The organism is Nocardiopsis tropica, from assembly GCF_042660575.1.
Classification (GTDB): Bacteria; Actinomycetota; Actinomycetes; order Streptosporangiales; family Streptosporangiaceae; genus Nocardiopsis; species Nocardiopsis tropica.
Map to the genome: position 1 here is coordinate 393,930 of NZ_JBHSUF010000003.1, position 57,671 is coordinate 451,600.

Annotated in this window: 44 protein-coding genes (2 of these 44 cut by a window edge); 21 read left to right on the forward strand and 23 right to left on the reverse strand. The window is 72.7% G+C overall.

The features are described 5' to 3' along the window. Positions 1 to 1,160, forward strand: the 3' portion of a protein-coding gene (locus tag ACFQBR_RS07305; protein WP_344177824.1) for a BCCT family transporter. 661 nt of this gene lie to the left of the window's left edge; only the last 1,160 of its 1,821 coding nucleotides appear in the window; the start codon falls outside the window, past its left edge; its stop codon occupies positions 1,158 to 1,160. 474 nt (positions 1,161 to 1,634) lie between these two features. On the opposite strand, the gene ACFQBR_RS07310 is transcribed toward ACFQBR_RS07305, so the two are convergent. The 4 genes from ACFQBR_RS07310 to ACFQBR_RS07325 all read right to left on the reverse strand — a co-directional run bounded on the left by ACFQBR_RS07310 (position 1,635) and on the right by ACFQBR_RS07325 (position 6,276). Continuing rightward, on the reverse strand, positions 1,635 to 3,020 hold the full coding sequence (locus ACFQBR_RS07310; RefSeq protein WP_344177826.1) for a hypothetical protein: 1,386 nt from the start codon (positions 3,018 to 3,020) through the stop codon (positions 1,635 to 1,637). A gap of 588 nt (positions 3,021 to 3,608) precedes the next feature. Beyond that, on the reverse strand, positions 3,609 to 5,747 hold the full coding sequence (locus ACFQBR_RS07315; RefSeq protein WP_344177828.1) for a UvrD-helicase domain-containing protein: 2,139 nt from the start codon (positions 5,745 to 5,747) through the stop codon (positions 3,609 to 3,611). A 44-nt stretch (positions 5,748 to 5,791) separates the two neighbouring features. Beyond that, positions 5,792 to 6,028 carry a hypothetical protein gene (locus tag ACFQBR_RS07320; RefSeq protein WP_344177831.1) on the reverse strand — a complete coding sequence of 79 codons (237 nt, stop codon included), beginning with the start codon at positions 6,026 to 6,028 and terminating at the stop codon, positions 5,792 to 5,794. Continuing rightward, the gene (locus tag ACFQBR_RS07325; RefSeq protein WP_344177833.1) at positions 6,025 to 6,276 is read right to left on the reverse strand and encodes a hypothetical protein; all 252 of its coding nucleotides are present in this window, start codon (positions 6,274 to 6,276) and stop codon (positions 6,025 to 6,027) included. The genes ACFQBR_RS07320 and ACFQBR_RS07325 overlap by 4 nt, the downstream gene beginning before the upstream one ends. Before the next feature lie 202 nt (positions 6,277 to 6,478). Here ACFQBR_RS07325 and ACFQBR_RS07330 point away from each other — a divergent pair, with 202 nt between their 5' ends. Then, positions 6,479 to 6,610 carry a hypothetical protein gene (locus ACFQBR_RS07330; RefSeq protein WP_378552524.1) on the forward strand — a complete coding sequence of 44 codons (132 nt, stop codon included), beginning with the start codon at positions 6,479 to 6,481 and terminating at the stop codon, positions 6,608 to 6,610. Between the two features lie 173 nt (positions 6,611 to 6,783). On the opposite strand, the gene ACFQBR_RS07335 is transcribed toward ACFQBR_RS07330, so the two are convergent. From ACFQBR_RS07335 to ACFQBR_RS07345, 3 genes are all read right to left on the reverse strand, one after another. Next, complete coding sequence (locus ACFQBR_RS07335) at positions 6,784 to 7,251, reverse strand: NUDIX hydrolase (RefSeq protein ID WP_344177838.1); 468 nt, start codon at positions 7,249 to 7,251, stop codon at positions 6,784 to 6,786. 94 nt (positions 7,252 to 7,345) lie between these two features. Beyond that, positions 7,346 to 7,879: a class IV adenylate cyclase gene (locus tag ACFQBR_RS07340; protein ID WP_344177841.1), complete on the reverse strand. Its 534-nt coding sequence runs from the start codon at positions 7,877 to 7,879 to the stop codon at positions 7,346 to 7,348. Then, positions 7,876 to 9,027, reverse strand: coding sequence for a radical SAM protein (locus tag ACFQBR_RS07345; protein ID WP_344177843.1), 1,152 nt, complete (start codon positions 9,025 to 9,027; stop codon positions 7,876 to 7,878). The genes ACFQBR_RS07340 and ACFQBR_RS07345 overlap by 4 nt, the downstream gene beginning before the upstream one ends. Before the next feature lie 122 nt (positions 9,028 to 9,149). Here ACFQBR_RS07345 and ACFQBR_RS07350 point away from each other — a divergent pair, with 122 nt between their 5' ends. Further along, the gene (locus ACFQBR_RS07350) at positions 9,150 to 10,430 is read left to right on the forward strand and encodes a helix-turn-helix transcriptional regulator (RefSeq protein WP_344177845.1); all 1,281 of its coding nucleotides are present in this window, start codon (positions 9,150 to 9,152) and stop codon (positions 10,428 to 10,430) included. Here the strand turns inward: ACFQBR_RS07350 and ACFQBR_RS07355 are convergent. After that, positions 10,395 to 10,961, reverse strand: a complete 567-nt coding sequence (locus ACFQBR_RS07355; RefSeq protein WP_344177848.1) for an NUDIX hydrolase — start codon at positions 10,959 to 10,961, stop codon at positions 10,395 to 10,397. The genes ACFQBR_RS07350 and ACFQBR_RS07355 overlap by 36 nt on opposite strands. A 304-nt stretch (positions 10,962 to 11,265) precedes the next feature. Between ACFQBR_RS07355 and ACFQBR_RS07360 the strand changes: the two genes are divergently transcribed. Both ACFQBR_RS07360 and ACFQBR_RS07365 read left to right on the forward strand, forming a co-directional pair. Continuing rightward, positions 11,266 to 12,930, forward strand: coding sequence for an SWIM zinc finger family protein (locus tag ACFQBR_RS07360; protein WP_344177851.1), 1,665 nt, complete (start codon positions 11,266 to 11,268; stop codon positions 12,928 to 12,930). A 198-nt stretch (positions 12,931 to 13,128) separates the two neighbouring features. Further along, positions 13,129 to 13,374, forward strand: a complete 246-nt coding sequence (locus tag ACFQBR_RS07365; RefSeq protein ID WP_267949333.1) for a hypothetical protein — start codon at positions 13,129 to 13,131, stop codon at positions 13,372 to 13,374. Positions 13,375 to 13,490: 116 nt separating this feature from the next. Here the strand turns inward: ACFQBR_RS07365 and ACFQBR_RS07370 are convergent, their stop codons facing one another. Continuing rightward, a complete protein-coding gene (locus ACFQBR_RS07370; RefSeq protein WP_344177853.1) occupies positions 13,491 to 14,879 on the reverse strand; it encodes a DUF2786 domain-containing protein in 1,389 nt (462 codons plus the stop codon). Between the two features lie 370 nt (positions 14,880 to 15,249). On the opposite strand from ACFQBR_RS07370, the gene ACFQBR_RS07375 reads away from it, so the two are divergent. Beyond that, on the forward strand, positions 15,250 to 16,848 hold the full coding sequence (locus tag ACFQBR_RS07375) for a hypothetical protein (RefSeq protein WP_344177855.1): 1,599 nt from the start codon (positions 15,250 to 15,252) through the stop codon (positions 16,846 to 16,848). Positions 16,849 to 16,855: 7 nt separating this feature from the next. On the opposite strand, the gene ACFQBR_RS07380 is transcribed toward ACFQBR_RS07375, so the two are convergent. From ACFQBR_RS07380 to ACFQBR_RS07415, 8 genes are all read right to left on the reverse strand, one after another. Beyond that, on the reverse strand, positions 16,856 to 18,106 hold the full coding sequence (locus ACFQBR_RS07380; RefSeq protein ID WP_344177857.1) for a TIGR02679 family protein: 1,251 nt from the start codon (positions 18,104 to 18,106) through the stop codon (positions 16,856 to 16,858). After that, a complete protein-coding gene (locus ACFQBR_RS07385; RefSeq protein WP_378552533.1) occupies positions 18,097 to 22,347 on the reverse strand; it encodes a TIGR02680 family protein in 4,251 nt (1,416 codons plus the stop codon). The genes ACFQBR_RS07380 and ACFQBR_RS07385 overlap by 10 nt, the downstream gene beginning before the upstream one ends. Next, the gene (locus tag ACFQBR_RS07390) at positions 22,344 to 23,555 is read right to left on the reverse strand and encodes a TIGR02678 family protein (protein ID WP_344177861.1); all 1,212 of its coding nucleotides are present in this window, start codon (positions 23,553 to 23,555) and stop codon (positions 22,344 to 22,346) included. The genes ACFQBR_RS07385 and ACFQBR_RS07390 overlap by 4 nt, the downstream gene beginning before the upstream one ends. Beyond that, on the reverse strand, positions 23,549 to 25,165 hold the full coding sequence (locus ACFQBR_RS07395; RefSeq protein ID WP_344177863.1) for a TIGR02677 family protein: 1,617 nt from the start codon (positions 25,163 to 25,165) through the stop codon (positions 23,549 to 23,551). Before ACFQBR_RS07395 ends, ACFQBR_RS07390 begins: the two co-directional genes overlap by 7 nt. 140 nt (positions 25,166 to 25,305) lie before the next feature. Further along, positions 25,306 to 26,940 (reverse strand): hypothetical protein, encoded by a 1,635-nt coding sequence (locus ACFQBR_RS07400; RefSeq protein ID WP_344177864.1) that lies wholly within the window; start codon positions 26,938 to 26,940, stop codon positions 25,306 to 25,308. A gap of 157 nt (positions 26,941 to 27,097) precedes the next feature. Further along, positions 27,098 to 27,526, reverse strand: a complete 429-nt coding sequence (locus ACFQBR_RS07405) for a YchJ family protein (protein WP_267949329.1) — start codon at positions 27,524 to 27,526, stop codon at positions 27,098 to 27,100. Between the two features lie 102 nt (positions 27,527 to 27,628). Further along, the gene (locus tag ACFQBR_RS07410; RefSeq protein ID WP_267949328.1) at positions 27,629 to 28,348 is read right to left on the reverse strand and encodes a DUF981 family protein; all 720 of its coding nucleotides are present in this window, start codon (positions 28,346 to 28,348) and stop codon (positions 27,629 to 27,631) included. A gap of 176 nt (positions 28,349 to 28,524) precedes the next feature. Then, positions 28,525 to 29,379 (reverse strand): poly(ethylene terephthalate) hydrolase family protein, encoded by an 855-nt coding sequence (locus ACFQBR_RS07415; RefSeq protein WP_344177868.1) that lies wholly within the window; start codon positions 29,377 to 29,379, stop codon positions 28,525 to 28,527. A gap of 758 nt (positions 29,380 to 30,137) precedes the next feature. Between ACFQBR_RS07415 and ACFQBR_RS07420 the strand changes: the two genes are divergently transcribed. From ACFQBR_RS07420 to ACFQBR_RS07455, 8 genes are read left to right on the forward strand one after another with little or no spacing between them, the layout of a single operon-like run. Then, entirely contained in the window at positions 30,138 to 32,453 is a 2,316-nt protein-coding gene (locus ACFQBR_RS07420) for a vWA domain-containing protein (RefSeq protein WP_344177870.1), read from the forward strand. A gap of 43 nt (positions 32,454 to 32,496) precedes the next feature. Beyond that, entirely contained in the window at positions 32,497 to 35,784 is a 3,288-nt protein-coding gene (locus ACFQBR_RS07425; RefSeq protein WP_344177872.1) for a tubulin-like doman-containing protein, read from the forward strand. Further along, complete coding sequence (locus ACFQBR_RS07430; RefSeq protein ID WP_344177874.1) at positions 35,781 to 38,222, forward strand: hypothetical protein; 2,442 nt, start codon at positions 35,781 to 35,783, stop codon at positions 38,220 to 38,222. Before ACFQBR_RS07425 ends, ACFQBR_RS07430 begins: the two co-directional genes overlap by 4 nt. Continuing rightward, complete coding sequence (locus ACFQBR_RS07435) at positions 38,219 to 39,343, forward strand: protein kinase family protein (RefSeq protein ID WP_352985419.1); 1,125 nt, start codon at positions 38,219 to 38,221, stop codon at positions 39,341 to 39,343. The genes ACFQBR_RS07430 and ACFQBR_RS07435 overlap by 4 nt, the downstream gene beginning before the upstream one ends. Before the next feature lie 18 nt (positions 39,344 to 39,361). Further along, the gene (locus ACFQBR_RS07440; RefSeq protein ID WP_344177879.1) at positions 39,362 to 40,402 is read left to right on the forward strand and encodes a TRAFAC clade GTPase domain-containing protein; all 1,041 of its coding nucleotides are present in this window, start codon (positions 39,362 to 39,364) and stop codon (positions 40,400 to 40,402) included. Next, a complete protein-coding gene (locus ACFQBR_RS07445) occupies positions 40,399 to 41,961 on the forward strand; it encodes a hypothetical protein (RefSeq protein WP_344177880.1) in 1,563 nt (520 codons plus the stop codon). The genes ACFQBR_RS07440 and ACFQBR_RS07445 overlap by 4 nt, the downstream gene beginning before the upstream one ends. 46 nt (positions 41,962 to 42,007) lie before the next feature. Then, entirely contained in the window at positions 42,008 to 42,427 is a 420-nt protein-coding gene (locus ACFQBR_RS07450) for a Fur family transcriptional regulator (RefSeq protein ID WP_344177883.1), read from the forward strand. 58 nt (positions 42,428 to 42,485) lie between these two features. Then, positions 42,486 to 43,991: a catalase gene (locus ACFQBR_RS07455; RefSeq protein WP_267949319.1), complete on the forward strand. Its 1,506-nt coding sequence runs from the start codon at positions 42,486 to 42,488 to the stop codon at positions 43,989 to 43,991. A gap of 184 nt (positions 43,992 to 44,175) precedes the next feature. On the opposite strand, the gene ACFQBR_RS07460 is transcribed toward ACFQBR_RS07455, so the two are convergent. Both ACFQBR_RS07460 and ACFQBR_RS07465 read right to left on the reverse strand, forming a co-directional pair. Further along, positions 44,176 to 45,021, reverse strand: a complete 846-nt coding sequence (locus ACFQBR_RS07460; protein ID WP_344177885.1) for an SDR family oxidoreductase — start codon at positions 45,019 to 45,021, stop codon at positions 44,176 to 44,178. 322 nt (positions 45,022 to 45,343) lie between these two features. Beyond that, on the reverse strand, positions 45,344 to 45,721 hold the full coding sequence (locus tag ACFQBR_RS07465) for an ankyrin repeat domain-containing protein (RefSeq protein WP_344177887.1): 378 nt from the start codon (positions 45,719 to 45,721) through the stop codon (positions 45,344 to 45,346). Between the two features lie 227 nt (positions 45,722 to 45,948). Here ACFQBR_RS07465 and ACFQBR_RS07470 point away from each other — a divergent pair, with 227 nt between their 5' ends. Then, positions 45,949 to 47,394: an acyl-CoA synthetase gene (locus tag ACFQBR_RS07470; protein WP_344177889.1), complete on the forward strand. Its 1,446-nt coding sequence runs from the start codon at positions 45,949 to 45,951 to the stop codon at positions 47,392 to 47,394. A 188-nt stretch (positions 47,395 to 47,582) separates the two neighbouring features. Here ACFQBR_RS07470 and ACFQBR_RS07475 read toward each other — a convergent pair whose 3' ends face one another. From ACFQBR_RS07475 to ACFQBR_RS07485, 3 genes are all read right to left on the reverse strand, one after another. After that, on the reverse strand, positions 47,583 to 48,269 hold the full coding sequence (locus ACFQBR_RS07475; protein ID WP_344177891.1) for a glycoside hydrolase family 11 protein: 687 nt from the start codon (positions 48,267 to 48,269) through the stop codon (positions 47,583 to 47,585). Positions 48,270 to 48,810: 541 nt separating this feature from the next. Then, a complete protein-coding gene (locus tag ACFQBR_RS07480) occupies positions 48,811 to 49,491 on the reverse strand; it encodes a hypothetical protein (protein ID WP_378552545.1) in 681 nt (226 codons plus the stop codon). A 427-nt stretch (positions 49,492 to 49,918) separates the two neighbouring features. Continuing rightward, positions 49,919 to 50,278 (reverse strand): MmcQ/YjbR family DNA-binding protein, encoded by a 360-nt coding sequence (locus ACFQBR_RS07485; RefSeq protein WP_344177896.1) that lies wholly within the window; start codon positions 50,276 to 50,278, stop codon positions 49,919 to 49,921. Positions 50,279 to 50,573: 295 nt separating this feature from the next. Here ACFQBR_RS07485 and ACFQBR_RS07490 point away from each other — a divergent pair, with 295 nt between their 5' ends. Then, positions 50,574 to 51,632 carry a type III polyketide synthase gene (locus tag ACFQBR_RS07490; RefSeq protein ID WP_267949310.1) on the forward strand — a complete coding sequence of 353 codons (1,059 nt, stop codon included), beginning with the start codon at positions 50,574 to 50,576 and terminating at the stop codon, positions 51,630 to 51,632. 33 nt (positions 51,633 to 51,665) lie between these two features. Continuing rightward, complete coding sequence (locus ACFQBR_RS07495; RefSeq protein WP_344177899.1) at positions 51,666 to 52,097, forward strand: nuclear transport factor 2 family protein; 432 nt, start codon at positions 51,666 to 51,668, stop codon at positions 52,095 to 52,097. A 49-nt stretch (positions 52,098 to 52,146) separates the two neighbouring features. Here ACFQBR_RS07495 and ACFQBR_RS07500 read toward each other — a convergent pair whose 3' ends face one another. Further along, positions 52,147 to 53,223: a methyltransferase gene (locus ACFQBR_RS07500; RefSeq protein ID WP_344177901.1), complete on the reverse strand. Its 1,077-nt coding sequence runs from the start codon at positions 53,221 to 53,223 to the stop codon at positions 52,147 to 52,149. A gap of 160 nt (positions 53,224 to 53,383) precedes the next feature. Between ACFQBR_RS07500 and ACFQBR_RS07505 the strand changes: the two genes are divergently transcribed. The 4 genes from ACFQBR_RS07505 to ACFQBR_RS07520 form a co-directional block, all read left to right on the forward strand. Continuing rightward, a complete protein-coding gene (locus tag ACFQBR_RS07505; protein ID WP_344177903.1) occupies positions 53,384 to 54,112 on the forward strand; it encodes a DUF6518 family protein in 729 nt (242 codons plus the stop codon). 480 nt (positions 54,113 to 54,592) lie between these two features. Then, a complete protein-coding gene (locus tag ACFQBR_RS07510; protein WP_344177905.1) occupies positions 54,593 to 55,297 on the forward strand; it encodes a class I SAM-dependent methyltransferase in 705 nt (234 codons plus the stop codon). A gap of 344 nt (positions 55,298 to 55,641) precedes the next feature. Next, a complete protein-coding gene (locus ACFQBR_RS07515) occupies positions 55,642 to 56,589 on the forward strand; it encodes a SagB/ThcOx family dehydrogenase (RefSeq protein WP_344177907.1) in 948 nt (315 codons plus the stop codon). A 4-nt stretch (positions 56,590 to 56,593) separates the two neighbouring features. Next, positions 56,594 to 57,671: the 5' portion of an MFS transporter gene (locus tag ACFQBR_RS07520; RefSeq protein WP_344177909.1), read on the forward strand. Its footprint extends 194 nt past the window's final position; only the first 1,078 of its 1,272 coding nucleotides appear in the window; it begins with the start codon at positions 56,594 to 56,596; its stop codon lies beyond the right edge, outside the window.

Genomic DNA, 57,671 nt, shown 5'->3' on the forward strand with positions numbered 1-57,671 from the left:
AGATCAACAGCGGGATCCACCGCGTGCTGGGCGTCCCGGAGAGCGCCGTCTGGCAACTGGTCATCATCGGCGTCGTCGGCGGGGTCGCGATGATCTCCGTCGCGTTGGGCCTGGACCGCGGTATCAAGGTCCTGTCCAACGTGAACATCTGGCTGGCCGTGGGCGTGCTGGTGTTCATCCTGTTCACGGGTTCCACCCTGTTCGTGCTCCGGGGCACCATCGAGTCGCTGGGCCGTTACGTGATGAACCTGCCCGAGTTGGCCCTGTGGAACGACACCTTCGCCAACACCGGATGGCAGACCGAGTGGACGGTGTTCTACTGGGCCTGGACGATCAGCTGGTCGCCGTTCGTGGGAATCTTCATCGCCCGGATCTCCAAGGGCCGCACCATCCGCCAGTTCGTCTCCGGGGTGCTGCTCGTTCCGGCCGGCTTCTCGGTGCTGTGGTTCGGCGTCTTCGGGTTCTCCGCCTTCGACATCGAGCTCAACCGCGGGGGCGGCCTGGTCGAGAGCGTCGTGGACCAGGGGGACGTCCCCGGGGCGCTGTTCGCGTTCCTGGAGCACTACCCGGCCCCGACGCTCCTCTCGGTCATCGCCATCATCCTGGTGGTGGTCTTCTTCATCACCTCGGTGGACTCCGCGGCACTGGTGACGGACACGATGGCCAACGGCCACGAGGACTTCAACCCGCTGGGCCAGCGCATCTTCTGGGCCGTCGCCATCGCCGTGGTGACCGCCACCCTGCTGGTGTTCTCCGGGTCCGGCGGCCTGGAGGCGCTCGAGAAGATCATCGTCCTCGTCGGCCTCCCGTTCTTCGTGATGGGCTACTTCCAGATGTACGCGATGCACCGGGCCCTGCGTGAGGACGCCGGAGAGCTGCCCGCGATGCGGACACGCACCTGGAAGAAGGTCCTGCCCCCCGAGGAGTACGAACGCCGCCAGGACGAGGACGAGCACGACACCTCGGAGACCGTCGTCGAGCCCGAAGCCGTCGATGAGCCGCCCGTGCTGCGCGACCCCTACGTCGACCAGGACCATCCGACCGGGACGCCCGGCACACTGCCGGCACGCACCGGTTCGGCGAAGCTCCCCGGCCGCCGGCCGAAACGGACCACCCGGCCGCCGCGGTCCGACCGCCAGGACCGGGAGGAGCCCGAGTAGGCGGGGTCCCGGAGGCCCTCCCGTGCCGGGTGTGAGGTGCCGTCCCCGCCGCGTTCACGAGCAGCGAGGATGGCAGGGCCTCGACCGTCTCGCGTAGTTCGGGTATCCGATCGGGATCCACCCAGAACTGCTGCCAGACGCTTTCCTTGCGTCCTTGACCCGCTCCTCACACCCGGGCAAGGCGCCGCCGTCCCTCCACGGGGGCCGCGGCCTTCCGCGCCCGGGCGTCGCTGATTTCCACGTCGTCAAGCCCTCTTCAGATACGACACGGAGAGGAGGCAGCCCGTTGTGGTGGACGTGCCTGTGGGACGGCATGCCACGAGCCTGCGGGAATCCCACCGGTATCGTTCCTGAACCGCACGGCTCGTACCCGCAGACCGTTTCCGTAATGCGTTCCCTACGAACGGGAACCGAGAAGAGGATCACCGATGCGACGACCCCGAACCGACACCTCCCCATGCCGGGCTCGCTCCGTCAGAACAAGGGCTCTGTCCTGTGCTTGGGCGGGGAGGTACTCCGTTTACGGCGTCCTCCTCGTGAGCGGTTGCGTGCCTGGCGATCGGCTGCGGTCTCTTTGCTCCTTTCCACCGTGACGACGACGCCGCGCCCCTCGGCCACCCTTTCGGTAACCAGTTTGTCGAGGGCCTCCACGGTGGTTCCCACGGTGCCCACCAGACCGGTCTTGACCAGCTCGATGAACTCCGTGTTGGCCAGGTAGCGGGTCACGGTGTCGTACCCGAGACGCACACCGCCTCGGGGGCCGTGGGTACGGGGGTCGGCCAAGAGCAGGCGCACATAAGAGATCGGCAGGTACAGGCCCCTGGTAGGGGCCATGCTCAGGCTGTCGTCATCGGGTGTCCACTGGGCGAGTTTAACGAAACAGGGGTCGCTGCTCAGACGCCAGTCCTCGGAAGAGACGGGTTGGGCACTGAGAGCGGCGACCCGCTCCAACTTGTCTAGCTGGCATCTCAGTCGCTTGTCGACCCAGATGTGCTTCTCGCCAAGGGGGAGACGCTTGTACTGGACGAAGACGAAGCTCCGCGTGTTGTGGTGGTAGTAGATCAGGTCCGTCCCCAGCCTCGCCTCCACAGAGGTGGCGTTGACGTTCGCGATCTCCAGTCGGCGGTCGCCATCGGTGAGCACGTCGATGTCGGAGCGACGACGCTGTCCGAGGTCGGCGGCCCAGTCCACGAGCGGGTGTACATCCTGTTCGATAAGGGCCTGTTCGGTCGGTTCGCGGATAAGGCCTGCGAGGTAGGGAGCGCCAGCGTCACTGGGCCGTTTCCAGACCTCCAGGGACGCACTGGAAAACCCTCCGATGCGCGCGGCGACTCGGAGGGCGTCCCGCTCCTCCAGCCGGAACGCGTCCCCGGGATGTCCTTCGTCCAAGTGGTCGCGATCTAGGACGTCATCCAAGTAAGTGAGGAGGTCACTCAACCAGTCGGACGTGCTCCGCAGAGCGGAGAGCACGAGTTCCCCCTCCTCCTTTGCCATGGGGTAGACACCCGACTCCGTGGCCACCCGCAACCGGGCCGCGAGGTCGAAATCGAGCCTCTGTACCAGGGTGTCCAACGGTAGGAGCCCCCCGATGGATCGCAGGAGGTCGATCTTGATGCGCTTCCCGACCGTGGCGACCTTCTCGCCCCTCGGGTTGAGGACGACGCCCAGTTTCTCCAGGTAGACGCCGGGAAGAATGCCTCTCTCCTCTTTGTCGTAGCGAACGAACAGAAGAGCGATGTTCCCCTTGGGGTAGGGGTCGGGGAGCCCTGGGGGAAGCACATGCGTGAAATACCCGTGCATGTCGATGTTCTTGCTGATGCCACGGCGAGTGGTCGAATCAAGGGTGAAAACATAGATCACTCGCAGAACCCTATCCACACGCACGAGAAGACTCTTTCCGTGAGGTCCCACGGCTGTCTCCCGCACGCAGATGGGCCACACCGGTTCGGGGGTGAACCGACGGCCTGGTCCACCCCCGAATCGGTCTGGTCGCTGGTCGGGGAAGAGCGTCTGCAGGGGCGGGATCGAGGAGAAGAAGCAGGGCACCGGGGTGGGGTCCTCGGTGAGGCCGGTGGGGGTGGCGACCCAGCAGGACTGGGTGCTCTCTCCGAACCAGCGCACCAGGTGCGGTTTCAGGGCCTGGAGCTCGAAGGCGCGGGCATGGTCGCTGGAGCACTCGGAACGGCGGCCGCCCGAGCGGGGTGGTCGATCGGCCCGCCACCAGTGCCAGAATGCACCCCGGCTTCCTCAGGTCCGCACACGGCCGGTCCGACCACTGGCCGGTGCTCATCCCCCACTGTCCGAGCGCGCACCACCGGGCGCCGCTGCCCGGACTTTCCTGCGAACAAGCTGCCTCTTCCCCCGGCGAGCCCTCACCCGAAGTCATCCGGGAGAACCAAGATGACTCCGGGGAGAGGGCGGGGGTCGGTTCATTTCCTCTTCATCGGCTCAGGCGATACCGGCCTCTACCAGGAAGGGGCTCGGCTTTCCATGCCATGAGACGTGGAGGTGGTCCCGGGCCCTGGTGCAGACCACGAAGAGCAGGCACCGCTCCGCCATCAGGTCCGTCCTGTGCTGCAGCGAGTCCACCTCCTCCGGGGTGATCGCCTTGGGGTTGGGCACCGCCCTGTCGGTGACCGCCACCGCCGCGACGCACCGGAACTCCAGTCCCTTGAGCGAGTGCATCGTGCCCACACGCACGCCCGGGGTGTCGTCGCCGGCACCGCGCAGCTCGCGCGCCTCGATCCCGGCGGCGGTGAGCACGGAGACCGCCCTCTTGCCCATCCACTTGAACCGGACGGCGACCGCCACCGAGGACGGTTCGGTCCCGGAGTCGAGCCACTCCCGAACCTTGGCCACCAGGACGTCCAACTCGTCCTCCAGACCGGTGGCGGCGTGCGTGGTGGGCCTGGGCCCCTGGAGCGCCGAGCGGTATCCGGCGAGGGACTCGGTGCCGCCGTCAGCCAGGGCCTCCACCTTCTCCCCGTTCAACAGCGGACTCGACCAGGAGAGGATCTGCTGAGTGCTGCGGTAGTTGCGGCGCAGCCGCTGGGAACGACCCACCACGTTGACACCGAGGGTTTTGAGGGAGACCTTAGCGTCGTAGATGCGCTGGTGGGGGTCGCCCGCGATGAACAGGTCATCGGGCTTGGGGGCCACGGCGGCGCGCAGCAGCCGCCACTGCGCCGGGTGCAGGTCCTGGGCCTCGTCCACGACCACGTGCCGGTACAGCGGCCCCTTCTCCTCCAGGATCCGGGCGGCCAGGTCGCAGCCGCGCAAGTGGGTCTGTACCCCGTCGGCGTCCAGGGCTTCGGTGAACGCGGTGACCGCCCGCCACACCGTCTGCCTCTGGGAGGCGCTCAGCGGACGGCCCCGGCCGCCGCGCGCGGCCTTCTGGTACTCCTCCAGGGTGTCCAGACGCTGCGCCAGGAGGACGTGGCGGTACTCCTGGGCCAGGAACTCGGCGGTCCAGTCCAGCTCCAGCAGCTCGGCGACGGTCCGCCAGCGCTCCAACTCCTTGGCGTCCGTGATGAAGTGTGGGGACTTTCCTCCGGCAGCCTCCGTGAGAACCTTGCTGGCCTGGGCATTGACGGTCGTGATATCCAGCATGTCGAGGTGGCGGGGGTCATCCACGAGCTGTCCGACCCCGGCGCCCAGCGCGTCGGCGAGTGCGTTGGTGAAGGTGGTGAACAGCAGCCGGTCGCCGGGGCGGGCGTAGGAGAGCAGGTGTTTGATCCGGTGCATGGCCACCACCGTCTTCCCGGTGCCGGGGCCGCCGGTGACCTGGAAACTGCCCGGGTAGCTGGCCTTATAGGCGACCTTGCGCTGCGCCGGGTGCAGGAAGGTGCGCCAGACGGCGAAGGGCTGGGAGAGGATCTCCTCCAGCTCGTCCAGCCCGGAGACCAGCTTGATACGGGTGGGGGTGTTTCGGATGGCGGTGTCCAGGTCGTGGTCCACTCCCCCTGCGGGCCGGTGCGCGACGACGTCGCGCCAGATCTCCGCCACCGAGAACCCCGCGGCAAGGTACTGGAGTACCTCGCTCTGGTCCTCGGGCAGGACCGGGACGACGTCGACCAGTGCGTCGGCGTCCACGACGGTACGCGCCGCCCGCAGCACCTTGTCCTCGATGCCCAGGGCCTTCAGGTCCCCGTCGGAGACCTTGGCGAACAGCCGCTGTTCGGGAGCGGTGGGAGCCGCGCGCTCCTCCAGACTGGGGGTGAGGCGCTCCAGGCCTTCGGCGTCCCAGACCTCCAGCGCGCCGGTGAGCTGGTTGACGCCCGCGTCCTGTTTGTTCGCCCAGTCATAGGCCGGATCGTGGTTCATGACCTTGAGCAGCACGTAGCTGTCGCCGCTCTCGGGGGCCAGGACAACGCCCCGGTAGAAGTTGTCCACCTTGAACGTGTAGATATTGCGGTTGCGCCGTGCCTTCGGCGGTTTGAAGTTGAGACCCTTGTCCGCTTTGAGCTCAGCGGGGGTGAGAAGACCGAACTTCTCCATGGCGAGGCGGACGTTCTTCCGAGCGCTCGGGGGGAGTTCGTCGTACTCACCGCTCTTGAAGAACTGGTCGCCCAAGGCGAGCTGAGGCATGGGTCAGGGCTCCTTCCACGGGGGTGGAGGTCGAAGGGGGCACATCACGGGGACGGGGGTTGTCCCGACGGTGTGCCGCGTCCGCGCAACCGGTCCAGCATCTCCGCCACCTGGAGTGCCTCGGGGGCCTGGGGTCCGTACTGCGCGCGCAGGTCAGCGTACAGCGCGTGAAGTTCACGCGCCGCCTGCCCGGTGTCGCCGGAGCGCAGCCGCCACATGGCGATCGCCTGGCGCAGATCGAGCGCGTCGTCGGAGCGCTCTCCCCCGACGGCTCTGATCACGGGTGAGGACCTCCTCGGCGGTGTGCAGGGCTCGGGTGGTCCGGAAGGGCGCGTCCGGCGTCGTCACTGAGAACCAGGGCGGTGGCGCGCAGCAAGCGCAGTTCGACGACCTGTGCGGACTCGCTGCCCAGCGCTGCCGACGCCGGGTCGATGACGTCGTCGAGGACGCCTACGGCCTGGGCGAAACGGCCCTCGTCGATGAGTTCCTGCGCGTGGCGGTCGGCCTCAGCCAGCTCTCCGGGTGCCATTCCCGGGATCACGTGGTCCCAGGATCCAGAAATCCGACTCCGAAAAACGCAGGACACACCACCTCCATCACACCCGGCACGAAACAAGTGGCATCTGGTCCAGACCCTGGAGGTCACCGAGAGCGGCACCTACGACGTCAGTTGCGACAACAGGAACACCGAGTTCGGCCTCGCCTCCACGTACGTGGCCGACAGCGCCGGAATGCGGCAGTTCACCTGGGCGGTCATCTGGATCACCCTGCCCGTCCTGGGGTTGGCCACCACAGTGACCATCGCCGTGGTCACCCGGAGGCGCGACCGCCAGGAGAAGGCCGCCGCGTCGGGGCGTCACTGACCCACACGTGGAAGACCCTGGGGTCCGCCGGTGCGCGGCCCCCTCCGTGTGTGCTGGTGGAGGGCCGAAGGAGGCTCACCGGTCTCCGTAGAGGAGTGCCGGGGAACGGGCCCGGTCCTGTCGTTGACAACCAGCGTGAAAACGCCACCCGAGGCGTCCCCGTGCAACGGTGATCAGCCCGCGTGGGAAGCGCCCCCGGCCAGCGCGTGTTCCACGCGCAGTCGCTGGGTGTGGTGCATCTCCAGCCCCGCCACCTCCTCGGGGCCGAACCAGCGGACCTCGTGGGACTCATCGCTCACTGCCAGGCGACCGCTGACCACCCGGGCCCGGAAACACACGTTGAACTGACGGCGCACCTCACCGTCGCTGTAGGCGATGATGTGCCGGGCGTCGGTGTAGGTGCCCACCAACCCGGTCACCTCCACCTCATAGCCGGTCTCCTCGCGCACCTCCCGCACGGCCGCCTCCGGAAGGCTCTCGGTCATCTCCATCGCCCCGCCCGGCATCGCCCACAGCCCGTTGTCCACCCGTCGCTGCAACAGCAAGCGGCCCTCGTCGTCGACGACGGCCGCACTGGCCGCGACCACCAGACTGTTGGGAACGGGAGCCGCAGGGTCGTCGTAGTACTCGGTGCGAGCCACAGGCATCACCCTTTTCCGCTTGTCGTCCGCACATCACTGATCACGCCGTGTGCCCGTCGTGCGGTGGGCACACGGCGCTCTGGCGTCAGCGCTCCTAGAACCGCAGATCCGTGATCGCGGCCAGGTCAATGCCGTATCGGGCATAGACCTTGGTGGTGTTCTCCCCCGTCAGATCGCTCTCGCCATAGCCGAGCAGAGCGGCGATACGCACCACCTCGGCGCGACTGCCCGCCTCGATCTCCAGGTAGGCGGGGATACGGGGCCAGGAGTCGATCTCCAGCTCAGCACCGTCCAGGGTGAAGCTGCGCCTGCGGTTCTCCTGGTAGGCCTTCGGGGCGTAGCCCAGCTTGCCCAGCAACGCGTTGGCGGTGGCGAAGTCACCAACGACCGTCTCGGTCTCTCGGGTACCACCGATGGCGTCGGAATCGATCTCCTTGACCGTCAGCGTCACCTCGCTGCCGGTATCGCGCAGACGCACCCACCGGGAGGCATCGCTGGGCTCGATGTCGTAGACGTAGCGGCGCTGGAGCGCCTCACCGACCTCCACCCCACCCTTGTCCAGGATCAATCGGGCCACCTGGTCGGCATCGATGTCCAGGACCTTGGCCTCGTACTCGATCTCACTCATGGGTTGGGATTCCCTTCCTTGGTACGTGCTGGCGTCTTCGGACGAATGGTGTGACCGTGGTGAACGGCTACCAGCCTGTCATGGTCGTCCTGACGGAAACGGAGGATCTCGGTGCTGACCGGACCGTTGAGGAAGTCCTCGATCGGTTGACACAGGTCCATGCGTTGCAGGCACACGCCCGCAAGGTAGCGCCCGTGGCGGTCCCGGTACAGGCGAAGGCCGTAGAAGCCCTCCTGGCAGTCGGTGTCGTTGTTGAACCGGCACCCCTGGCAGGTGACGGGGAGGCGTACCGGGCGGATCCACTTGACGTGAATGCGGCGTCGCCCGCCGTCGATGCGGTAGGCGGTGCGTGCTCCGGAGGCTCCGGCGGTGAGGTGGTGGGCCTCGGCGACGGCGCCGCGATGGGCCAGGACCTGGTCGATGGCGTCGATGGATGCCTGCCCGTGGTCGAGGGAGTTGAGCAGGCGCACGGACAGTTCGGGGGCGTAGGTGTCCAGGATCCGGTGTACGCGGTCGGTGTGGCTGTGGTCGAGGACGACGATGTTGGCGCTGGCCTGAATCCCGTGGTCGACACAGGCCTGGATCGAGGCGTGCAGGGCCTCGATCTTGGCTGCGGCCTTGGCCCTGTCGCGGAAGCGGGCGTGCTGGACTCGGGCGAGCTCGTCTGGAGTGGTGCCGAAGATGGAGAAGTTGACGCGGTCGAGACCGGCGTCGGCGCAGGCAGGGATCTGTCGGGCGCCGTTCTCACCGTTGGAGGTCATGCACACCCGAAATCCCTGGTCGGTGGCGAGGCTGACCAGGTCGGGCAGGTGTGGGTGGAGCGTGGGTTCGCCGCCGGTGAGATGGAGTTCGGTGAAGCCCATATGGTCGCCCAGCCGCCTCAGAGCACGGGTGAAGCCTTCGTCGGCCGGGATGGTGGCGGGTAGGAAGGTGGCCCCGTTGGTGGCGGCGTAGATGGACCTCCGCCCGGAGCTACCGGAGGTGAGGAAAGGACCCGGGCCGCGGTTACGGTTGTCGACCACGACCGGAGTGCCCTCGTTGTGGCAGAAGGTACAGGTCATGCCGCAGGCATCGAGAATCTTCGCCCGCAGGGTGGTATCGGTGTCGATGTACGTCGGCAGGGTCTCGGAAATCAGGGGAACGTCCATGGGCAGGCTCCTGCGACGGCGCTCGTAATGGAGCGGGGAGGGTGCGTCATAGGCGACGATCCCGTTACGGGCACCGCTCCTCCCATTCCTGGTGGATATCCCGCTCGGAGATAATCGAGGCCGTGTCCACGTCGGCTACCGAAGGGATGGAAGCCTTGCCCGGCTACTCCTGGGAGAAAATCACCATCCCGGCCCGATCCTGGGAACGGAAGGAGACACAGCGGGTCCTACGTGAGCGCGATATCGCCGGTCTGCTGCGTCTGGCCCAAGCCCATGGTGTGAGTCAGACCCGGATCGCGTCGGCGACCGGTATCGCTCAAGGTCGGGTGAGCGAGATCCTGAGCGGAAGGCGAACGGTCAGCTCATTGCAGTTGATCGAGCGGATCGCGGATGGACTCGACATGCCCGATCCCTCCAGAATCCTGTTCGGCCTGGCGCCCAGACAGCCGTTCGTGGAAAGGAAGCGTTCCACTGCGGGCGGCGGCATCGCTCCTGCTGTTGAAGCGAAATCATCGGCTGCCGACAACGAGGTGGCAGAGCGTCTGGAGGTCGCTTCGATCGACCAGGGCCTCATCCATCTCTTCGAGGAGCAGACACAGAACCTACGCCTGATCGATCGCAAGCTGGGAGCCCACTACCTTCTGGCGCAGAGTCAGGCCCATGTCCAGCAGATGCACGAACTGTTGCGCCATTCGATCCCGGGGACCGTACGGCGCGGCCTCGCCCGGGCTCTGGCCGAGGCGGCGTCCCTGACAGGGTGGCAGTCGCTGGATGCGGGGCGTGTGGCGACGTCCTGGCGTTACTACGAGATCGCCAAGTCCGCGGCTCGCGAGAGTGAGGACCTCGTGGTCCTGGCACATGTGAGCGCTGAACAGATCTATGTGCTGCTGGACAGCGAACGAGCGCACGAGGCGCTCGCGGTGCTCAGGGCCGTGAGCAGTGACAGTGGTGGATCACTGCCCTCGCTGCTGCGTGCGTGGCTGTGGGCCGCTGAGGGAGAGGTACGGGCCGCCATGGGCGAGGATTTCCGGGCCCAGCAAGCGTTGGAGCATGCCTTCCGCCTTCTGCCCTCCGGTGGGACGGACTCCTCACTGCCTTTTCTCATGTTGGACCAGACTCACCTGCTGCGCTGGAGAGGCCACTGCCTCGCCCGGCTGGGGCACGCGGAGGCGATCGAGGACCTGACCAACGCGTTGGACGGCATCGCCGACCAGGGGCTGGGCCGCGCCGAGGCGGCACTGCGCACGGATCTGGCCCTGGCCTACAGCGTCCACGGGGACACCGATCAGTCTCACCAGCAGGCCCGGCAGGCCGCTGACCTGGCCGACCGCACAGGTTCGGCCCGCCAACGCACCAGATTGGCGCGACTACTCCGAGACGGCTCTTCCATGCGTGGCGAGTAGGTGCAACAGGGCGATGAACGTCCCCGAACTCTGCACCTGGCCGGCTGCGATCAGCTCACGGACCCTGGCCAGAGGCACCCACTCATAAACGCCCTCATCGAACTCGGTCGGATCCGCGACGAGTTCGGCGCCCCTGCCAACGAAGACGTGGTGGGGGCTGCGGACGGTACCAATCATCGGCTCGAACGTCGCCACGCGTTCCACTGAAGCGACCTGGTGACCGGTCTCCTCCAACGCTTCGCGTACCGCAGTCCGCTCGGGGCTCTCCTCGGGATCAAGTAGGCCGCCGGGAAGCTCCCAGCCCCACACGTCCGGGACGAACCGGTGCCGAAAGCTCATCAGGAGGTGTTCCTCCGCGGAGTCCAGCACGGCGATCACGGCCGCCGCAGGCAGGGTGACGGTGTGGTGCTCGAACCTGTTTCCCGAGGGTGTGGTGATGTCGGCTTTGCCGAGAGTCACCCACTTACTGTCATAGATCGTGCGTTCATCGTGCACGATCCACCGGCCTTCGCGATCATCCGTCCTGTCCATGGGTCGACGCTATCGCGGCCACATGTGGCCGCTCACGGTGCCGTGGGTGAGGACGGAAGGGCGGCTGAGGGAGGGCTGGAGAGGGCGGGGCCTGAGCGGGGCGGGGTGACTTGGCGATGGCCGTGCCGAGCCCTGGTCCGGCACGGCCATCCAGTGGGTGCGCGGAACGGGCTTGTTGGAGCAGGCCCGAGGTGAGGTGGTGGACCAGAGCGCCCGCCAGGGCGGCCAGGGTATTTCCGGTGGGAGCGACCACAGCGGAGGCGGTTCGCGGGACCGTGCGCCGGGTCCGGTGTTCAATGGGCGGATGCGTGCCTTCTCCCGTGAAGAACTCCTAGAACTGGCCGGACGGAAGTCCTACGACCGCGGCGCCTCCTACGTCCCCGCCGTGCAGGGCCTGTCCACCGACAGGGCGACCGTGCGCGGCACGGTCACCGGAACCCATGCCTACCGGGTGGAACTCACGCCCGGCCGGTCCCGGATGTCCTGGGAGTGCGACTGCCCGTGGGCGGAGGAGGGCAACTTCTGCAAGCACTGCGTGGCGCTCGGCCTGGTGTACCTCTCCGCGGTGGAGCGCGGGACGCCCGTCCCCGCCGCCCCGGCCCCACCGGACATCCGGGCCTACCTGGAGTCGCTCGCCCACGCCGACCTGGTCGACCTGCTGGTGTCGGCGGCCGGGACCGACGAGGCGCTCGAACGCCGACTGGAGGTGCGCGCGGCCTCGGCTGCCGTCACCGGCTCCGGCGGCGGCGGCGGCGGCGATATGACCATGGCCGCCCTGCGCGCCTTCGTCGACCGGGCCCTGCGCATCGACGACTTCGTGGACTACCGCGAGGCCCCGGCGTACGCGGAAACGGTGTCCGACGTCGCCGAACAGCTGCACCGGCTCCTGGAGGACGACCTGCACGAGGCGGCCGAGGAGCTCTCCCGGTACGCGGTCGAGCGGCTCGGCGAGTACCTGCCCCTCACCGACGACTCCGACGGTGAGGTGGGAGAGGCCGCCCTCCGCGTCGTGGAGGCGCACGTCGAGGCGTGCGCGAACGCGAACCAGGATCCGGTGGAACTGGCGGAGTGGCTCCTGGACCGGCAGCTGAACGGATCGGACGCCCCCGAGCTCCTGCTGGAGTCCTACGCCGGGGCCCTCGGCGAGGCCGGGTTGGAGCACTACGGGAACAGACTGGCCGGCATCGGGGCGGACCGCACCCCCGACGACTGGGGGACGCGTTTCCTGATGGCCGAGTTCGCGCGGGCCAGCGGCGACGTGGACCTGCTCGTGCGCGTGTACTCCCAGGGCCGGGAGGGGGTGTACCACGCGGGGATCGTCGACGCCCTGCTCTCCGCCGGGCGCGACGGCGAGGCCCTGGGATGGGCCGAGCAGGGGCTGGCCGAGAAGGAGGGGCACCCCGACGGGCGGCTCGTGGAGCACGTCGTGGGCGCCTACCGCACCGCGGAGAGGTGGGAGGACCTGCGTCGGGTGCGCTGGGAGGTGTTCGAGCGCTCGCCCGGCGTGGAGAGCTACCGCGCGCTGCGCGACGACGAGGCGCCGGGGGAATGGCCCCGTGTCCGCGGCCAGGCCCTGGCCGTGCTGCGGAGGTCGGCTGCCCGGCGGAGCACCCGGCACTTCCCGTGCCCTCTGGTGGAGGTGCTGCTCTGGGAGGGCAGCGGGGACGAGGCGTGGGAGGCCGCCACGGAACACGGCTGCGACGACCGGCAGTGGTTGAGGCTCGCGGAACTGAGGGAGGAGGAACATCCGGGTGACTCCCTCGACGTGTACGTGCGGGAGATCTCACGGCTGGTCGCGCTGACCGGTACGGCGCCCTACCCGCAGGCGGCCGAGCTGGCCCGCAGGGTTCACGGACTGTACGGGCGCCTCGGACGGCCGCAGAACGCCGTGGAGTTCGTGGCCGGGCTGCGCCGGGAGCACCGGCGCAAGCGGCGGTTCCTCGCGGAGTTGGACCGGGCGGGCCTGTAGGGGGCCGCGGCGCAGGGGGCGAGCGCACCTCCGGGCCGGCGCTCCCTGCCCTCTGTCCGGTTGTCCGCGCGGCGCCCCTCCCGGTCCGCCGCGAGGCCGTGTCCCGCACCGGCTGTCGGGGGCGGTCGCCGGACTCCATGGAAAGAAGAGGACCTTGGTCCTGGGTCAGACCCCGCGGACGATCGACATCATGTCGACATGGACACCCTTCCGTTCGGACCGAACGCCATCCTGATCTCCCCGACCGACATGGCCCACAAGGTCGGGTGCTGGCACAACGACGAGCCCCGTATCCGCTCCGGGGAGCACCCCGGATGGGGTTGGATCCCCGAGGCCGCCGCCGAGCAGTGGCTGCGGATCGGTGAGGGGCAACCGCTCCAGGCGACGGAGGGCGACACCTCTCGCTCGGCGCAGAGGCGGTGCAAGACCTGCCCCAGCGACTGACGCACCTCCTCAGGACGGCTCAAGGGCTGCCCCATCAGGGCCTGTGAGCCCGGAACAGGCCGCCCGAGGAGCCGCGATCCCCACCGCACGGGCCCCCGGCCCGGAAACCGTCGGGTTCACCCGCCCAACCGGTCCCGCACGCCGAAGTCGGCGGCGTCGGCCGCCGCCCGGCCCGCCGTCCAGCCCTCGGCGTTGGAGGAGCTGGCCACGGGCACCTCCACCAGCTCGGGGAAGGCCTCGGCGAACGCCTCCTCCACCTCGCGCTCCCTGCGGGCCAGGACGGGGACCAGGTCGGTGCCCGACTCGGCGTACTCGTCGACGGCCCGGTCGCGTCCGGTGACGGCGGCCTCCGCCAGCCGCTCGCCGATGCGCGCGGTGAAGGCGGTGAGGAACGAGGTACGGAACGAGCGGGTGGTGGAGCGGCCGTAGGCGTCGCGGGTGGCGCCGGCCTGGCGCATGGCCCTGGTGGCCTGGAGCAGCAGCGAGGTGAAGAGGAGCTCGACGGCGTCGACGTCCCCGGCTGCGCCCATGACGGTGCACATGCCGAGGTCCTTGTGCCACACCGAGCGGCAGTGGTTGGCCTCCGAGACCACGGAGAGCAGGGAGGCCTTGTGCTGTTCGTAGGGCGCCTCCACCGGCAGGCGGCGGCCCCAGGTGTCGCCCGTGGTCCCCGCCTGGGCGGCCAGCGCGGCGTGGTCGATGCTGTGCCGGGCCATCATCTCCTGGGCGCGGGCGGAGAGTGCCTCGGCCTCCTCGGGGAACTCGGTGGCCTCGGCCTTGGCCAGGAGTGCGCGGATACGCGTGAGCTTGGCCGGGTCGGCCCGGGTGACAGCGCCGGCGGACGCGGTGCGGGCGTGGCCCGGCAGGGGGCAGAGAACCTGCAGCGCGGGCACGGCGTACAGGAAGGTGAGGACGCGCAGCGCGGTGTCCACGGCCGCGGGGCGCCGCAGCCTGTGGCGTTCGGCGAACCGCTGCGGGTGGTCGGCGTCCAGTCCCCACCAGGGCTCGCCCAGGGCGCGGACCTGTTCGGCCCATTCCGGGGCGACGCGGGCGGCGGCGTAGCTGCGGTACTGGGCCAACACCAGGTCGGCGGTGAGGTCGGAGCCCACGGTCCCGGTCTCCCGGCGGGCGCCGCGGACCAGTTCGGCGGGCTGCCAGCCTCGGGGCCACACCTGGGCCACGGCCTGTTGGAGCTCGGCGAACAGGATCCGGTCGACCGTCGTACGCCACCCGGCGGGGCCGTCCGCGAGGAGGCCGACGACGCGCTGGGCGGGGCCGGGGCGCCCGTGGTGGAAGGCCTGGACGGCCTGGCCGACCAGCGCGAGGACCTGCTCCGCGTCGCCGGGCCGGTACTGCCCGGACGGCGGCGGCCCCGTCCTGGGCCCCGGCTGGGAACCCGCCTGCGGGCCCGTGGCCGATCCGGTCTGTGCCGCCGAGCGGTGGCGCCTGTGTTCACGCTCCTTCCTGCGCGCGGCCTGACGGCGGTTCCTGTTGTCCGTGCCCATCCGTACCTCCCCGGACATGGTGGCAGACCCGGCCGGGTACCGCTCAACCCCTGGGGAAAACCCCTCCCGAGTCGTGACGCGGCGCTCGTGCGCCCGGACCGGACCGGGAATGCCCGGCCGGGCGGCGGCCGGGCGCCGCGGACCGGTGGTTCCACCCCTCACCAGGCCTTTCGGGGGCCGCGATCCCGGTTCCCGGGCGGCGGTGGCGTCCGCGGCAGTGAAACCGGGCCGACCGTGTTCGCGAAACCGCCCCACGGCCGTGTCCCGGAGGGGTAGAAGGGATGTCCGCGCACCACCAGGAGACCCGGGAGCGAACATGCCCTCTCATGACCGGTCGGCCCCGGGCCGGGAACCCTCCTCCGCGAGGCCCGTGTCACTCCTCCCCGCGGATGTCCTCGCGTGTGCCGCCCTGACCACCCCCCTGCTCCGCGACGCCCTGCGCCTGGCGCGCTGGAGCGCTCCCGCCACCCCGCTCACCCCGGAGGGCCTCCCGTACGCGACGGACATCCGCGCGGCGGACGAGGCGCTGGGGCTGTGGTCGCACGGCCTCGACGCGGAGGCCGTCTCCGAGGGGCCGGACTGGGTCGACGCCGAGGCCGTCGAGGCCGCGCGCTTCGCGCTCCCGTGGCGGACCGCCGTGCGGCTGGGCCTGCTGGAGGCGACCGCCGACTGGGCCGGGCCCGAGCCGGGGCTGGAGGAGCGGGTCCGCGACCCGGACCAGGTCCTGCGCTGGTGGACCGGGGTGTTCGAGGCCTCCGTCGGCCGCGCGCGGGACGACCTCTCGGCGGGGTCCCCCTGGCCGGGCGTCGACGAGCCCTGCCTCGTCACTGCCGTCCTGCGCTTCCTCTACGAGGCGCCGGACGGGTTCCGGGTCCCGCTCCCGGTGCTGGTCGGGGCGGTTCTGCGGGAACCGGCCGAGGGGTCGGCCCCCGACCTCCCCCTTCCGTCGCGGGACCGGCGGCGGGCGACCGGCAGGGTCGTGCGCACCCTGCGCCAGCTGCTCGGGACGGGCGCCGTGGCCCTGGTCACCGCGGAGGACGCGGGCCCCGACGGGGCCGCCCTCCGGTGCGCCGGGTACGGCCACCCGGCGGTGGAGCTGACGCCCCTGGGCCGGTACGGGGTGCGCGGTTTCCTGGAGGAGGAGGGCGTCGAGGCGCCGCTCGTCGGCAGCCTCGCCGGGGCGGGGGCGGCGGGGTTCCTCGACGCCCTGGGGACGCTGCCGCCGGAGCGCCTGATCGCCGAGGTCCGGCCGTGGCTGGACGAGCGGACCCCCGCCGCGGCCCTGCGCCAGATCGTCGCGGTGACCGACGGCCCCGGCCGGGCGCTGCGCCGCTGGACGGGGACGAAGGTGCTGGACGCGACCAGTTCGGAGATCGGGCCCGAGCTCCGCGCGCTCCTGTCCTCCGACCGCCCGTCCGTGGTCAGCCTGGCCGCCGTCGTCCTGCTCACCTCCGGGATGCTGTCCCCGGAGGAGGTGGACGGGGTCATGGCCGGGCACGGGCACTGGGTCGTCATCGACATGATCGCGGCGGCCGCGGAGCGCAGCCCCGAGGACCTGCCCGGGTTCCTGTCCGCCGACGGGGTTCCGGACATCGAGCAGCTCGTCCTGGACGACACCGACCGCCTCTGGAGCCCCGAGCACCCCGACACGCTCCCCGTCCTGGACGCGGTCGGCCGCCACCACCCCGACGCGTCCACCGCCGCCCGGGCCCGCGAGGCCGTCCGCGCCCGGGCGGTGGCCCAGCTGCGGAAGCGGCCCGGGCTCTCTCCTCCCCACCGCAACCCGTTCCGGCCCTGGTCGAGAGGGGCGGCGGACCCCGGGTACGGGGGCGGCGCCGCGGAGGCCCCCGATGCGGGGCGGGACGACGGGAGGGAGCGGTTCCGGGTCCGGAACTGGTTCCGGCGGCGCCCCCGGAACCCGTGGCGCGTTCGCGGCAGGCACCGGGCCCAGGACCGCGACCGACCCTGAGGCCGGGTCACCCCCGGGCCAGGTCGGCGAGCAGGTCCCCGAGCACGGTCTCCTCCTCCACGCGGCGGCCGTGTTCCTCCATGGCGTCGGCCAGACCGGGGTCCCAGGCGGTGGGGGCCGGGAATCCGGTGAGCGGGCGCCCCCGCTCGCTCACCGCCGCCCGGTAGTCCGCCGCGCCGAAGCGCCAGGGCTCCCATGGGACGTGGCGGGCCAGGCCCGTGGCGATGCGTACCCCGCCCCAGTCGAAGTCGCCGTGGACCCGCAGGCGGGCCCCGCCCTGCGCCGCCTGGCGCAGCAGGGTCAGGGCGGCCGCGCTGGGCTGGCCCTGGAGGCACAGCAGGGGTGTGCAGCGCTCCCCCAGCCGGTCGGCCGCGGCGGCGACCACCGCGGGGTTCTCGCACACGGACACGGTCACACCGGCCCAGCGGGTGTGCGCGGGCTCGCCCGCCACCTGGCGCAGGGTGAGCACGGCGGGCTGTCCCGCCTCCCCCAGCGCGGCGAGGGCGCGGCCGGTGGCGGTCCCGGGGTCGCCGGGCAGGTTGAGGGCCAGGACCGTCGAGGAGAGTTCGTCCTTGAGCACGCCCACCGCCGCCCACACGCGTCGGCGCCAGGCCGCGCCCCCGCCCTCCGGCTGGTCGGTCAGGGCCCGGGCCGCGCCCAGGACCAGGCCGGTCGCGGGCCGGTCGTCGTCCAGGGCGTGCGCGTCGCCCAGGACGCGTGCGGCGAACTCCGACAGGGCCACCCCGTCGGCCGGAAGCGCGGCGACGGCCCGCGCCACGGTCTCCACCAGGGGCGCGGCGGAGGCTGCGTCGCCGGTGAGGCGGCGGATCCGGCCGTCGGAGCGGACGCGGGCGCACCAGCGCGCGAGGGCCGGGTCCGTCCCGCACGCCTGTTCCAGGGGGTCGAACACGGCCGCCCAGGCGCGCTCGCGCTCGTCGTCCGCCTCCTTGCGGGACCTGACCGGCCCGGTCAGGAGGGTCACCGCAGCCGCCAGCCCTTCGGGGCTGGCTCCGCTGGAGCGCAGCACGGCGTCGAGGGTGTCCAGGGGGACGCCCAGGGAGGCGCCCGTTCCGGGGCGCCTGCCGAGCAGGGACTCCACGGCCGCGCGTTCGTCCTCCCGCACCCGGCCGAGGGTGAGGGTGCCGGTCAGTGAGGAGCCGTCCTCCATCCGGCGTCGCAGGCGGGCCAGGAGGCGGGCGGTCCCGGGAGAGCCGAGCAGGCGCCGCAGCCGGGGGATGTCGGGGCCGGTCAGCTCCACAGGGTCTCCTGTCCCCCCGTGCCGCCGGTGTCCGGTTCGGCATCGGTGTCGGCGTGGTCGGAGGCGGCCGGGTCCACTGACAGGAACCGCTCCCGGCCGTCCCACTCCCAGCGGGTGACCAGGACGGCGGGGACCCCGTCCACCCGGGACAGCTGGGCGATGGCCAGGCCGGGGACCTGCGGGTAGCAGCCCCACTCCCGTTCGCTGGTCATCGCCACGTCCAGGTCGAAGGCGCGCAGCAGCCCCAGGCACTTGGCCCGGGAGTCGTCGTCGACCCCGGCGAAGGCCTCGTCCAGGGTGATGAGGCGGGGCGCGTGCGGGTTGGACGCGGTCGCGTAGTAGGAGGAGGCCGCCGCGAACAGGGGGACCGAGGCGGACAGGACCCGTTCCCCGCCGGAGGCGGGGCCGGTGGCGCTGCTCCACTGGCCGTGCTGGTGGCGTTCGACGGCGAAGTGGTGCCAGGACCGGTAGTCCAGTGCCCGGGCGAGGCGGTCGAACCAGGACCCGGTGGGGTCCTTGGCCCGCTCCTGTTCGATGAGGCGCTGCAGGAAGTCGCCGACGGCGGCCCGGTCCCCCTGGGACCAGGCGTCGGCGGTCTGGCGCAGGAGCCGGTCGCGGGCGGTGTCCACGCCCTCGGGGGCGTCCTTGCGCAGCCTCCAGGACAGGCGCAGCCGCATTCCCGTGCTGGTGGGCCGGTCCTCCAGTTCGCCGTTCATGCGCAGGACCTGGCGCTCCGCGGTGGCGATGAGCTCCTGGAGGGTGCCGGTGACCTCGGTGAGCAGGTGGTTCTCCAGCACCTCGCGTTCGCGGGCGGAGAGCAGCGAGCGGCGGGCGGCGACCTCGGCGGCCAGGGCGCCGGCGAGTTCGGGCACCGGCTGCTCGCGTCCCTGGAAGGTGACGCGGACGATGATGACCCCGGCCTCGGGCCAGGAGGTGGCGCCGTGCCCGTGCCGGGACAGGGCGTCCTGGAGGTTCTTGAACTGCTGGGACAGGTTCTTCTGGAGCCGGTCCCAGACCTGCGGGGAGTCGTCGGTGCCGTCGAGTTCGCGTTCGACGGCGCGGGCCAGTCGCACGGCCGGGTCGGCGGCCCAGGGCTGTCCGGGGTCGGGGGTGTCCAGGTCCGGGAGCGCCACCTCCATCAGCCCTGTGCCGCTGAAGGCGCGCAGGCCCTCGATGGCCTCGGCGCGGGAGCGGATGCTCTCGGTGATGTCGGCGTCGAGGGTCTCGACGCGCCCGGCGGCGCGGCCGCGCCGGTCCAGGGCGTCGGTGCGGTCCTGTCCGAGGGCCTTCTCCTCGGCCCGGGCGGCCCGCAGGTCCGCCTCGACCCGGGCGAGCCTGCGGTTGAGCTCGGCGACGGCCGCCCCGACGGTCTCGCCCAGGGTGGTGTGGCGCTGATCGGCCGCGCTGGCCTCCAGGCGGGCCTGTTCTGCGCGTTCGGCCAGGTCGTCGGCGACGTCGCGGGTGCGCTCCGCCTCACCGTGCTCGTCGGCCAGGGCGCGGAGGGCTTCGGCGTGGGTGCGGGCGGCGGGCCACAGCCCGGCCAGGGCGACGCGGTAGGCGGCGAGGGCGTCGCGGTGCGCGGCCAGGGCGGCCGGTTCGGTGGGCGTGCCGAGTTCGGCGGAGGCGTCGGCGAGTTCGCGTTCGGCGTCCTGGCGGTGCTGCCGGGCCTGTTCGGCACGGGCGGCGCGTTCGTCGCGGCGGCGGGTGAGGGCGACCGCGGTGCGGACGGCGTCCGCGACGGCGGCGTGGGCGGCGCGCAGCGCGGTGTCGTCGGGCAGGGCGGCCAGCTCGGCGCGCAGGGCGGTGCGCCGCCGGGCCAGGCCGGCGAGTTCGCGTTCGGCGTCCTGGTCGCGGTGGGCGATGTCCTCGAGCCGGCTGGCGATCAGGGCGAGGCGGTCGCGCCGGGCCTGTTCACGGGCTCCCTCTCCGAGGTGGCGGGCCTCGTCCTTGGACCAGGTGCCGCGCAGTACGCCGACCTGGAAGGAGCCGTCGGTGTCGACCCAGGTGGCGGCGCCGGTGTCGGGGCCGAGGCCGATACCGGCCAGGAGCGACCGGAGGGTGGCGGGGGCGACGGCGCGGGCGTCGGTGTCGTGCGGGTCGACGGCCGGGCGCAGGAGGGTGCCCAGGTGGGGGCCGTTCACCGGGTCGCCGGGCACGGCGCGGACGTCGTGGCCGGCGGGATCGGTCAGCGCCCCGTCGGGGCCGACCCAGGCGTCGAGCAGCCCGGAGGCCTCCAGTGCGGCCTCCAGCATCGCGCGCGGGGCGGGGCCGAGGTGGTCGGCGAAGTCGACCAGCTTCCACAGGGGCGCGCCGGGCCGGCCGGGGGCGCGGTCGGCGGTGCGGGTGTGGGGCGCGGGGGGCGCGCCCTGGCCTCCGGCGGCCAGGGCGTCGCGTTCGGCCTCCAGGTCCTGGCGGTCGCGGTCCAGCGCGGTGCGGGTCAGGCCCAGCTCCGCCTCGCGGGCGGCGAGACCGGCCTCGACCTGCTGCGCGGTCTCCTGCGCGCGCAGGCGGGCCGGGTCGGGGCCGTCCAGGGTGGTGACCCAGGCCGCGACCAGGTCGAGGGTGGACTCGGGGTCCTGCGGGCGCAGCTCGGCGCAGCCGCCGAGGTGGTCGCGCACGGCGAGGACATGGGCCTCGGCGGTCCCGGCCAGGTGCTGCTCGGCCGCGGCCCGGCGGTCGGCGAGGTCGGCGAGCTCGCCCTCGGTGTCCTCCAGCCGCTGGTGTGCGCCGCGGTGCTCCGTCCTGGTGCGCTCGGCGGCGGTGATCAGGTCCGCGGTGTGGTCGAGGGCGCGGGTCCGGCGCCCGACGAGGGCTTCGGCGGCCTCCCTCGCCCGGGACGCCCGGCGGTCCGACCGTTCGGTGTGGTCGGCGCCGGGCGCCGGGGAAGGGGGCTGCCCGGCTCCCGCGCCGTCACCGGTGCGCGGAACAGGCGCCGCGTGTTCGCCGCCGTGGACCCGCCCGGGGTCCAGCGGTGCGTCGACGCCGTGGCGGTGGTCGGCTTCCACGCCCGCCCGTGCGGCGGCTCCGGCGGCCTTCTCGCGGACGGCGCCCAGGTCCGCGGCCGCGTCGTCGAGGCGCCGCCGGGCCTGGCCGTGGCGGTGCTCGGCACGGGCCGCGTCCTGTCCGGCGCGGGCGGCGTCGCCCGCGGCCTGTGCGGCGCGGGCGGCGGTCCGCTCGGCCTCCGCGCGGGCCCGGTCCAGGTCGCGTGCGCTGTCCATCTCGGGACTGCGCCGCAGGGTCTGGTCCTGGCCGTGCAGGCGGGCGACCCGTTCGGCCAGGTCGCCGGCGCGGGCCTCCAGGTCCACCAGTGCGGCCTCGGCGCCGGCGCGGGCGGCCTCGGCCTCGTTGCGGTCGGTGGTGAGCCTCTCGTAGCGGGAGTGCTCGGTGCGGGGCGGTCGGGCCGCCCGGCGCGCCGCGGCACGGGCGTAGTCGCGGTAGTGGCCCAGGAAGGCGGAAGCGGCCCGCTCCGCGTCGGCCATGGCGTTGAGCTCGGTCTCGTCGTCCTCCAGTTCGCGGTAGGCCTCGGCGACGTCGGCGATGACCGCCTGGTCGACCGGCGGCAGCGACTCGGTGAGCGCCCTGGACAGTGCCGTCTCGCTGGGGCGCTTGGACAGCTGCGGCTGGCGCAGCTGGACGAGCAGGTCGACGAGGGCGCCGTAGCGCTGCTCGCCCAGGCCGAACAGGGCTTCGTCCACGGCGCGCCGGTAGTCGCGGGCGCGGTCGTAGACCATGCCGCGGCCCTCGACGGCGTCGGCGAGGCGGTCGCGGGACAATGCGGTGCGGGTGGCGTCGAGCAGGCTGATCCGGTCGTCCCCGGAGCCGATCCGCTGCGGGGTGGAGAAGTACCAGTGGCGGGCGATGCCCCGCCCGGACACGGCCTTGAGGCCGCAGCCCAGGGTGCGGAACTCGGCGCCGCCCCCGGCCGTGCGCCGGCCGAACTCGATCCAGGCGTAGCCGAGGCGTTCGCCGTGCGGGTACTCGCCGCCCAGGAGCAGGTTCCACTCCATGCGCTTCTTGGGGTCGCCGTCGGGCTCGACCCGGTGCGCGGACAGCTCGCCGTCCAGGAGGAAGGGCAGGGTCAGGGCGAGGACCTTGGACTTGCCCGTGCCGTTGTTGCCGCGCAGCAGCAGGCGGCCGTCACGGAACCAGAACTGCTCGTCCTCGTAGTAGAAGAGGTCGACGAGGCCCACCCGCAGGGGCTGCCAGCGCTCGCGGCCGGGTTCGGGCAGCGGTGCGGTCACGGGGTGCCTCCCTGGGGCGAGGTGACGACGGGTGCGGTGACGGCGTAGCGGGCCAGGGCGGGGCGGCCCACGACCGCCGGGCGCCCGTGGACGGCCGCGGGTTCGACGAGTCCCAGGGCGCGGAGCCGTTCGAGGGCCTGGGCGACCAGTTCGGGTTCGTTCCCGGGGGTGCGGGCGGACTTGGACCAGTACGAGGCGTGTTCGCCGGCGAGTTCGCGGACACGGGCGCACAGGTCGTCGACGGTGACGGGGCCCTGCGCCGCGGCCAGGTGTTCGGCCAGGAGCAGGGTGGCGTGCCCCTGGGTGCCCTGCTCCGGCATGCGCACGTCGGTGAGGTCGTCGTCGGGGTCGACCATGGCCACGCCCTCGGCGCGCGCCTCGGGAACCAGGCCGGTCAGCTCGGTGATCCTGCGTGTGATGGCGCCTCGCTGGCTGGTGAGGTAGGCGCGCTCCTCGTCGGTGAGCTCGTCGTGGTAGAGCACGGGGTCGTCGAGCAGGCGGCGGGTGAGGCGGTGGCGGATGGCCGTGTTGCGCAGGTCGTCGCTGTCCAGGTGGTGGGCGACGGAGTCCTCGGCCAGGATGCGCAGCCGGTCCCCGGGGTCGGTGTCGGTGATGGTGGAGGGCCCGCGCGCGCCGGCGAGCATCCCGGCCAGGACCCGGCGGTCGACGTCGTAGAGCGCGTCTCCGGTGGAGCGGACGAAGGCGTCCTCGTCCCCGGCGACGCGGCCGAGCACGCCCAGGCGGAGCAGCAGGCGCACCACCGCCACCAGGTCCAGGCGCTCGTCGCGGGTGGCCAGGGTGAACGCGATGTCCTCGAACTCGGGGGCGGCGGCCTCCAGGATGACCTGCTCGGACAGGCGCCCCAGGGCGATCTGCGCCTCGGCGCGTTCCAGGACGGCCAGGGACAGGCACAGCAGGACGTAGCGGCGGCGGTCGAAGACCAGTCGGCCCCGCCCCTCCTCCCGGGCCGGGTGGGTGGGGTCGTGGGGGTTGCCGGGCACCTTGCGCAGGCGCACCGTCTCGGCGTCCACGTGCAGCGTCCAGCCGGTGTTGCGGTCGAACCAGGTCCGGAGCCGGGCGGCGTGCTCGCGTACGAGCCGGAAGTCCGCGTCGTCGCCGGTCGCCCGCAGGAGGGGCCGGCGGAGCAGGGCGCGGGCGGCCCGGTGCAGCCGGGCCCGGTCGAGGTCGTGGGCGGCGCTGCCTACCATGTCGTCCCTCCGCCGGTCACGTCGGTGATCCGGACCAGGTGGTCGGGGCCGCTGAACGTCCCCCCGGGTGTGTGGACGGTGGCGGTACCCCCGTCCGCGATGGCGCTCAGGTGGATCTCCATGGTCCCGTCGTTGCTGGTCGCCACGGTCTCGGTGGTCCCGGGGCCCCACCGGGCCAGGGCGTCGCCGAGCAGTTGGAGGAACAGGCCGAAGGCGACCGGGTCGAGCTCCCCCAGCGCGGACAGGCGCACGGTGCCGTCGGTGGCCAGCCCGGCGCGGGCCGCGGCGATCTCCCGGGCCTGCTTGCGGGCGAGTTCGGCCAGGTAGCGGCGTTCCTCGCTGCGGTCGACGACCTTGCGGGAGCGTCCGCGGCGCTCGTAGCTGCCGGTGCGGCGCAGGCGGGGGCTGATGGTCAGCGGCTCGGCCTCCGACCACGGTGTGGCGGCCGGGACCTGGTCCTGTTCGCGGGCGTCGGCGGTGGCGGGGTCCACGGTCAGGTGGCGGGAGGGGTGCAGGCCGAACGCGGTCCGCCAGAGCCGGTGCCTGGCGTCGTCGTCGGGCGCCTCGGCGAACCAGCGGGCGAGGGCCCGGAAGTCCGCGGACCGGTCGGAGCGGCCGGTGCGCCGTTCGTTGATGACCGCCACCACCCGCAGGAGCTGGGGGATGGCGCTGCGGGCGCTGACGCGCAGCCGCTGGGACTGGGCGGGGCGGTCGGGCGCCGAGACGAACCAGGAGCGCAGGCCCTCCCAGCGGCGCAGCCACGCCTCCAGGGCCTCCCGGAACTGCGGGGGTTCCTCCGCGGGGAGTTCGTCGTCCCACTGCCCGGGTGCGGCGTCGGCGGCTTCCCGCAGGGCGGCGACGCGCAGGAGCCGTTCGGCCGGGGAGGGGGACGTGCCGTCGCCGTCGAGTGCGGTGAGCACGCCCGCGATCTCGGCGCCCCGGGTGATGAGGTCGGCGATGAACCGCTCCAGGTAGGAGATCAGCCGGTCCTTGTAGGCCAGGAAGGCGTCGACGTCGGCGTCGTGCAGGTCGATGGTCCGCTGGAGCGAGCCCATGAACGCGCTGGCGTTGTCGGCCAGGTCGGTGAACCGGTCCACCAGGCCGCGCAGGGTCAGGTGGGTGACGGCCGGGTCGGGGTCGTCCTGCCCGGCCAGTTCCAGCAGGGCCCGCAGCTGGGTGGCGATGTCGTCCAGGGCGACGGTCTGGAGGGCGCCGCGCTGCCCCAGCGCCTCGTCGTAGGTGTGCAGCGCCCGTTCGGCGGCCTCTCCCGCCCGGGTCAGCTGGTAGATGTGGCGACGGCGGTAGAAGTCCTCGACGGCGGTGACCCGCTCGGTGTCGGGGTCCTGGCGCAGGTTGCCCCACAGGGCGAGTTTGGCGAGCGCGTCGGCGACGGGGTCCGCGGTGGGCGGGCGCAGGGTCTCGGGCAGGCCGGTGTGGACCTCCTCTGGGCGCAGGTGCACCCGGAACTGCTCCTTGGCCCGGACGAACACCGCCATCACCGCGCGGTACAGGCCGGCGTTGGGTGCGTTGAGGTGGGCGAACGCGCTGTGGTCGGAGGGGGCGTCCGGTTCCGGGAGCCCGCCGGGCGGTGGAGGGGAGGTGGAGGACATCTGTGCCAGTATTCCCGATCGCGGCGGCCCGGCGGGGGCGTTCCCGTGAACGCCGACCCTGGTCCGGCCCCGGCCGAGGGGACGGCCACGCGGGCGCCCCTCGGCGCGGAACCGGGGCCGGGGAGCCCGGGCGGCGCGGGCTAACCGAGCAGGGAGTCGAGCACGGGGCCGAACTCCTCGTCGGAGGTGCGGACGGAGACCGACTTCGCCTCGTGGTCGACCTCGATCCCCACGGCCCGCAGGTCGGGCACGGCGTCCTGGCCCGCGGCGAGCGAGCCGGGGTGCCACCAGTAGAGCTGGGCGCCGATGGGCTTGGCGGCGTCGGCGGCGAACTTCCCGGCGATCTCCTGCAGGTTCTCCATCGCCGCGAGGGGGTGCCCCTGGCCGAGCGGGTGGGCGATGAGCACCTCGGGGACGGGGAAGGCCACGAGGGCTCCGTGCGGGGCCTCGCCGATGTGTCGTCCGAGGGCGTGCGCCTGTGCGGCCACGTAGGGGTGCGGTCCGCCGATGTGTACGAGGCGGACCCCGTCGAGGTCGTGCTCGCTCACCTCGACGGGTTCGTCCAGGGAGCCGGCCACGGCCTCGGCGAAGACCTCGTCGTCGGGGCGGCCGGTGTCCTCGTGCGCCTTGCGGGAGAGGGGCTGCAGGCTCTGGGGGCTGTCGACCACGACGGTCTGCCACAGGCCGGGGGCGATCTCCCGGGCGAGGAGTTCCTCCAGGATCCCCTCGGGGAAGGCCGAGGCGGGGTAGAGGCGGACCCGGAGCCGTCCGGCCCCGTCCGCCCCGGGGTCGCCGTCGGGCGCCGGGGCCCCGGTGGCGCCGTCCGGCCGGGTGGCCTTTGCCAGCTGGTCGACGGCCGCGCGGGCGAACCCGGCCGCGTGGTGCGCGAGCTGGTCGGGGGCGGCGTCGGCCAGGGCGGAGCGGAACCCGCTGATGTCGGTGGTGGCCCGGTTGCCGTCGGGGAGCGGCACGACCAGCGTGTCCGCCTCCTCGAAGGAGACCTCGACGCCCTCCTCGCGGAAGGCGGCGACGAGGGCGTTCGCGACCGCGTCGTCCGCGCCGGAGTCCGCCGCGGGGGCTCCGCCGGGGGCCCCGCGCTCCCCTGCCGCGCGGGCCATGTACCCCCCGAAGTGGGTGGCCAGGCCGAGGCGCTGCTCCGGGGGCAGGACGGCCGCCTGGTCGAACGTGTCCTTGAGGTCGTTGTCCATGAGGACCCCGCCGTCGGGGAGGGAGACCCGCAGGCCGGTCGGCGGCAGGTACTCGGCGCGCAGCCCCTCGGCGGCGCACGCCTCGACCAGCGCCGCGCCGAAGTCCGCCGTGATCTGTTCGGTCGGCAGCTCCCGCGCCTCCGCGAGCCTGGCGCGCAGCCACGCGGGGACCGCCTCCTCGTCGCGGGGGAAGCGCTCCAGCTCCTGGGCGTAGGCGAGGGGGGCGGCTCCGGGGGCCAGTTCGGGTTCGGTGTCGTGGTTGTACTCGACGTTGAGCTGGTGGGTGTGGTGCACCGAGACGATCATGGAGAGCCAGGTCCCCTTGCCCTCCTGGTACCCGGCGCGCTTGAGGGCGCCGACGAGCTCGCCGACCCCCTCGGGGACCTCCACCTGGCTCACCTGGCCGTCGGCGTCCTGGACGGCGAGGGTCTCGTCCGTGTGGGCGCCGATGACCCTGGTCAGGTAGGTGAGCTGCTGCCATCCCTCGGGCACGGCCGAGACCAGCCGGCCCGCGAGGTCCTGCAGGAGGGGGCCCTGTTCCAGCGGGCCGGGCGTCGAGGCGTTCATGGTGCTCTCCGTGTCCGTTCGGCGACGTTCGCGCACCCTTCCTACCGTGCCGGGGCGGCGGCGCGCACCGCGGGGCGCGCCCGTCGCCGGGGGTTCACCGGTCGCCGGGCCCGCCGTCCGGTGCGCAGGGGCCTCCGGCCCGCCCGGCCCCGCGGGGTCACTCCGGGAGGGCGTCGAGGTAGACCCAGGCCCCGTCGTGGCGCAGGAAGCGGCTGTGTTCGACGAGCTCGCCCTCCCGGCCGTTCTCCCGGTACACGGCGCGGAAGGCGACCGTGCCCTCGTTGTGGAAGGGAGTGCCCTCGCCGGTGGACAGGATCTCCAGCCGCACCCACTGCGTGCGGGCGTCGAGGTCGAGGTCGGAGGGCCGGGTGCGGGGGTGCCAGCTCCGCAGGAGGTAGTCGCGGTCGCCGACGGCGAAGGCGCTGTAGCGCGAGCGCATCAGCTGCTCGGCGGTGGAGGCCGCCGCCGTCCCGCTGTGCAGGCGGCCGCAGCAGTCCCCGTAGGACTCCGGCCTCCCGCAGGGGCAGGGGGAGCCTGCTGCCATGGTGCGCGGTCGGGGGCTGGTGCGTGGGTTTCGCTGCGACATCCCCCCATTGTGGCCGGTCCGGGCCGTGGGCGGTCCCGGACGCGCGGGCTCCGGCACGGCGACCGAAGGGCCCCGGCCACGGGCGCCCGGCGGGCCGACAGGTCACATGGTGTTGATGACCAGACCGATGTGCGTGTAGTAGTTCAACGCCCCGAACAGCAGGAACGCCGCCCCGGCGACGCCCCACGCGACACCGATCACCGTCCACAGCCCCGATCCCAGGGACCTGAGTCCGAACGGGAACAGGACCGCGCCGACCCCCACGAGTACGTAGAGGCCGGAGATGAAGGTGGCCTCCAGCCAGGGGTAGGCGCCGAACACCCCGGAGATGGGCTCCTGCGGAGGGGCCGCGAAGAGCATGAACGCCCACCCCGCCGCGGCGATGCCGAACGCCGCGAGGCCGATGCCGAACACCAGGACGGAGAGGGGGCCCGCGACCCTCGCCGCGTGCGCGGCGGGGTTCTCGTGCCCGTTCAGGGCCTCGCCGCGCTTCCACAGGTACAGGGACGCCGCCAGGAGCAGGACGCCGAACACGAGGCTCGGCTCCCCGAAGACGATGTTGTCGAACGGGAACCCGCCCGCAGCGAGCGGCCAGGTCAGGGTCATGTGCAGGCCCGTGGTCGCCAGGAGCAGGCCGAGTGCCCCGAAGGCCAGCGCCCATCCGTCGGGCACGATCCGCCCGCCCCGCAGCAGCGCGCGGCCCAGGGCGACCACCAGCAGCAGTCCGGCGCCCGCGGCGACGGACATCACGGTGTTGTACGTGGGCATGGTCGCCCAGTCGATCGTCAGGCCGCCCTCGACCCCGGTCAGGAAGTCCCCCATGTGCCCCGCCCCCGTTCGAGAACCGGCCCGCGGGAAGAGCGCGGGCCGGTTCCGTAAAATTCGCACAGTGTGACGGCGGAGTCACGCATCGCCGCAGCTCTCGGGGCAATGAGCCGGGGTTCCGGCCGGGGCCGGCGGGCGACGGGGCACGGGGCTCCGTACGGCCGGTTCCCCGTCTACGAGAGGTTGCGCTGACGGACGTCCCACTCGGTGGAGCACAGGCCGCAGTCCTCGCCGACGAACTCGCCCCCCGCCTCCTCGTCCCCCTTGAGCCGCCACTTCAGCCACGCGGTCCCGACCCTGCCGTACTCGCCGCCGTTGGGTTCGGCGAAGGTCCCGAAGTGCCCGACGTCGAGGTTGCCCATGAACGCGGGCAGGTCCGAGGGGATCCGCTCCCAGTCGTCGAGGGCGTTCTCGTAGGCGATGTCGGTCGGCCCGCCGGCGAAGTAGGCGATCGGGGCGTGCAGGTCGTCGAGCAGGTGGTTGTCGGAGTCGCTCAGCAGCCCGCTGTTCCAGAGCACGGTGGTGGTGATCCGGGGGTCGTCGGCCACCTCGTAGGTCTCCAGCCCGCCGCAGGACTGGCCCATGACGGCGATGTTCTCCGTGTCGATCCTCCCCCGGTACTCGCTGAACAGGCGGCTGTTCTCCGCGATCGCCCAGTCGACGGCCTCGGTGAGCATCTCGGGGTCGGTCCTGCCGGTCCCGCCCGGGCGGCCGTTGGCGATGACCAGGAACCCGTGCGAGGCGAACTCGGTGAGGATGTTCTCGAACCACGTCCCGTCCGCGCGGCAGGCGCCGTTGCCCCAGGCGACGACGGGCAGCGTCTCGTCCCCCGGAAGGTCGACGGGCCGGTAGATGGTGTGGTCGCGCAGGCGGAGGGTGGTGACGTACCCGGCGTCGTAGGGGCCCGTTCCGCCGGCGGCCTCCACGCGGTCGGCGACGGCCGTGCCGGGGGCCGAAGGGACGAGGACGGCGGCCAGCAGGGCGACGAGGACGGCTGCCGTCCGGCGGCCGGGTGTGCGCGGTTCCATCTCGTGTCTCCTCAGGGGGTGCGGGGACAGCGGCCTCAGGCGCGCTGTCCCCCGAATATTCGACACCGGAAATCGGCTGTCAATCGCACTGGGACAGGACCGGTCGATCCACCGATGAAGCCGCGCCCGCCCCGGCGAGCCCTCGGGAAATGGGTGGGAAATCCGCCGCCCGATCCCTCTCCTTCCTTCACCCCGCCCCCTGCGACGGGTTCCCGTGTGCGGGGCGCGGGACGAATCCACCCGCGTGGGCGCCTCCGTGGCGTCGACCGCCCGTCGCCCCCTTTCCCTTTGGGACGAAGGACCTGAAACGCCCCTGACGCCTGGGCGCCGCCGCCCCCGGTCGGCCTCCCGCACCGGACCGCGACGGCGCACCCCCACCGAAGAGCAGATGGGCGGCGTTCGACCGCCGCCGGCGCACACGGAACCCGACCCTGCGGGGGGAACACCCCAGAGGGCCCTTCACCCACCGGCCGGGCAGGAAACCGAACCCCTGTCGGAAAACACCGAACAATCCACAACCCCGATAAAAATGACCACCACGACCCCAGAGACACACCCGAGCACCACAGAGAAAGAAACACCCCAGAGATCCCATCGGCCACATATATGGAACGGAAAACCGCACCGGAATCCGTTGAAGCACCTCTCGGAAAGCAGTACAGTATGCCTCCCCTATAGTTTTCCATTGACAAGCATCTTGTTCACGTGAAAAAAGGATCGCTTTCTCTCACCACCTCGACGAGAAGGGAACAGGTGGCTTGGCCACGACCCCCCGCGTGAAGCCGGCCGGGAGCCGCACGGCCCTCGTCGCGACACTTCTCCTGCTCCTCGGACCGGCTGTCCCGCTCCCCGCCCACGCCGGGGCACGCGCGCCGCAGCCCGGGGAGAGCGCCCCGGTCCCCCTCGACATCGTGGTCCTGGTGGACGAGTCCGGCTCCCTGGACCGGGACGACGTCGAGGCGGAGGCCAACGCGGCCTCGACCATCGCGCAGAGCGTCCTGGACCCCGGATCGCGCGTCACCGTGGTCGGCTTCGGCAGCAACAACGGCGAGTCGGGCCAGATCGCCGCCCGGGAGGTGTGCCGCCCCACCCTCGTCGACGAGGACGGGGGCCGCCAGTACCTGGCCGACTGCGTCGACGGCCTGGAGCGCCGCGAGGACTCCGAGGGCAACGACACCGACCACGCCGAGGCGCTGGGAGCGGCGCTGGGCCACCTGACCGGCGCGGACTCACCGGACGGATCGTCCAAGATCGTCTTCCTGCTCACCGACGGCGCGCTCGACGTACGCGACAGCCCCCAGTACGGCGCGGCCGAGCGCCGCAACGACAACGCCGCCGCCCTGGTCGGGGAGCACCTGGAACAGGCGGCGGAGCACGGCGTGCGGATCTGGCCCCTGGGGTTCGGGAGCGCCATCGACCGGGACCAGCTCGACGCGTTCGCCGCGGGCGGCTCGCAGGACACCTGCAACGACCTCGACGTCTCCGCCCCGGTGGCCCGCGTGGCCGACGACTCCTCCGACGTCGCGCGCTCCCTCCAGGAGGCCCTGGCCGCGGCGTCCTGCTCCCAGGTGGGGGAGCCCGCGGACGAGACCCTGGCGGGCGGGGGCCGGGCCACGCTGGAGGTCGACATCCCGCTCGTGGCGACCGACGGCGCGCTCATGGTCACCAAGAACAACCCGGCCATCCGCGTGGAGTACCTCGACCCCGAGGGCGAGTCGGTGGACACCGGCGCCGCCGAGCACCGCGGCTCCGCGATCACCGTCAGCGGTGAGAACAGCCCCGTCGAGGTGCTGCGCCTCGTCGACCCGATGCCCGGCACCTGGAGCGTCCGGCTCACCTCGCCCGAGGGGACCCCCGAGGAACTGGTGACGGCGCGGGCCCAGTGGAAGGGCTTCATCAACACCTTCCTCCGGGTGGAGGACGGGCAGGACCCCGGCGAGCTGGTGGTCCGGGTGGACATCCGCACCCGCCGCGGCCCGATCACCTCCCCCGAGGCCCTCGCCGACCTCGAGTTCTCCGCCGAGGCGGCCTTCCCCGACGGCTCCTCCACCCCCGTGGAGATCGGCGACGGGGGCGAGGCCCCCGACTCCGCGGCCGGGGACGGGCAGTACGCCGGCACGGTCTCCGTCCCCGAGGGGACCGGCGAGGTGACCTTCACCAGCCGGGTCCAGGGGCCCGGCGTGCCCGACGACGTGCACGAGTACGTGTACACCTTCGACCCCGGGGGCAGCAGCCTCCGGCCCAGCGTCTCCTTCGGAGAGCTCCCCGAACAGGTCTGGTCCGGCCAGGAGGTGGCCGGCACCCTGACCGTCGCCAACCAGGGGCCGCGGGAGGAGACCGTCGAACTGGTGCTCGCCCCCTCGGAGGGCCTGCTCGCCACCATCGCGCAGGACACCTCCGGCTTCGCGCCCGGGAGCAGCCGCAGCGACTTCACGGTCCGCGTCGGCGAGGGCTCCGAACCGGGCACGGCGACCCTCAACGTCCTGGCGGTCGACGCCCGGGGCGAGGTCCTGCACACCTCCCCCACGATCACGACGACCGTGCGCGCCGCCCCCGGCGCCCTGGAGCGGTACTGGTGGATCTGGGCCCCGCTGGCCGCCCTGGTCCTGCTCGGCGGGGGCGCGCTCCTGCTGGGCCTGAAACAGGCACGGGAGGGGCGGGACGTCAGGGGGATCGCCGTCACGCTCCACCGCGACGGCGTCGCCCTCCTCCCGCCCCTGAAGGCCCCTGCCAGGCGGAGCACGGTCTTCGCCTTCACCGTCCGTGAGGAGGAGGGGTTCGACCCCCGGCCGGACCACCCCCGCGGCTCCGGTCCGGCCCCCGTCCACGAGGTCCGGCGGCACCGCTCGGGCGGTGTGCGGCTGCACACCGCCGACGGCCGGGAGCGGCTCCTGCGCTTCGGCCAGGCCGGCGAGCCGCTGTCCGGCGGCCTGACCGTGTCCTTCGAGGACGGCCGAACACGCCGGAGGGAACCCTCCCCTCCCCCCGCGCAGCACGCGCACCCCCGGACGCCGGGCCCCGGTGCGGCCGCCCCCGAGCAGGGACCGCCGACCGGCGGCATCCAGCTCGACTGACCCCTCCCGAGGAACGACGCACAGCCGAAGGGTTCCCCTCTCCATGACGATGAAGCTCTACCAGCCGCTTCTGTACGTCGGTCTCGGCGGCACCGGCTGCCGTATCGGCGCCGAGCTCGAACGCCGTATGCGCGAGGAGTTCTGCGGCCCCGACGGGACCGAGTTCCAGAGGCGCCGCCCGGGCGCCGACCTCCTCCCCTACCAGCTGCCGTCCTGCGTGCAGTTCGTCTACGCCGACGTCAGCCGCAGCCAGCTGGACGCCATGCCCTCGAGCGTGGTGCCCGGACGCCAGTACTTCCCCGCGGTCGAGCGCACCGCCCACTACGTGCGCGACCTGCTGCCCGAGGTCCGCACCTACCCGGAGGCCGCGCGCAGCCTGCGGCTGAGCGCGGGCGAGACGGTGGGGCACTGGCTCCCGCCCGAGGCGGGCGAACCCCGGGTGGCGCCGCTGGACCACGGGGCCGGGCAGTTCCCCACGGTGGGCCGGGCCGCCCTGTTCGAGACCTTCCGGGGCGGCGTGGGGCCGGCCGTCGCCCCCCTGCACGAGGCGATCAACCGGCTCGCCACCTCGGCCGGGGACCTGGCCGCGCTGGGCGGCGCGCTGCCCCGCGCGTGCGACGTGTTCGTCTCGTTCTCCGTCGCGGGCGGCACGGGGGCCGGGATCTTCTACGACTACCTGCACCTGATCGCCCGGGCCTTCGAGCGCTCGGGCATGCGCATCCAGATCTACCCCCTGGTCCTCATGCCCTCGTCCTTCGACGAGGGGTTCGGCGGCGGGCGCAACGCCCGGCTCAACGCGGGCCGCGCCCTCCTGGACCTGTTCCGCCTCGTCGACGACCAGAACGGGCGCGAGGCCTCCCTGGAGCTGGCCGACGACACCCGTCCCTCGCTCCGCAGCCGCGAGGAGGCCTGCGTCCACTACCCGGTGGAGGGCCGCGTCCAGATGGCGTCCTCCACGATGCAGACGGCGTTCCTGTTCAACAGGCCGACCGGGACCGACCGCGAGGACCTGCACCGCTCGGTGGTCTCCCTGATGCTGTCCCTGGCCGGGACCGACCCCGACGACAAGGCCGAGGAGGCCCCCGCTGCGCAGCAGGAGTACCAGTCCTTCGCGGACAGCTTCATCAACGGGGACAGCAAGCGCGGTTCCTCGGCCGAGACGGGCATCGGCAACCAGGGCGTGTCGACCGCCCTGGTCGCCTCCATGACCGTGCCCGTCGACGAGATCGCCGACATCATCGGCTCCCGGCTGCTGCGCTCGGCGGTGGAGGACATGCAGGCGCCGATGCGCGCGCTCCCCCCGGAGCAGATCCAGGAGGCGCTGCGGAACTTCTTCTCCGAGGCCCAGCTGCACCCGCTCCTGGCCCGGACCGGCATCGGCTTCGCCGAACCGCAGCCCGCGGACGGCGCCAAGGAGGTCGCGGGGGCCCTGTACGACCGCGGCGAGGCCATGAAGCACAGCCTGGCGGCCCTGCGCTCCCGCCTCGCCCGCGAGGCTCCCGACCTGGCCCGGAGCTTCGACCACCGGGCCGGGGTACGCGCGCTGCTCTCCGGCCTGGACCCCTTCCAGGCGCTGCGCGTGCTCTCGGGCGACCCCCGGAGCAGCGATCCGACGGCGCAGCTGGGGGTCCTCGGCCTGATCCAGCGGCGCCGCGACGCACCCCCGCCCCCGGAGGGCATGAACGGGTTCCCGGCCCTGCCCGAGATGCGGGACCGGCTGGGCGGCCTGCGCAGGATCCGCTTCGCCGACCCCGAGCCCTCCGCAGCCCGGGCGCGCCAGGACGCCTGGTACGACTGGCAGACACGGACCGCCTGGAGCGAGGCCTGGGCAGCGGCCGAGCCCCGCTGGAAGCAGCAGACCGCGCAGATGGCGCGGGACCTGCCCGCGCTCGTCCAGCAGCTGGACGAGCACGCCCGGGCCGACCGCCCCCGCTTCGAACGGCTCTCCCGCGAGCTCTACCGGCAGCGCACCGGGGTCTCCTACCTCCTCCCCCCGTCCGGCGGCGACCTCGAACCGTTCTTCGCGCGGGTCCGGGAGCAGGTGGTTCGGGACCTGCACGAGTCGGGACAGCTGCACGCCTCCCCCACCGACGCCGAACTGGTCCAGACGCTCCTCGGACCGCACATCTGGGCGGAGGCCTTCGGCGCCGCCCTGGAGAGCGGTCCGGCCGAGGCCGTGGCCTTCCTTCGCGAACGGCTCAAGACCTGGGTCAAGAGTTTTTTGCGAGACCCGGAGTCCCCCAGGACCCACCTCCTGCCCCGGCTGGCGGACCTGCTCTCCCACGCCGCGGGGCAGACGGCGGGCAGGATCGCCGAGGAGGACCTGGCCCGCTTCCGCGCCCAGGTGGCCGGCCTGCTCCCGGTGGGGTACGACCCCCAGGGAAACGGCCCGCTCAAGATCCTGATCTCCTACGACTCCCCGACCAAGAACGCCGCTGTCGAGCAGTGCCTGAGGGAGATGCTCAACCTGCCGCGGGGCGCCGGGCACAGGTTCGAGTACCGGGTGACCGGCGCCGAGAGCATCAGCGTGGTCCTCTTCCGCAGTTCCATGGGCATCACCGAGGTCCCCGAGGTCCGGGAGGTCATGCGGCTGTGGTCCGACGCGCTCATCCGCCACGAGCCCGGCGACCACCTGCCCTGGCGCCAGCGGCTCGGGTACGACTTCAGCCACCTGGCCACGACGGAGCGGCACCGGGTCCGCATCCTGCAGCGGCTGCTCAGCGCCCTGTGGAACGGGAGGGCGTCCGTGGTCGGCGACCCGTCGGCCCCGGACGAGGTCCGCTTCACCCTGGGCGGCGGGGTCACCATGCCGCTGCGGCTGGCGCCCCTGGGCCGCACCTCCTCCTGGGGCAGCCTGCTCCAGGCCTACGAGCGCTGGGCCTTCACCGGCGAGGACGGCATCACGGGGCAGTTCAGCACCCAGCTCATGCGGGAGGTGCCGTTCGGCGTCGACAGCAGGCCGGAGCCCCCGCACCCGGTCTTCGAGGCCTTCTGCCGCCTGGCCGACGACCGGAGCGAGGCGCGGCGGCTGGAGCGGATGGCGCAGGGCCTGCCCGGCAGCTCGCGCGGCAGACTGCTCCAGGCACGGGACTTCTGGGAGCTCACCGTGCCCGCCGCCATGGACCTGGACTTCACGGGGGTGCACATGCCGCTGTTCTCCAACCTGGGGCAGCTGCGCTCGGAGGCGTCGGCCTCGGGCGGCGGGGCGGGACACGGGTACCGGACCGCGGGCCCCGGGGAGCCCGGTCCCGACGGCATGGACTTCGGCGGGGACGGGGTCGGGAACGGCCTCGGACGGTCCGGCGGCCGGGAGGGTGACCCGCTGCGATGAGCGTGCGCCTGTTCGACCTGCGCGGGAGCAGCCCGGCGGAGGCCCTGGGGGCCGTCCTCGGCGAACTCGGGGAGGGCACCCCCCTCACCGGGGCCGACCGGGTCGTCCTCCTGGACGGGACCCGGCTGCTGGCCGGACACGCGGCCGCCTACGAGGCGGTGTTCACCAGCGGCCGCGTCCGCTCCGCGGTGTGCGTCGCCGTGGGCCCCCCGACCGCGGACGCCGGGCGCCGGTTCCTGGACCGCCCCGGCCAGCTGGGCCCCGGGCGCGGTGTGGCCACCCTGTGGGTCGGTGACACCACGGGGGTGGACTGGGGCATCCGGCCGCCGGGGCCGCCCCGGCCCCGGCCCGGTGTCCCCGCCGGTTCCGGGGCCGGCCTGGAGCACCTGCTCGCCGCACTGGGGCAGGTGGAGGTGTTCGACCGCGTCGTGGAGCTGAGCGGCGAGCTGCCCGAGGCCGCCGCCTCGCCCGGCCTGTGCTGGTCCGAACCCGACAGGGGCGGCGGCGCGGCCGATTCCGCACTGGCCGCGGCCCTGCGGCGGTACGCCTCCGGAGGGGGCGCGTCCGGGGGCGGGACCGGAACGGTCCCGGCCGCCGCGCCCTCCCGGGGGAACCTGCTGGCGGACCTCGTGGCGGGCGCCCGCCGGCCCCGTCCCGTCGACGTCGTCGGCGGCACGGGGGAGCTCGGGGCCCGCGAGCGCCACGCCCGGGACGCGGCCGCCGCAGCGGAGGAGGCACTGGCCTCGCTCTCCGCACCGGGAGGGGCGTTCGCACGCACCACACCCGAACGCGTGCGACGGGAGGAGCTGCGGGCCGCCGGGGAGGCGCTGGACGCCTACCGCGCCCATGTCGACCGGCTCTTCCGCGAGCTCTCCCCCCTGACCGGGAACCGGCTCGCGGCCGCCCTGGGCCGGGCCGGGGTCCGGGGCGCGCCGCCCACCCGCGAGGAGGTCGACGAGGCGCTGGGCGCGCTCGCCCGGCTCCTGGACGAAGGGGTGCGCGGGGGCGCCCCGCTCGACGGACTCGCCCGGGACCTGGAGGAGGTCTCCCGACGCGTCGCCCCCCGTGACGGCGCCGCCCCTCCGCAGCCGGGCCCGGAGGTCCCCGACGACGTGCTGCGCTCCCTGGCGGACCCGCCCCCCTTCCCCCTGCCGGGGCCGCTGTCCCCGCTCCTGATCCCGGCCTTCCTCCTGCCCGTGCTGCCCGCGCTCGCCGGCGGCCCCGCGGGGCTCGCCGGGGGGATCGCCACCGCCCTGGCCTGGGTCCTGGCGGTCACCGCGGGCGCACGGAGGGCCCGCGGCCCGGGCGGCGGGCTGCCGACCGCCGTCGCGCACGCGGTGGCGGCGTTCTCCGGGGTCCTGGCGGGGCTGGGCGCGGGCGGGGTGCTGCAGCTCGGCCTCGTGGTGCCGCCGCCCGTGTGGCTGTCCCTGGCGGTCCCCGCCTGCGCGGCGGCCGGGGGCGGCGTGCTCCTGTACACGTGGTCCCGGCTCGCCCGCAGGTGGCGGGACCGGATCGCCCCGGAGCGGGCCGACGCGTCCGTCACCGCCCTGGCGGCGCTGGTCGACCGGCGTGCGCGCGAGTCCTGGTACCCCGGGGCCGCGCGGAGCGGGGTGGCCGACGCCGCCCGGTCCGCCCAGGGGGCGGTGCGCGCCGTCGCCGACGCCTTCGCCAGGACGGCCGCCGCCCTGCCGCCGCCCTCCTCGCACCCGGAGGAACTGGAGGCGGTGGTGCGCTCGGACCTGTCGGCACTGGCGCGCGCCGCGCTGGAGCCGGTGCTGGCCGGGCTGCGCTCGGGTACGCCTGTCGGCGACCTCTCCCGGAGGGTGCACGGCACGGCGACCGACCTGTTGGAGGGGTACCGGGAGCACCTGGCCCGTGCGGGCGCCCACGTCCCGCCCCGCTTCGCCGACCCGGACACGCCCCGGCAGGTCCGGGGCGGCCCCGACCTGGACCGGGCGCTGGACACGCTGCGCCTGGCTCCGGAGGACCGCATGCTGCAGCTGTGCGACCCGGGCCACCTGTCCCTGCTGGGCGAGAGCGCCCCCGCGGTGCGGGCGGTGCGCTTCGCCCCGTACTCGCTGCGCGCGGGGGCCGCTGTGTACGGGGACCCGGACTCGGCGTTCCCGGACCGTTCGGCCGTGTGGACGCGCGAGGGGGCGCTCACGGGAGTCCTGCGGCTCGTCCCGCTGCGCCCGGGGGTGGTGCGTACCCGGTGGTCCCGGACGGAGCCGTCGGACGGCGGGCACGGGGGCGCGGCGGGGCGTCCCGTTCCGGACCCGGAGGAGGACCCGGCGGGCGCGTTCGCCGCGGGCGCGGCCGGGGGGCCGGCGGAGGCGCCGGAGGTGCCCTTCGGGGAGGACCCCGCGGACAGGCCCCGCGGGGGCGCGGAGGGCAGGGGGGCCGGGACCGACCGGCCGGAGGAGGACTACCTGCGTTGAACGAGCACAGTGCCGTGGAGGCCGCCTACCTGACGCCCCGCCGGGAGAGCGCGCGGTGCCGCCTGGTCCCGGCCCCGGACCGGACCGTCGACGCGCCGACGCACCCGCTGCTGGACCTGGTGGCGGTGCACGACGAGGTGTCCGGGCGCGACCTGCTCAGGCTGTCCGTGCGCCCCCTCGACGGCGAGCGCGTCCAGGACCGGGCCCGGGCCTTCGCCGCCCTGGACAACGAGATCCTCGCGGGGGTCAGGCTGGCCAGGGCCTCGCACGGTCCCCCGCCGGCGGAGCTGAGCCGCCTGGTCGGCTACCGCGACGACCCCGCGGAGCCCTTCGCCCTGCTGGAGCCCTACCGGGGCGAACCCCTCGACGCGGTCCTGGGCAGGCGGCTGCTGTTCGAGGAGGAGCGGGCGGCCTTCCGGGAGGGCCTGTTCCGGGCCCTGTTCTGGCTGCAGGCCTGCGACGTGGTGCACAGGGACATCCGGCCCGGGACCGTCCGCTGGGACGGCGGGGGCGGGGGCGTGCAGGTGTGCGGCTTCACCAGCGCGACCGTGGCCGGCGTGGCGCGCGAGTCGGTGGGCGTCGGCCCGTGGGCCTCCCACGAGCAGCGCGCGGCGGTGGGGCGGTGCGACCCCCGTGACGACGTGTGGTCGGCGGGCCTGGTCCTGTTCCAGGCCCTGAGCGGCCACGACGTGTCCGGCGGAGGCATCCTTCCGCTGGACGGGCACCCCGGGCTGGCCGTGCAGCTGGAGGGGGTCTTCGCCGGGGAGGCCGAGGAGCGTCCCGGGGCCGGGGAGCTCCTGGCCCGGGTGTCGGGTGCGGTGCCGCCCCACCGGGCCGGGGTCGGCGACCACCTCCGGCAGGGCCGCACGAGGTTCCGGGAGAACAGGGAGCGCAAGAGGCTCGCGGCCGGGTGGGTCCCGCCGGACGGGGACGGGTCCGCGCCCGAGGGGCCCGCGCCCCGTGCCCCCGCCGCGCCCGCCGCGGGTGGGCCCCCGCCCCGCGCAGCCGCCCGCGAGGAGGAGCCGGTCGGTGGGGCGGGCCGGTCCGGCTACGTCGGCCTCGCGCTCCTGCTCGTGCTGATGGTGGCCGTGTCCGTCGCCCTGTTCCTCCGCTTCGGCTGACCGAGAGGCTGACCACCCATGACCGACGACTCCGCGGACGCCCCCCGTGTCCTCTGCCCCGTGTGCCTGAGCCGGGTCGGACCGGACAGCGGGGAGCTGAGGGAGTGGCGGGACGGCGAGTACCGCCCGCTGTACGTCCCGGACGGGGCCACCGAGCACATGCGGCTCCGGATCATGCGCACCCGGGCCCAGGTGCTGTGCCCCAACAGGGGCAACGAGTACCCCGAGCACCACCTCCCCTACCAGTACGTCAACCAGCGCCGCGACCCGGTCGTGGTCGCCCTCGTCGGGGCGCCGCGGTCCGGCAAGACCCACCTGCTCGCGTCGATGGTCGGCGCGATCCAGGAACAGGGCCTGAACCGGTTCGGCCTGTCGGCCTCCCCCCTGGACGTCAACGCGTACGAGCGGTTCACCAACACCCGGGTCCGCCCCCTCCTGGGCCAGGGCCGGGTCCTGGCGCGCACCAACGACGACGTGTGGGAGTTCGAGGTGGGACTGATGGTCTCCGACGGCTCCGACCAGCGCGCGGTGGCCTTCTTCGACGTCGCGGGAGAGGTCATGGACACCGTCGGCAAGGTCTCGCGGCAGGCGTTCTTCGACAAGGTGGACGGGTTCGTGTTCGTCGTCTCCCCCGACGACCTGGAGGACGACCGCGCCGACACCACCTTCTCCGCGGTCCTGGACGTGGTCGAGGACAAGCAGGACAAGGCGGCCGTCGTGGTGGTGGGCAAGGCGGACGTGTACCGCTACGAGCACCCGGTGGACCGGTGGCTGCGCGACGGGGTGAGCCTGGACGACGCCTCCCGCATCGCGGCCGAGACGGAGGACCTCTACGCGTTCATCGACCGGTACGACAAGGGCGGGAGCTACCTGAGGCCGTGGACCGAGTTCGGCAGGAGCGCGATCCACGCGGTCTCCGCGACGGGGGGAGCCCGGCTTCCGGACAGCCCCAGCTACTCGCGCCCGGTCCGGCCGCAGCGCACCCTCCAGCCCTTCCTCACGCTGATGGCGATGACCGGGGTCGCGACGGCCCCGGGGGCGCGGGGGGTGGGGCTGTGACCGCGGAGCAGGGAGCCGGGGGGACCGGCAGGGAGCCCTTGGAGCGGATCTCGTTCGGCTACCGCAGGCAGGGCCTGCTGGGGACGGGCATCGGACCCGTGGGCACCTCGCTGTCCGACAGCGCCGAGGGCTACATGCGGCTCGTCACGTGGCGGGACCGGCTGGACGGGGTGGTGGCCCCGGAACTGCCTCCCGAGCACACGGAGCCGAGCTACTGGTACCGCAGGTTCCAGGACGGGCAGGGCGCCCTCCTGCGCCGCCTGCCCGAACCCGCCCCGTCCGACCGCCGGGGCAGCCGCGCCCAGGCGGTGGTCGGCGACGACCTGAACGCGCCCCGCGCGCTCCTGGTCGCGCTGGAGGCCGTGCCCGAGCTGAGCGCGTGGCTGTCCGAGCCCTGGGACTCCGAGCGGGGCTGGGCCTGCACGGCGCCGGCCCTCGTCCCCGGGAGCTTCTCCGACCTGCCCGAGCGGTTGGAGCGCGAGGCCGCGGCACAGGCGGGCCTGGCGCCCCTGGTGGCGAGGCTGCTGCAGGCCCCCGGCTCCCCCGTGGACGTCGTCGTCCCGGCGGGCGCCCCCGCCCCGGACGAGAGGACGAGGCTGCTCCTGCTGTGGGGCGCCTACGTGGTCCTGCGGGACGTGGTCGGCACCGAGCGCAAGCCCCGGGGCGGGCGGTCCGACTGGTCCTTCTCCACCTACGAGCCCTGGCCGGAACGCGGTACCGTCCCGACACGGCCCAAGATCGCGTTCCGGCCGCCGGGGCCCGCGGCCGGTGCGGGGTCCGGCACCGCGCTCGACGTCCTCTCCGGCGGAGACGGGTCCTTCCACCACGACCTCGCCCGCTGGCTCGTCGGGCACCTGGAGGCGGGCACCCTGCCCGAGGCCACCGAAGGGCTGCAGGAGGACCGCACGTCCGAGCACCCCCGGGTTCTGGAACTCCTGGCCGGGCGCATGCGGCGGTCGTCGGCGCGCTCCTCCCGGTGGGGGAGCGCCCCCTGGGGCGACCCGCCCCGGTTCTCGCCCCGCGCCATGGAGGACGCCCTGCGGCCGGCGGGGCCCGCGGCCCCGGACGCCTCCGCGGGCCCCGCCGGATCGGAGGAACGCACCGGCCGGGCCGGGCACCGGGCCCCTCCGCTCCGGCGCCCCTCGTCGCGGACGGAAGGGGCTCCGGACCCGGTCCCCGGTTCCCCCGCGACCGGCGGGCCGCGTGTTCCCCCGGCGGACCGGGGACCGGCCCCCCGGCCGGACGCCGACCCGGCGCCCGGGACCGTCGTCCCCTCCCTCGGGCGCCCCGGCCGGCCGGAACCCGCGGCGACGCCTGCGGACCGCGTCCCGGAGGAGCTGCTGCGGCTCCTCGACGAGTTGGGCCGGACCCGGGACCCGGACCGGATCAGCGACCTGGCCACCCGGATCGTCGAGCACCGGTACCCGGGGTTCGGGCGCAGGCTCGTGGTGCGCGGAGCCGCGGCGGGCGGGTGGGAGGTCCGCCCGGGGCTCGTGGCCGCCCTGATCGTGCAGCTCCTCCTCGTGCTGATCGCGGTGGCGGTGTTCACGGGCAGTTAGGATGGCCTTTGTTGGAATCATTCCAGAAAAGTGCTTGAATGGGCCCATGCACCAGACGGAGACGGAGGCCCTCCTCCGGGAGGCCTCGCTACGCGTGACCCGGCCACGGGTGGCGGTCCTGGAGGCTGTCGGGGCTCATCCGCACGCCGATGCCAGCACCGTCCTCCAGGCGGTCCGCGGCCAGCTCGGTGCGGTGTCCACACAAGCGGTGTACGACGTGCTCAGGGCTCTGACAGACGCCGGGCTCGTCAGGAGGATCGAACCGGAGGGGTCGGCGGCGCGCTACGAGCGGAGGGTGGGGGACAACCACCACCACGTGGTCTGCCGCAGCTGCGGCGTGATCGCGGACGTGGACTGCGCCACCGGAACCGCCCCCTGCATGACGGGTTCACAGGACCACGGCTTCGCCATAGACGAGGTCGAGGTCACCTACTGGGGCGTATGCCCCGCCTGCCAAGAGGCCTGACACACGACCGGTGCTCCACCGCAGCACCAAGAGATCCCACCTTAGGACCGAGGAACGAATGTCGCACGACAACACCAAGCCGCTGACGACAGCCAACGGCGCCCCCGTCGCGGACAACCAGAACAGCCTGACCGCGGGCCCCCGCGGCCCGATGCTGCTCCAGGACCTGTGGTTCCTGGAGAAGCTCGCCCACTTCGACCGCGAGGTCATCCCCGAGCGCCGGATGCACGCCAAGGGTTCCGGAGCCTTCGGCACCTTCACGGTCACCCACGACATCACCCGGTACAGCAAGGCCGCGATCTTCTCCGAGATCGGCAAGCAGACCGAGATGTTCGCCCGCTTCTCCACCGTCGCCGGTGAGCGCGGCGCGGCCGACGCCGAGCGCGACATCCGCGGCTTCGCCCTGCGCTTCTACACCGAAGAGGGCAACTGGGACATCGTCGGCAACAACACCCCGGTCTTCTTCTTCCGCGACCCGCTGAAGTTCCCCGACCTGAACCGCGCCGTCAAGCGCGACCCGCGCACCAACATGCGCTCGGCCGAGAACAACTGGGACTTCTGGACCAACCTTCCCGAGGCCCTGCACCAGGTCACCATCGTCATGTCGGACCGCGGCATCCCCGACGGCTACCGCCACATGCACGGCTTCGGCTCGCACACCTTCTCGTTCGTCAACGAGGCCGGCGAGCGCTTCTGGGCCAAGTTCCACTTCCGCACCCAGCAGGGGATCAAGAACCTCACCGACGAGGAGGCCGCCAAGGTCGTCGCCGAGGACCGCGAGTCCTCGCAGCGCGACCTGTTCGAGGCCATCGAGCGGGGCGACAACCCGAAGTGGACGTTCTACGTCCAGATCATGCCCGAGGCCGAGGCCGCGGACTACCGCTTCCACCCCTTCGACCTCACCAAGGTCTGGTCCAAGAAGGACTACCCGCTGATCGAGGTCGGCGAGTTCGAGCTCAACCGCAACCCCGAGAACTACCACGCGGACGTCGAGCAGGCCGCCTTCACCCCGGCCAACATCGTCCCGGGCATCGGCATCTCGCCCGACCGCATGCTCCAGGGCCGCCTGTTCTCCTACGGTGACGCCGCCCGCTACCGCCTGGGCGTCAACCACCACCAGATCCCGGTGAACTACCCGCGCGGCGCCAAGCTGGTCAACACCTACCACCGCGACGGCGCCATGCGCGTGGACGGCAACCAGGGCGGCGTCCCCGGCATCGAGCCCAACTCCTACGGCCGCTGGCAGGAGCAGCCCCAGTACGCCGAGCCGGCGCTGGCCGTGGGCGCGACCGCCGACCGGTTCGACTACCGCGAGGACGACGACAACTACTTCGAGCAGCCCGGCAACCTGTTCCGCCAGATGACGCCGGAGCAGCAGCAGGTCCTGTTCGAGAACACCGCCCGTGCGATCGACGGCGCCTCCCAGGCCACCATCGAGCGCCACATCGGCAACTGCACCAAGGCCGACGCCGCCTACGGCGAGGGCGTGCGCAAGGCCATCGAGGCCCTGCAGGCGGGCAAGGTCTCGCCGGCCGAGGCCAACCCGAACAACGTTCCGGCCTGATCACACGCCTGAACGCCTGAGCACCCGGGTGCCAGGACACCGAGCCGACGCGGTCCCGACCGCGTCGGCTCGGCCCGTTTCCGGGACGGCCCCGCAGCGGAGATCGGGCACGGCGAGGGTGTCGGCGACCAGGAGGGACGGGAGCACGCCCGGCGCCGCCCCCGTGCGCGCCGCAGTGGGAGGGTCAGGCTTCGACCGGTGTACCGGGGGCGATGTCGCACGCCTTCCGCACCAGGTCGGGGCGGCGTCCGTCGTTGAGCCGCCGGCCCCACTGGGCGTCGACCTGTGCGCGGACCTGCGGCTCCATCTCGGCGGGGAGCAGGTGCCGGTAGCGGCGGTCCTCGCCCAGCAGCACCTCGACGGTCCGCCGGTAGACCGGCTCGGGGTCGTACTGCTCGTGCGGGAAGGCGAGTTCGGCGTAGTCGTAGAGGCGGTCGGCCGGGTCGTCGCGCCACTCCTTCCACGTCTCGAACATGGTGTCGTTGAACCCCGTGAGGAAGGGGCCCGGGTTGATCGTCGCCACCGTGACACCGAACTCCGCGAGCTCCTGGTCCAGGGCGTCGGCGAACGCCTCCACCGCGTGCTTGGAGCCCGCGTAGGCGCCGGTGAACGGGTCGACGGTGAGGCCCGCGACCGAGGACATGAACACGATGCGCCCGCCGCGGCGGGCCGCCATCTGCCGGGCGATGCCCTGGGTGAGCAGGACGGGGCCGAAGACGTTCACCTCGAACTGGCGGCGCAGCCGCTCCTCGGGGATGTCGGCCGTGGCGCCGCCTTCGGAGACACCGGCGTTGTTGAGGAGGACCGCCACGTTCCAGGTCCAGGCCCTCTCCCGGTCGCCGGGGTCGGTCACGTCGAGCTTCTCGACCCGCAGTCCGACGCCCCGCTCCCGGGCCTCGGCGCGCAGGACGCCGACCTGGGCGATAATCTCCACGCCCGCGATCACCTCGTGTCCGGCCTCGGCGAGCCGCAGCGCGACCTCCTTGCCGAAGCCGCTGCCCGCACCGGTGATGAGAATCGGTCCCGCCATGTCGTCGCACCTTTCCCCTGCTGGGTGTCCGGCCCCTCCGGACCACGGATGTCCTCGGCCCGCCCGTACGCCGACACCGGCACCGCCGTTCCCGCGGGCGTCGGCGGGATCCGGTCCCCGGGCGGCCCCCGCAGGGCCACGTTAGATCTCCGGCGATCGCAGCCCCCTCGTGGCGCACGGGGGCGGAGAAAAAAGCCTTCCTCTTCCCCTGCTGCTCCCACCAGAAAGGCCCCGGTCCGGGGACTCCCGGGGAGGGAGTCCGCGGACCGGGGCCGGAGCCGGGCCCTCGCGGGCGGAGGTCAGGGGCAGTAGTCGTCCCGGATCAGGGCAGCAGGTCGGTGCGGCCGAACATCTCGGCGGCGGCACGGGCGCTCGGCGTGCCCGCGTCGAGGTCGGCCCCCGCCTCGACGAGCGCCGCGACCACACCCTCCTCCCCCTTGAACAGCGCCCCGGCCACCGGCGTCTGGTCCTTGCCGTTGCGCAGGTCCACGTCGGCGCCGCGGTTGACGAGGGACCTGACCGTCCCCTCGTGTCCGTGGTAGGCGGCGAGCATCACCAGGCTGTTGCCCTCCTCGTCCTGGGTGTCCACGGGCAGGCCGTGGTCGAGGAACTCCATGAGCTCCTGCGTCCCGCCCTCCCGGGCGAGGTCCATGGCCAGGGCGATGATCCGCCCGGTCTGCTCGGGTGAGAGTTCGTTCATGGGTTCCATGCTAGAAGTGCCCCTCCGCCTCACCCGACACGTGCTCGCCTCCGGCGCGGTGAGGGCGGCCACGCTTCCGGGGAGCACACCGCGGTCGGCGGTCGGGGCCGCGTGCGCACCGCCTCCCCGGCGGGGAGCCCGCGTGGTCCCCTCCGGGGCGGTGGCGGCCGGCGGCCTGTGGTGTACTGGCTCGCGACCGGATCGGAAGCGACGGACGGGAGCGGGGCATGCTGCTGAACCCCAGTGCAGGCGAGGGGTCCGCGGTGCGGGTCGGCGAGGCGGGACTCGACCGCGAGGAGCTGTGGGCCGCGGCGGGCGCCGTGGCCCGCCGGATCTCCGGGGCCGGAGCCGTCGCCGTCCACGGGGAGGCCTCCCTGTCCACGGTCGTCGCGGTCGTCGGCGGCCTGCTCGCCGGGGTCCCCGTGGTCCCCGTGCCCGCGGACGCGGGCACCGCCGAACGCCGCCACATCGTGCGCGACTCCGGGGCCGCCCTGTGGCTGGGCGCCCCGCAGGAGGGGATCGACCTCCCGGTGGTGCCGGTCGACCCCGCCGAGCGCGCCACGTTCACGGCCCCCGAGCCCCCGGCCGAGGCCGCGGCGCTGATCATGTACACCTCCGGGACCACCGGCAGGCCCAAGGGCGCCGTCCTGTCGCGGCGGGCCGTCGCCGCCGACGTGGACGCGCTCGCCGACGCCTGGGACTGGACCTGCGAGGACGTCCTGGTCCACGGGCTCCCGCTGTTCCACGTGCACGGCCTGGTCCTGGGCGTGCTGGGGGCCCTGCGCGTGGGCAGTCCGCTGCTGCACACCGTCCGTCCCACCCCCGCGGCCTACGCCGCCGCGGCGCGCGGGGACCACGCGGGCCCGGCGGCGCCCGCGGGCAGCGGCGCGAGGGACAAGAGGCGCGGAACCCTGTTCTTCGGGGTGCCGACCGTGTGGTCGCGGATCGTCCGCGACCCGGACTCCGCCCGCGCCATGGCCGGTGCGCGGCTGCTCGTGTCCGGGAGCGCGGCGCTCCCCGAGCCGGTGGCCGAGGGCCTGCGGGCCGCCTGCGGACACAGCCCCGTGGAGCGTTACGGGATGACCGAGACCCTGATCACCCTGGCCGCGCGCGCCGACGCGCCCCGCCGCACCGGCTGGGTGGGGACGGCGCTGCCCGGCGTGGAGTCGCGGTTGCGCGGCGAGCACGGCGAGGAGGTCGCCCCGGACGGGGAGGCCGTCGGCGAGCTCCAGGTCCGGGGCGCCACCCTGTTCGACCGCTACCTCGGCCTGCCGGAGGCCACCGCGGCGGCGTGGACCGACGACGGCTGGTTCCGCACCGGCGACGCCGCGGTGATCGACGGGGACGGCTGGCACCGGGTGGTGGGGCGCATGTCGGTCGACATGATCAAGACCGGCGGCTACCGGGTGGGCGCCGGAGAGGTCGAGTCCGCGCTGCTCGGCCACCCCTCGGTGCGCGAAGCGGCCGTGGTGGGCGAGGCGGACGACGACCTCGGCCAGCGGATCGTCGCCTACCTGGTGGGGGACGGCGTCGACCCCGGGGCCGTCATCGACCACGTCGCCGCCCAGCTGTCGGTGCACAAGCGCCCGCGCGAGGTGCGGGTGGTGGACACGCTCCCCCGCAACGCGATGGGCAAGATCCAGAAGAACCTCCTGGGCGGCGCAGCGGGCTGAGCCCCTCCCCCGCCGCCCGGAGGCGGGTGCCCGCGGGGGTGGCGCGGCGGCCGCGGTCCGCCGCGCCACCGTCGCGAGGGGCGGTGTCACGGGTGCAGGGGTGCAGAGGCTCGGCGTTCAGCGGGATCCGGGGCGGGCCGTCACCCGGGAGCGCCTGCCGTGCGGTCCCGCCCCCGCGGACCGGTCCCTCAGCCGCTGACCGCGAGGTTGGAGTTCCCGCTGCTCTGGTACCCCTCCGTCGCGAGGACCATGTAGTAGTTGAAGGCGCCCAGCCCCATGCCCGCGCGGTTCCACGCGTCGAAGTGGTTGCCGCTGGTGATGGTCCCGCCCGTCCTCCTGGACTGCCGCACGCTCCAGTACTGCGGGAACGTCCGGATGCCCTCGACGGAGGGGGCGTTGTAGCGCATCGTGCGGTAGATGTCGTACGTGCCGCCGTCGGTGTTGACCGTGCCCCGGTACTCGCCCGTGGGCCGGTAGGTCCCGTAGTTGTCGACGACGTAGTACTCCACCAGCGGGTTCGACGTCCACCCGTACAGGCACAGGTAGCCGTTGCCGGACGGGTTGAAGCTGCCCGAGTAGTTCACGTTCCTGCGGCTGCCGTTGCCCCAGCCCTTGCCGCAGACGAAGTTGCCCGTGTTCCTCCACGAGGTGCTGTAACTGCCGCCGGAGCCCAGCGTCATGGAGACCGACCCGCCGCCGTCGGTCCAGAAGGAGTAGTAGAACCCGTTGTGGGTGCCGGTCTGGTTCTCGGTGATGGTCGTCCGGGCCAGGGCGGGGCCGGCCACCAGCCCGGGCGCCACCACTGCCAGGGCGCCGGCGCCGCCTATGCCGATGAATCTCCTGCGGTCGAACGGGCGGACGGGGTTGTCGGTCATGGTCGCTCTCCTCTGCGTGAGGCCGGCGCGGAGCCGGGCGGCGCGGCACGAACCGGTGGGGATGACGGCGACCGGGGGCGGTCACCGCACGTCGGTGCCGTACGGCGCTGGGGGAACGGCGGATTGCCGTGACCGGCAGTATTCGTCCGCCTCCTCGGGGTTGTCAATGGTTTCCGAAATGTTTCGTAAACTGATGCGCGCCACGGATGGCCAAAAGTCCAGTTCAGGAGGTTGCAGAAAGCGAAATCCGGATCATCCCACGAGTTGTCGACACACAGAGCCGGGACTCAGGCCCGTTTTTTCGAAAGATTTCGAAACCTCTCGGTCTTCCTCGGCCGGGCGGTTCGAGGGAACCGGGGCGCACGGGCTCGGCCGACAGGAAGCACTCCTGAAGTAATAACCCCTGCCATCACGCCCGCGGCCACCGGGAAGGAAAATTCCACGGAGGGCACGTGGAAGGGTGAAAGCCCGGGTGGCGGCGGGAGCGAGGACTGTTCTCTGCCCGGCGAGTGCCGTCGGGTCGGAAGGGACGAGCAGGGGCCTAGACCGGCCCGAGGCTCTGCTGGAGCATGCGGGTGGCAGCGTCCTGGAGGATGCCCCGTCCCAGGGGGAGCAGGCACAGGCGTGCGACGTCCGGGTGCCTTGCCGGGGCTGGGCAGATGAAGACCGCCAGGACACGCATGACCAGGAAAAGCTGCGCCGGGTGCCACAGCGCGAAGAGGCCGGTGGCGCATTCCCACACCGCCTCCAGCGCGGTGTCGGCGACGAGTTCCTGCACCGCGCCCCATTCCGGCGGCGGCTCCTCTTCCAGGAGATCCCTGGCCTGGGCCGGAACCTTGTCGACCACCTGGTCCACACGGTCTGCCACGCCGACGAGCGCGGCGAGCAGCGAGCACCAGAAATGACCGGGGAGCACCGCGGCGATCCGTGCCATGTCCGGGTGCTGCGCGGAACGGCGCCCCGCTTCGCCCCTGATCTCGGCGAAGGCCTTCGTGGCGAGGAGTCCGCCCAGCTCCCCGACCCTCCTCGCTGTGCGCGGATGCCTGGCGAGGTACTCGACGAGGTCTCCCCTGCCGACCTCGACGGCGTATTTCAGCATCTCCGGAGTCGGCGAGGCCAGGTTCGCGCACCTGGTCCGTTCGTCGAACCCCACGGCCGCGTACCAGTTCTGCTCGTCCCCCTCGCGTCGCCGTACCCGCATATCAGGGGGACTGTCGACCATCGCGAGGAAACCGGGCCAGCCGTGCAGGCTGCCGCCGCATCCGGAGCACCGGCACCTGTCGCCTCGAGCGTTTCCACAGGACGGGGTGTGCGCCACCGGGCCTCCGAGGGTCGACGGCCTGCCGGGGAAGGGCAGGCCGTTCCCACTGTCCGGGGTCACGGCGGAACGCGGTACCAGCTCGCGGGTGACTCCGTACTGGCACCCGTGTCACCTGAAAGTCGCCCTCGGGAGCATGTACACGGCCCCCGGTCTCAGACCGTTGACGGCCGAACCCGCTCCGTGCTTGCTCATGGCGGTCCGGGGTGCGCGCATGGGATCCATCGGCGACGCCCTACCCGAGTCGGTGGACCGGGCACCGCCCTGGCAGGGACCCGCCTGGTCGGGCGCGGGTCGGCCGGGGCCGCTCGAGAGCTGCCCGAGATCCGGGTCAGGCCTCGACCAGGGCCGCCGGGGTCGGCGGAACGGTGAGCAGCTCCTCGGGCGCGGTCAGGTACCAGGCCTCCAGGGTGAGCTCGCTGAGCTCGTCCAGGTCGATCCCGTCGAGGTGGACGACCACCCAGCCGAACCCGCCCACCGTGAACTGCACCTCGAACACCTCGGGCCGCTCGGCCACGAGCGCGGTCTGCTCCAGCAGGGTCTGCTTCAGCCCCACGGTGGCAGTGTCCGGCCACAGGTAGCCGAACGGCTTGCCGCGCACGCGGAACGTCGTGTACCGGTCCGACTCCGTGTGCTCGCACCCCGGCAGCGCTCGCACCAACCGCAGAAACCGCTCGATCTCAACACCCATGGGGTGAGACAACCACATCCCACCGACACCGTGCGCCCGGTGGGGGTTGGGGAACGCTCGTCCGCCCGTGCCCTGGTCCACACGGATCGGAATCCCGGCGGGCACGGCCGGCGACACAGCGGAGGCTGTCGTGGAAGGAAGCGTGTCCCGGCCCTGACCAGGGGGCACACCGTGATTCTGGGTAGAGAAGTACACAAAAGGGAGGAACTGGGGCACATCCCCGGCCGGGGTGAGCGGCGGGTACCCGGTGGACACGGCGGTACGGCGTCCACCGGTGCGGCGAGGAGGCTTCGACATGGAAGCGGTGCAGATCAGCAGTATCGGTACGGCCCTGCCGCCCGCTGCCCTGGACCAGGCGGAGCTGCCCGGTCTGCTGCCCGCCGACCACCCCGGGGAGCGGCTTCTGCGCAGGATCCTGGCAGGTTCGGGGATCCGCAAACGCCATCTGGTGATCGACCCCCGCGTCGAAGACGGCTCACACTGGTCCACGTCCACCCGGATGCGCCGGTTCCAGGACGAGGGCCTGCCCCTGGCGACGGAAGCGGTCGGGGAAGCGCTCGACCGGGCAGGGGTCCCGGCGGAAGAGGTCGGCCTGCTGTGCCTCGTCTCCTCGACCGGCTACGGCACCCCCGGGGTCGACTCCCGGCTGCTCCGCGACCTGGGGATGCGCCCCTCCACCCGGCGGCTCGTGGTCGGCCACATGGGATGCTTCGCCGCGCTTCCCGGCCTGGCCGCGTGCGTCGACTTCGCGAGCTGCCACCCGGAACCCGCGGTGCTCCTCAGCCTCGAACTGTCCTCGCTGCACCTCCAGCCCCCGCCGTGGGACGTGGAGCAGTTCGTCATCAACTCCCTGTTCGGCGACGCGGCCGTGGCCCTGGTCGTCGAGGGGGACGCGGGCCGGCCCCCGGACCACCCCGCGCCGCTCGTGCTGGACCTGGCCTCCCACACCGACCACGGGCACGAGGAGCACATGACCTGGGAGGTGGGGGACCAGGGGTTCAGGATGGGCCTCTCCGCGGCCATCCCCGACCTGATCGCCACCTGCCTGCCCGGCCTGGTCGCCGACCTGCTCTCCCCGCACGGGCTGACCCCCGGGGACGTCGACTGGTGGGCGGTCCACCCCGGCGGCCGGCGCATCATCGAAGCCGCCGAGGAGAGCCTCTCCCTCGGCCCCGCGGCGACCCGGGCCTCACGACACGTCCTCCAGGAGTACGGGAACTGCTCCTCCGCCGGGCTCCCGCTCGTCATGGCCGAGCTCCAGGACACCACCCCCCTGGCTCCCGGGAAGCACGGGGTCGCCATGACCTTCGGCCCCGGCCTGACCCTGTACACCGCCTTGCTCCAGGGCACGTGAACCGCGCCGCCGCACCGAGCTCGGGGAGGGACCGTGCACGAGGAGACCGCGCGCCTGCGCTCGCTGTTCGACCGCGCCGACATCTACGACCTGCTGGCCGAGTTCGTCCGCTGCCTCGACGACCGGGACTTCACCGGATACGCGGCGCTGTTCACCGAGGACGGGATCCTCCGCATGCCGGGGAGGGAGCACCGCGGCCGCGCCGGCCTGGCCGAGTACGTGGAGGCCGACCTGGGGCACTACCACCGGACCCACCACCTGAGCGCCAACCACCGGGTGGAGGTCGACGGCGACCGCGCCACGTCCCGCTCCTCCATGCACGCCGTCCACCTGCGCAGCGCGGACGACCCCACGGACTGGTGGTCGGTCGGCGGCTGGTACGACAACACCTACCGGCGTGTGGGCACGGCCTGGCGGTTCCACACGGTGGACATCACCCCGGTCTGGCTCGGTGAGGGTCCCTGAGCCCGGTATCTTCCCTCCCCGTTGGGAGGCGGTGCGCGACAGGAGCGGTTCAGCGGGGCACGGCCTCGACGAGACTGTGCGGCGAAGAGGTCGGGACGACGCGTCGGAGTTCCAGGTCCGCCCCGGCCAGCAGTTCGGCGAACTGCTCCTCGGTGCGCTCCCGACCGCCGGAGAGGACGAGCATGGACAGGTCCATGGCCTTCCCCGGGTGGGGAGCGCCGTCCGACGGCAGCACCGACTCGATGAGAAGGAGTTTCGCGTCCTCGCCCATGGCCCTTCGACAGCTGCGCAGGATGGCGGTCGCGCGCTCGTCGGGCCAGTTGTGCAGGACCCACTTCAGCACGTAGAGGTCGCCGCCCGGCGGCACCTCGCGGAAGAAGTCCCCGCCGACCACCGAACACCGGTCCGCCAAACCCTCGTTCCGGATCCTCTCCCGGGCGGAGTCCGCGACCCCAGGGGTGTCGAAGACGACCCCGCTGGCGCCGGGCTCGCGGTGCAGGACCGCGCTCAGCAGGGCTCCTGATCCGCCGCCGACGTCGACGATGCGGGAGACGCCCGCGAAGTCGTAGGCGTCGAGCACCGCGGGCGCCGCGACCCGGGTCAGTTCCCGCATCGCCTCGTCGAACAGGCGGCCGTGTTCGGGGCGGTGTGCCATGTAGTCGTAGATGTGCTCCCCCGCGACCACGGGGAAGGTGGCCTCGCCGGTGCTCAGGCTGTGCCGGACTCCCCCCAGGACCAGGGGCGCCACCGTTCCCGCCAGTGCCAGAACGGAACGCACGGACGCCGGGTGGTCGGAGCGGAGCGGGCCGCCCGTCTCCATCAGCTCGAAGACACCGGGCCCGGTCTCGTGGAAGAGGCCGCGGGAGGCCAGCAGCCGCATCATGCGGTGGAGGGCCCCCGGGTCGGAGTCCGTGCTCTCCGCCAGCTCCTCGGCCGAGCGGGGCCCCGAAGCCAGGAGGTCGGCGATGCCCAGTTCGGCCGCGATCTGCAGCGCCCGGGCGTGGACGATCTCGTCCCCCAGATCGAGCAGGGCGTAGGCCCGCTCCTGGTCGCTCCTGTCACAGGCCACGCGTTCCCCCTGTCCCGGCCCCTCGGCACACCCGTCGGCCACCTGCCGGACTGCCATCGACTGTAGGTTCCCCCAGGTGGGGGTTCGGGTAGGGCCCGCGCGTGGCGTGTCGGTCCCGAAGGTGCCCGGAATGACCGCCCGTGCGCGGGCGAGGAGACGGGCCTCCGAACCGCCGTGCACCCGGATCGTCCCCGCACCCGTGTGCTCTCCTGGGGCGATGAGCACGGACCCCACCCCCTCCACGCCCATGTCCCCGACCGGACGGAACCTCGGGAGGAACAGCCCCCCAGCGGATCCTCCCTCCGCCGTCCGGCTCTTCCTGGACCGCCGACCCGCGCTGCTCCTGGCCCTGTCAGCAGCAGTGGGCCTCGCCTGTGGAGCGCTCGCGGTGCTCGTCGACGGCCTCAGCTCCGACGGGCTCCCCTTTCTGGAGTGGTCGGTCGGGCTCTACGTCGCCCCGCCCGTGCTACTCGGCTGGTCGGCGGTCCGTCCCTGGGCGGCCACCGCTGCCGGTTCGCTCGCGTATCTGTCCGCAGTTCTCGCGCACCTGGCCACTGCCCACCTGACCGTCGACGACTACAACCTGCTGGAATACAGGGTCTGGGTGCCCCTCGGTTTCGCCATGGGTGCGCTCCTGGGGTTCGCGGGCAACGGGTTCCACTCACGCTCCACCACCGTCAGGGTGTTCGCGGCAGGCCTCCCCCTCGGTCTGTTGGCGGTCTTCCTGTGGGTGAGCGTCCAGGCACAAGCGGACAGCGGAGGAACAGCGGTCCACCCCGGCGCCCTCCTCCTGGACGGGATCCTGGCCCTGGGTCTCCTGGCGCTGTGCAGGGGCTGGGCCACCCGGTTCAAGGCACTGCTGTGCGCCGCCGCACTCGGCCTCCCGCTCGCCTTCGGCCAGTTCTGCCTGTTCGTGCTGGTGTGGTGGGCGAGCGGTGACCACTGAGCAGGCGACCGGTGGGCACGGTGTGGGCCCTGTGTCGGCGCACGGTGGGCGGCTCGGGTCCGGTGTCACCCGTGTCGGTGCCGACGACGCGGCCACAACCGATGGAGCCGCCGGTTCAGGGGACGATCCTGTCATGGGTTATGACCTATCGGGATCTTTACAAGTGCCCGGGGTCAAGTCAGGTCCATAGCGTCTTATTCCCGCCGGCACCAGCCCCCTGTTTCATTGGAAAAACTCGGCCACATGGCTCTTCGTCGGATATCACCAGTTTGGATGCACGACCGTTCCACCGCTGTCCGTATGTGGCCAGATCCTTGACCGAAGTTAGGGCCTACCATAATTTTTACTCAATAACCTCAGGGTTGATTTTGGAGGCCGAAGATTTCCACTCATCCCCCCTCGGCGTCTCCCCTGGAAGCCTATGAAGGGCTTGCCAGTCAATACGACGCGACATCGAGAACTTCCGACTACCACCGTTGGATGAACCTTTTCGGCGATCTCCTGAAAGAATTCGGCGCACCAGGAGAACGACTGGTCGACCTCGGATGCGGCACCGGAAACAGCTCTGTGGAACTCCAGAAGAGCGGATACAGGGTCACCGGAGTCGACCTCTCTCCCGCGATGGTGGCCGCGGCCAAAGACAAAGAGGAGATGCGGGGGATCGATTTTCTCGTAGGAGGGTTGACCGACCTCCCCATCCCTGATGCGCAATTCGATGCCGCGATCTCCGCGGGCGAGGTGTTCCACTACCTCTCCGACGACGAGGAGCTGGACGCGGCCTTCGCCGAGGCTGCGCGTGTGCTGGTCCCCAACGGCCTTCTGATCGTGGAAGTGAACACCGAGCTGTCCTTCCGTGTGCTCTCCCAGGCTCCCAACATCCGCAGGTCCGACAACGGGTTCATCTCCTTCTCGCCGCTGGCGCCGGCCGACTTCTCCCCCGGCGAGGCCATCGACCTCGAGGTGGACTCCTTCGCGCGGGTGGCGGGCGACCTCTGGGAGCGTTCCGTCACACGGCACCGGCTGCGTCACCTGACGCACGAGCGGATCCTCGCGAGCATCGCCTCCGCCGGCCTGGAGTTCGTCTCCGTCCGCGGTTTCCACGGAGGGGCTCTGGAGGACGGCCTGGACGACGAAAAACACCCCAAGGCTCTGTACGTCGCCCGACGTACAGGTTCCGTGGCTTGACCGCGGAAATCCCCCAGTTGGAACCCGGTTCCAACAGCTAAGGAGAAGGCCATGATCAAGATCGAGCCCGTCGAAGAGCTGACCATCATCATCCAGTTCAGCCCCAGCTAGCACGCGGCCCGAGGAGGTCGGCCCCCTGGCGGGGCCGACCTCCTCCTTTTACAGGGAGCACCACTGTGAAGTACAGGTCGGCAAAACACCTCGAATGCTTCTGGGACGCATCCGGTTTCTTCGTCAAAAACCCTCTGACCAAAGCGAAAATCAGCACCGATCCGATCACCGCAAGCGTTCTCCACAGCTTTTCCGAGCTGCGGTCCGTTTCTGATGTCGCACAGGAGCTGGGGTTGGACGAGGACGTCCTGGACAGTGCGGCGTCCTCCCTTTCAACCCTCGGTTTCCTCGAATCCGAGGAGCAGGACGGGGCCGGAAGCGGCACAGAGGGATTCGACGCCTGGGCGCCCTGGGGAAGGGAGGGCCTCTCGTTCCACTTCTCCACCAGGGACGCACCTTTCACGGAGAGCACCGACGAGATCCGTGAGGAGCTCACCAAGGACCCGTCGCCTCCCCTGTTCAAGGAGTACAAGGACGCGGACAGGATTTTCCTCCCCCGGTACCAGGAAGATCCCGGCCGCTCCTACCGGGAGGTCCTCTACCGGCGGAGGACCCATCGGGACTTCGCCGACGCGCCTGTCGGACGGGAGGTCTTCTCGACCCTCATGGCGATGACCTTCGGGGTGAAGGACTTCATCAACGCCCAGCAGTTCGGCGCCCTCATGCTGCGCACCAGCCCCGCCGGCGGCGCCCGTCACGAACTGGAGGCGTACACGGTCGTCACCGGCGTAGCCGGGATCGCCCCGGGGATATACCACTACAACGTCCGGGAGCACTCCCTGGAACTGCTCAAGGAGGGCGAGTTCCGGGACAGCCTGACCCGTGCGTGCGACTCGCAGTCGGGGGTGGGCGAAGCGCCCTTCTCCGTGGTCCTGACCGCGGTCGTCCCACGCCTGAGCTTCAAGTACCGGCATCCTCGCGCCTACCGGGTCATGCTGATGAACTCCGGGCACCTCGGCCAGACCTTCGTCCTGACGGCGACGGCGCTGGGGCTGGGCCCCTTCCAGACCGCGGCCTTCAACGACTCGGCCGTCGAGGAGCTGCTGGGCGTCGACGGGGTCCGGGAGACCGCCCTGTACGTCCTCTCCGCCGGCGTCCCCGCCGTGGACGCCAACGGGGACGCGGTCCTCTCCCACCCGCCGATGAGTCTGGAGGGCTCCCGGAAGGCCAGGTTCGAGTAGGCGCATGGACATCGACTCCTCACAGGCCAGGGGCGATCCGCCGGCGGTGGGGCTGGGGGGAGCCTTCCACCGCTTCTGGGCCGGACACACGTCGGCCAATCTCGGCGACGGCGTCCTCCTGACCCTCTTCCCGCTCATGGCCGCTGCCCTGACCTCCGACCCCCTCGCGGTCTCGATGCTGACCGTGGCGGCCTACACCCCCTGGCTGCTGTTCGGCCTCCACGCCGGGGCGCTGATCGACCGGATCGACAAGCGCCGCGCCATGGTCGTCGGCAACCTCCTGCGCTGCGTGCTGCTCGGGGTGCTCGCGGTCGTCTCCTGGTTCGGCCCGGTCCCCGTCTGGGGGCTGTGCCTCTTCGTCCTCGCCCTGGCGGTCTGCGAGGTCTTCCACGACGGCTCGGCCCGGGCGCTGCTGCCCGCGCTGGTCGCGCGGAACCTCCTGATCAGGGCCAACAGCCGCCTGCAGGGGACGCGTGTGGTGGCCTCGGACTTCCTCGGCGGCCCGATCGCGGGCCTGCTGTTCGCCCTCTCCACGGGGACGGCTCTGCTGTTCAACGCGGGGGCCTACCTGGTGGGGGCGCTGTTCCTGCTCTCCGCGGCCGCCGCGGCCCGTTCCCTCGGCGGGGAGGGGAAGGACGAGGGCGAACGGGCCCCGGACACCGGTCGCGCCTCGCTGACCCGCGAGGCGCTGGACGGGCTCCGGTTCGTCAGGGACGACCGCGTCCAACGGGGGTTCGCCGTGGCCGCCGCCTTCTCCGGGTTCGCCACCGGCGGGGTGTCGGCCATCCTGGTGCTCTACGTGACCCGGACCCTCGACGTCCCGGAAGCACTGTTCGGGGTCTACACGATGCTGTCCGCGGTGGGCGCGCTCACGGCCTCGTTCCTGTGCGCCCCGTTGGGGCGGTGGTGCGGCCACGGGCCCCTGCTCATCGTCGCCCACATCCTCGGGGGCGGGGTCCTGCTGACCATGGGGCTCTTCCCCCACGTCGTCGTGGGAGCCCTCGCACTCGGCGTGTTCGGCCTGGCGGCGACGACGATCTCCGTGAGCGCCGCCTCCATCCTCCAGGCGGTGACGCCGATGC

Coding starts and splice junctions, on each gene's coding strand:
- ACFQBR_RS07315 (WP_344177828.1), bottom strand. CDS start 5,747: ATGCCTCAGCTCGCCTTGGGCGACCAGTTCTTCAAGAGCGGTGAGTAC.
- ACFQBR_RS07325 (WP_344177833.1), bottom strand. CDS start 6,276: ATGGCACCCGGAGAGCTGGCTGAGGCCGACCGCCACGCGCAGGAACTC.
- ACFQBR_RS07330 (WP_378552524.1), top strand. CDS start 6,479: ATGCGGCAGTTCACCTGGGCGGTCATCTGGATCACCCTGCCCGTCCTG.
- ACFQBR_RS07340 (WP_344177841.1), bottom strand. CDS start 7,879: ATGAGTGAGATCGAGTACGAGGCCAAGGTCCTGGACATCGATGCCGAC.
- ACFQBR_RS07345 (WP_344177843.1), bottom strand. CDS start 9,027: ATGGACGTTCCCCTGATTTCCGAGACCCTGCCGACGTACATCGACACC.
- ACFQBR_RS07355 (WP_344177848.1), bottom strand. CDS start 10,961: ATGGACAGGACGGATGATCGCGAAGGCCGGTGGATCGTGCACGATGAA.
- ACFQBR_RS07360 (WP_344177851.1), top strand. CDS start 11,266: ATGCGTGCCTTCTCCCGTGAAGAACTCCTAGAACTGGCCGGACGGAAG.
- ACFQBR_RS07365 (WP_267949333.1), top strand. CDS start 13,129: ATGGACACCCTTCCGTTCGGACCGAACGCCATCCTGATCTCCCCGACC.
- ACFQBR_RS07370 (WP_344177853.1), bottom strand. CDS start 14,879: ATGGGCACGGACAACAGGAACCGCCGTCAGGCCGCGCGCAGGAAGGAG.
- ACFQBR_RS07390 (WP_344177861.1), bottom strand. CDS start 23,555: ATGGTAGGCAGCGCCGCCCACGACCTCGACCGGGCCCGGCTGCACCGG.
- ACFQBR_RS07395 (WP_344177863.1), bottom strand. CDS start 25,165: ATGTCCTCCACCTCCCCTCCACCGCCCGGCGGGCTCCCGGAACCGGAC.
- ACFQBR_RS07400 (WP_344177864.1), bottom strand. CDS start 26,940: ATGAACGCCTCGACGCCCGGCCCGCTGGAACAGGGCCCCCTCCTGCAG.
- ACFQBR_RS07405 (WP_267949329.1), bottom strand. CDS start 27,526: ATGTCGCAGCGAAACCCACGCACCAGCCCCCGACCGCGCACCATGGCA.
- ACFQBR_RS07410 (WP_267949328.1), bottom strand. CDS start 28,348: ATGGGGGACTTCCTGACCGGGGTCGAGGGCGGCCTGACGATCGACTGG.
- ACFQBR_RS07415 (WP_344177868.1), bottom strand. CDS start 29,379: ATGGAACCGCGCACACCCGGCCGCCGGACGGCAGCCGTCCTCGTCGCC.
- ACFQBR_RS07425 (WP_344177872.1), top strand. CDS start 32,497: ATGACGATGAAGCTCTACCAGCCGCTTCTGTACGTCGGTCTCGGCGGC.
- ACFQBR_RS07430 (WP_344177874.1), top strand. CDS start 35,781: ATGAGCGTGCGCCTGTTCGACCTGCGCGGGAGCAGCCCGGCGGAGGCC.
- ACFQBR_RS07440 (WP_344177879.1), top strand. CDS start 39,362: ATGACCGACGACTCCGCGGACGCCCCCCGTGTCCTCTGCCCCGTGTGC.
- ACFQBR_RS07450 (WP_344177883.1), top strand. CDS start 42,008: ATGCACCAGACGGAGACGGAGGCCCTCCTCCGGGAGGCCTCGCTACGC.
- ACFQBR_RS07455 (WP_267949319.1), top strand. CDS start 42,486: ATGTCGCACGACAACACCAAGCCGCTGACGACAGCCAACGGCGCCCCC.
- ACFQBR_RS07460 (WP_344177885.1), bottom strand. CDS start 45,021: ATGGCGGGACCGATTCTCATCACCGGTGCGGGCAGCGGCTTCGGCAAG.
- ACFQBR_RS07465 (WP_344177887.1), bottom strand. CDS start 45,721: ATGAACGAACTCTCACCCGAGCAGACCGGGCGGATCATCGCCCTGGCC.
- ACFQBR_RS07470 (WP_344177889.1), top strand. CDS start 45,949: ATGCTGCTGAACCCCAGTGCAGGCGAGGGGTCCGCGGTGCGGGTCGGC.
- ACFQBR_RS07475 (WP_344177891.1), bottom strand. CDS start 48,269: ATGACCGACAACCCCGTCCGCCCGTTCGACCGCAGGAGATTCATCGGC.
- ACFQBR_RS07480 (WP_378552545.1), bottom strand. CDS start 49,491: ATGGTCGACAGTCCCCCTGATATGCGGGTACGGCGACGCGAGGGGGAC.
- ACFQBR_RS07485 (WP_344177896.1), bottom strand. CDS start 50,278: ATGGGTGTTGAGATCGAGCGGTTTCTGCGGTTGGTGCGAGCGCTGCCG.
- ACFQBR_RS07490 (WP_267949310.1), top strand. CDS start 50,574: ATGGAAGCGGTGCAGATCAGCAGTATCGGTACGGCCCTGCCGCCCGCT.
- ACFQBR_RS07500 (WP_344177901.1), bottom strand. CDS start 53,223: ATGGCAGTCCGGCAGGTGGCCGACGGGTGTGCCGAGGGGCCGGGACAG.
- ACFQBR_RS07505 (WP_344177903.1), top strand. CDS start 53,384: ATGAGCACGGACCCCACCCCCTCCACGCCCATGTCCCCGACCGGACGG.
- ACFQBR_RS07510 (WP_344177905.1), top strand. CDS start 54,593: ATGAACCTTTTCGGCGATCTCCTGAAAGAATTCGGCGCACCAGGAGAA.